The organism is Kocuria coralli (assembly GCF_008831305.1).
In the GTDB taxonomy this organism is placed as follows: domain Bacteria; phylum Actinomycetota; class Actinomycetes; order Actinomycetales; family Micrococcaceae; genus Kocuria; species Kocuria coralli.
This window is the reverse complement of sequence record NZ_ML708613.1, coordinates 115,344-172,683: the sequence shown is the minus strand read 5'-3', so window position 1 is coordinate 172,683 and position 57,340 is coordinate 115,344. Positions and strand designations below refer to the sequence as shown.

Sequence of the window (57,340 nt, the reverse complement as noted above, 5' to 3'; positions counted from 1 at the left end):
CTGAACCTGCTCCTGGTCGCGGACGACGTTCTTGCCCAGGCCCACACGCTCCTTGGCGACCACCTCGGTATCCACCACCGGCCGCTGCTCGGTGAGCGTCACCTCGACGTCGTCCTCGCCCAGGGTGCCGCCGTCATGCGTCTCGCCGTCGCCGACGGGCTCGCGGACCACCTCGAACTCTTCCCGCTCCACGGGAACGGTCACGGTCTTGGTGTCCTTGACGACGCGCTTGCGCAGACGGGCCCGGCCGGTCTGCACGCGTTCGGTGCCGACTCTGACCTCCTCCTCATGCCGGACCATGGACTCGGCATCCGTGGCGGCGTTGCGATCGCGGTCCCCATCGGCCCCCTGAGCGGTACGAGCATCCAGCGGGTCGTGGCCCCTCGCCGCACGGTCGTCCTCGACGTCACGGCCGCCTCGACGGCCGCCCGTGCCATCGCCGAAACCGGCGGCAGCCGCCTCACCACCGGTGCCGCCGGCACCCTCGGCGTCTGCGGCGACATCGGCGGAGCCTTGGTCGAGACCGTAGTACCGGTAGAGGTCCCGCTCCTCGCTCTCCTCGATATGCGCATCGGCGTCCAGGTTGGGGGCGTCCTTGATGAAGTCCTTGGTGTAGGGCACGTGGATCTCGCCATTGCTGGTGCGCGCCCGATCCAGCGGGACGAAGGTCTCATTGGTGCCGAAGAGACCGGTGTTCACGGTGACCCAGTTGGGCTCGCCGGTTGCGTCGTCCAGGTACAGCTGGGCGACGTCACCGACCTTGGCTCCGTTCTCGTCGTAGACGGTGCCGCTCTCGAGCTCTTCAACGGTGAAGTTGGCCATGATGACTCCTGAATTCATTGCTGGGAAACCGCGCCCGAATCATCGCAGCGCGGCCATGCCCTGCAGGTGCCGCACCCGTGCGACCTCCTGAGGAGCAGGATCGGTCTCCGATCCCTCAGTAAACTTATCTTTTGACGTGGTATCCGTCACGCGAAACGCTCAGGTTGCTGACAATTTCTTGGACGCGGCTCGCCCGCCCCGGCGCCGGACGGGTCTCGAGGGCAGGGGTGCGAGGGGGACAACGCACGTAACGCCTGCGTTTCGTATGGACTCCGAGGCAGGGACCCGTACCCTGACATGGCCAGTGAAGTGGATCACCGATCCCGAAGGTCACGCGATGACGCGGACATGCCGGACTGGCTTGGATCGGAGGAGGTCCCCATGAGCGATGCCACCGCAATCGCATCGAGCCAGCCCCACAAGACACCTCGCAAAGCGGCACTGGCGGCCTGGGTCGGCTCGGCGCTCGAGTACTACGACTTCGCGGTCTACGGCACCGCCGCGGCCCTGGTGATCAACCACCTGTTCTTCCCACCGGATTCCTCTCCCGGAGTGGCCATCCTGCTGTCCATGTCCACCGTGGGCATCGCATACGTGGTCCGCCCGCTGGGTGCCGTGATCATGGGGCCGCTCGGGGACCGGTACGGACGACGGTTCGTCATGATGCTCACCCTGTTCATGATGGGTTTCGCGACCTTCATCGTCGGGTGCCTCCCCAACCTACGACCAGGTCGGCCTGCTCGCGCCGGGCCTCCTGGTGCTCTGCCGCGTCATCCAGGGCCTGTCCGCCTCGGGTGAGCAGGCCTCGGCCATCTCGGTCTCCTTGGAGCACTCCACCGAGAAGCACCGGGCCCTGACCACCAGCTGGACGCTTCAGGGCACCCAGTTCGGGACGCTCCTGGCGACCGCGGTGTTCATCCCGCTCACGGTGTTCCTGACCGAGGAGCAGCTGTTCTCCTGGGGCTGGCGGATCCCGTTCTGGATCTCCGCCGTCGTCGTCCTGGTCGCCTACATCATCCGCCGGACGCTCGAGGAGCCCCCGAAGTTCCAGGAGGAGGCGGCCCATGACGACCACGCCACCCCGCTGGGGCACCTGCTGCGCTTCCACAAGGCCGCCGTGATCCGCATCGCGGCAGTGGCGTTGATCAATACCGTGCTGATCGTGTTCCAGGTGTGGGCGCTGTCCTACGGGACCTCCGTCGTCGGCCTGGACCGCTCCACCATGCTCCTGGTGGCGGTGCTCGCCAACGGCGTGGCCCTGGCAGCGATCCCCCTGGCGGCGATGGTCGCGGACCGCATCGGGCGCAAGCCGGTCTTCATCGCCGGAGTGATCGGCTGTGCCGTGATGACCTACCCCTACCTGGGGGCGGTGACCTCCGGCAACTGGACGCTGATCTTCCTGATGGGTGCCGTCCTGGCGGGCTTCTTCTACTCCATGGCCAATGGCATCTGGCCGTCGTTCTACTCGGAGATGTTCCCCACCCGGGTCCGCGTGACCGGCCTGGCCCTGGGCACGCAGATCGGCTTCGCCCTGTCGGGCGGTTTCGCGCCTCCCCTGGCGTCGTTCTTCGCGGGCAGCGACGGGACCAACTGGGTCGCCGTGGCCATCATGGTCTCCTGCGCGTGCCTCATCTCGGGTACCGCCGCCATGACGGCCACCGAGACCAAGGACCGGACCCTGGACGATATCGACGCTCTCCACACCTCGCGGACCGAGGCCCTCATGCTCGGGGATCTCACCGCCGCCAAGCGATGAGCTGAACCGGCCGGCTACCGGCAGGAACAACCCGCCGAGATGCGACTTCAGCCGCCCGTCAGAGATGACGGGCGGCTGAAGTCGCTACTCGGCGCAGAGGGTGGAGGACTACCGCCCGGCCAGCGCCTCCGAATGCTGCCCGGCCCCGTCAGTCACGCGAGGGGGCTTCTGCCCGTCATCAGGCTCGGCATCCGGAGCCGGCAGGTCCGAGGCCGGGCGCAGGTTCCGGCCGCCGTCGGCGCTCGAGAGGGACACCGCCAGGACGGAGGCCAGCACGAGGGCGCACGCCGGCCCGAGCACGGTCCAGGGGGCGCGTTCCACGTAACCGATGCCCTCGGCCAGCAGCAGGCCCCACTCCGGAGCGGGCGGCTGCGGTCCGAGACCGAGGAAGCCCAGGGCGGCGAGCGCGAGCGCGATGCCCGGCAGCCGTAGGAGCGCGTGCCGGGTCACCTCGGGCAGGAGCGCCGGGAGGACGGTGCCGACCAGGATCCGGGCCCGGCTGACGCCCAGCTGCGGCAGGCTCCGGACGTACGGCCTCGCCGAGATCTCCGCGACCAGGGCGGCGGTGTGCGCGGCCAGCGGTGCCCAGCTCACGGCGGTCACCGCGACGGCGGCCCCAGCCGCGGACGGGCCGGAGATGGCCACCACGAGGATGCCTGCGATGATGGGCGGCGCCGCGTTGGTGACTTCGACCGGGCCGGTGGACCAGGCCCCCGTGAGCCCGATGATCAGGCCGATCACCAGGCACGCCGCGGTCACAGCCAGTGCCAGGCCGAGGGTGTCCACGGCACCGTGGCCCACGCGGGCCAGGACGTCCCGCCCCGAGGCGTCGGCGCCCAGGGGCAGCGCCCACGACGGGGACTGGAGCCTGCCGTACACGGAGCCGTAGGGGTCGCGCATCAGGCCGGCCACGATCAGCGCCAGGAGAGCCCCACCCGAGATCGCCGGGACCAGCCACCACGTCCGCCGGGGACTCAGGGGCGGCCCCGGGACCGGAAGGTGTCCCGACCGGCCGGCCGGACCGAGCAGCGATCTGCGGATCAGTGCCGCCGCCCCGCCGCAGACCGCGGCGAGCAGGAGCAGCAGCAGGACGCCCGCCTGCAGGGTGGGGATGTCCTGCGAGGCTGCGGCACCGAGCAGCGCGCGGCCCAGCCCTGGGACGGCGAAGACCTCCTCGACCGCCACGGCGCCGCCGGTGAGCCCGACCACGACCAGGGCGACCTGACCGACCACGCCGCTCATGGCGCGATGCAGCACGGCGAGCGCGATGCGGGCCCGGGAGTGCCCGGCCACCGCCCAGGTGTGCACCCACCGTTCCGTGAAGACTCCGGCGACGGCGGTGGCCACCAGTCGGCCGATCAGCCCGCCACCGGGCAGCCCCAGCGCGAGGGCAGGCAGGATCGCGTACTCGATCCCGCGCCATCCGTAGGGAGGAAGCCAGTTCAGCCATACGGCCACGATCACCAGCAGCACCGCGGCCAGAAGGAACTCCGGGAGGGCGGTGAGGGCGGCCGCGGCCGCACCCGAGCCGCGCGACGGACGCCCTGCCAGCCCCGCCCGCAGGACGGGCAGGCACAGCAGCGCCGCCATGCACAGGGCCACCGTCAGGGCCGCGCCCATCAGCGTCAGGGAGACCCCCAGCGCCTCGAGCATCCCGGGCAGCACCGGGCGGCCGCTGATCCAGGAGGTGCCGAAGTCCCCCGTGAAGACTCCGGACGCCCAGTCCGCGAAGACCGCGATCGGGCCGCGGTCCAGCCCCAGCTCGCCCCGGATCTGGGCCAGGACCTCAGGCGTGGCCTCCCGGTCGGCGTAGCGGGCGCGCAGGATCGTGTACTCCGGGCTGTTGCCCGACAGCCACGGCAGGGAGCCGATGAGCACCACCACGGCGGCGAAAGCCGCGACGCGCGAGATCAGGGCCGCGGCCCACCCCCGTCCGCTCATCGGGCGAGGGTGGTCTGCGCGGTGATGAGCTCGCGCTCGCGCGGGTCGCGTGCGGCGCCCTCGACGCCGTCCTGCTCGCCCTGGATGACGCGTTCGTGGAGCATGGGGATCGCCGCATCCTCGGCGAGGATCGTGGCCTCCGCCTCCAGGATGGCCTCCTGGCGTTCTTCGCCCGGAGTCGCCCCCTCCGCCCGGTCAAGGGCGGCCTCGACGGTCTCGGAGCAGAACTGCGAGATGTTGAAGGAGCCCTCGCAGCCGAAGTCGCTGACCATGTAGGCCACCGGATCCCCCGAGTCCAGCACGGTGGCGCGGGAAAGGATGAAGGCGTCGAAGTCCCCGTCGATGGCATCGGACTCGATGTACTGGTACTCGCGGACCTCCAGCTCGACCTCGAACCCGGCGGCCTCCAGCTGCTGCTGCAGCTGGACGGCCACCTCGGGCAGCTCCGCGCGGTCGGTGAAGGTCCCGATCGTGATCTTCTGCCCCTGCGGGTCGCCGGCCTCCGCCCGCCCGTCGAGCAGTTCGCGATAGGTGTCGGTATCCCTGCCCTCCGCGGCGTAGGGGATGGCAGGTCCGAGCAGGCCCGAGGCCACGTCGGCGCGGCTCTCGTAGACGCCGTCCACGATGGACTGCGGGTCGATGGCCTCCCTGGCCGCCGCCCGCAGGCCGGCGTCGGCGAAGGGGCCCTTCTCCGTATTGAGGTACAGGGTGTTGGTGCGCGGCATGGGCACCTCCTCCAGCAGTTCCTCGTCGACCTGAGCGGCCTGGCCGACCGGGACCGCCTCCACGACGTCGGCCTCACCGGTGCGCAGCGCCGCGGCGCGCGCCGTGCCGTCGGGGACGAAGGAGACGTCGATGCCCGCGGAGGTCGCCGGATCGCCCCAGTAGTCCTCGTAGCGCTCCAGGGTCGCACCGGAGGTGCCGTCCACGGCGGTGAGCTCGAAGGGTCCCGTACCGTGACCGACCGGCGTCACGGCGTCGCCTTCGTAGGCGGCCGGGGCGAGGACCGAAAGCTGCGGGCTGGACAGACGCTGCGGCACCAGCGGGTCCTCCTCGGCCGTGGTGACCAGCACCTTGTCGCCGTCGGCGGTCACGGTCATCTCGACGCCATCGAGGATGCGCGGGGCCGGCTCCGCCTCCACGGCGTGGGTCAGGGACTCGACGACGTTCTCCGTGGTCATCTCGGTCCCGTCGTGGAAGGTGACGCCGTCGCGCAGGGTGAAGGACCAGGTGGTGTCGTCGACCTGTTCCCATTCCGTGGCCAGCATGGGCTCGGCGTTGCCCTCCTCATCGAGGCGGATGAGCGTCTCGGCGGTCGACCAGCGCGACAGCTTGAAGGCGTCGTCGCTCAAGGGCGACAGCCCCGAGCGCGGCGGCTGCAGCATGGCCAGCTCGACCCTTTCGTCGGTGCTGCCGTCACCGGAGGAGCCGCCGGAGAAGCAGCCGGTGAGCAGCAGCAGAGCGGCGACCGACAGCGCCGTAGCGGAGGTGGCGCGGCGGGAGGACAGGGAGGATCGTGCGGACATCAGAGGGTCCTTTCCGTGGTGTGTCATGGGGACAGTGCGTTGGAGACAGTGAGTATCGGGACGGCGCGTATCGGGACGGCGCGTCATTGAGAGGACGAGACGGTGAGTTCTTGGGTGGTGGGCTCGGGTGCCCGGACGGCGGGCAGCACCCAGGGAAGGGCGACGGCGGAGAGCAGCGCGAGCAGCACCAGCGGGGTCCAGGGCAGCCCCGCCCACCAGTGGTGGAGATCGACGGCGTCCACCAGCCGGCCCAGGACGACGTTGCCGGCCAGCACGGCCACTCCGCCGCAGGTGGCCACCAGGCCGTAATAGGCGCCACGGCAGGAGGCCCCGTGCCGGGCGGGGATGAAGGTGGGGACCAGCGAGAGGACGGTCGGCGTGATCATCATGTGTCCCAGGACCAGCACCGCGACGGTGACGGCCACGGGCATCACGGCACTCGGCGCTCCGTCGCCTGTGTGGTCGGAGAGCCCTGCCAGGACCACGAAGGCGGCTCCCACCAAGCCGAATCCGCCCGCCAGTGTGGCTCCGGGTCCGATCCGGCGCGCAGCGGCCGCCACCGGCAGCTGGAGGGACAGGGTGAGAAGCGAGGCGAGCAGGAACAGCGCCCCGAGCCATTCGGGGGCCAGTCCTCGCCGCTCCAGTTCCACCGGAATCGCGAAGTAGAGCTGGTTGTAGGCCAGCAGGTTGACCGAGACCAGCGCGCAGAAGAGCACGAACCGCGGGGTGCGCAGGCATGCGGGTATCCAGCCGGACTCCGGCGCGCCGTCGTCGGGGGTGTTCTCGGGCCGGCGAGGACGCCGGGGCTCAGCGGGCAGACGCCACCACAGCAGAACCGTGACCGCGCTGAACACGGCGATACCGGCGGTCAGCGCGGCATCCAGCCCCCAGCCCAGGAGGGCCGAGCCCAGCACCGGGCCGACGACCGCCCCTACCTCCCCGATGATCGCCAGCCACACGAACACCGAACGGCGCCCCGACGTGCCGCGGGACGGGCCGGTGGGATCGTCGGCATGCGACAGCTGCGCCTCCAGCGCCGGGGAGAACAGGCCCCGCCGACGCCGGTGAGCACCGCCCCGATCAGGAACAGGGTGAAATCTGCGGCCCCGAGCAGTACCGCGTAACCCGCGATGCGCACCAGGCAGCCCGCCAGGATGGACCGGCGGGCTCCCCATCGGTCGGCCAGCAGGCCGCCGATCAGGAACATGCCCTGCTGGCTGAAGGTCCGGGCGCCCAGCACGATCCCGATCGCCGCGGCGGTCATGCCGAACTCGGAGGCCATGGCTCCCGCGAGGAACGGAACCACCGCGTAGAACCCGAGGTTGAAGATCAGTTGCGCCCCCAACAGGGCGCGGGTCTCACGCGGGTAGGAGCGGAATGGCATCCACCAGCTCCTGCGTCGTGGGGTGAGCGGGCCGGTAGAACAGTTCGGAGGTGGGCCCCTCCTCCACAACCCGCCCGTGGTCGAACACCAGGGCGCGCTGACACAGCTGGTGGATCGCCGTGAGGTCGTGGGAGATGAACAGGAGGCCCAGGCCGTCCCGGGCGTGCAGCTGTTTCAGGAGGTCCAGCACCTGATTGCGCAGAGGGAGGTCGAGCCCGCTGACCGCCTCGTCGGCCAGCAGGATCCGGGGTCTGGTCACCAGGGCGCGCGCCATGGCGACGCGCTGGGCCTGTCCGCCGGAGAGCTCGTGAGCGCGCCTGCCCAGGTACCCCGTCACGAGTCCGACCTGCTCCAGAGCATCCTGGACCAGGCTCTTGTGGTCGCCCTCGATGCCGAAGCGCCGCAGCGGCTCCCGCAGCTGGTGTTCGACGGTGCGCCGGGGGTCCAGGCTGGAGGCTGGATCCTGCGGGATGAACTGCACGGCCTGCCGGGCCTCGCGCAACTGCTGGCGGCCGACCAGGGGAGCGCCGTTGAACAGGACTTCGCCTCGGTCGGGGCGCTCCGTCCCGAGCAGCAGGGAGAGCAGGGTCGATTTGCCGGATCCCGAAGGGCCGACCAGACCCAGGGACTCGCCTTCGAGCACGGCGATATCCACGTCCTCCACGGCGGCCACCACCCGGGAGCGGCTGCGGAACGTCCGGGAGAGATCGATACCGCGCAGTGAGGTCGCCTCCGGCTCTGCGCCCACGCTCATGAGACCGCACCCATCGGGACCGCGTCCAGGGCTCCCGCGGCAGGCAGGACACCGGCACGGGCGGCGGCCACCAGGGAGGCGGTGAACGGTGCCTGCGGGGCGCGGAGGATCTGCTCCACGGGCCCGGTCTCCACGATCCGGCCGTGCTGCAGGACCACCACGTCGTCGCAGAGGTCGGCGGCGACAGCCAGGTCGTGGGTGATGAACAGCAACCCGCTCCGTCCTTCACCGGTGCAGCCGCGGAGGGCCTGGACGACCTGGTGCTGGCTGATCATGTCCAGCGCAGTGGTCGGTTCGTCGGCGATCAGCAGGCCCGGTGAGGCGGCCATGGCCAGCGCCAGGCACACCCTCTGCCGCTGGCCGCCCGAGAGCTGGGAGGGGTAGGAGCTCAGCACCCTCGTCGGGTCCTCGAAGCCCACCTGCTCCAGCAGGTCGCGGACGATCTTCGCCGCGGCGGTCGTGGCGACCTGCCGTCGCCGGGCCACCACGGGAAGGAGCTGACGGTCAAGGCGCACCACGGGGTTCAGGGCGGCCTGGGAGTCCTGGAAGACGGCCGCCATCCCGGGGCGCCGGCCAGGGGCCTGGCGCCAGGGCAGCTCACGGCCGGCGACCTTCAGGGAGCCCTTCACCTCGAAATGCCGCCCCAGCAAGCCGAGCAGGGCCAGCACCGTCAGGGACTTGCCGGACCCCGATGCGCCCAGGAGGGCGAGCCTCTGACCCGGGCGCACCCGGAGGCTCACGTCGTGCAGCAAGGAGCGGCCCGCCACAGCGACGGCGAGATCCGATACCTCCACTTCGGCATCACTGGACACGGTTTCCCCTGATCGTGATTGTTGATTGCCTCACAGATTAATGAGACTCATTATCGTTTATCAAGACGACGGGCGTGTCGCTCATCACGTGGCATCTCTTGTTATTGAATATTGTTCTCATCTAGGCTGCTCGCATGGTGCCCGCCCAAGAGAACTACAGCCGAGCCTTCGACCACGTCGAGGAGGCGTTCGACCGGCTCGACACGGCCTTGTGGGGGCCCGTCAGCCAGGAGACCGTTGCACTGTCGGATCCCCGCCCCGGGGAGCATGTGCTGGATGCCTGCTGTGGGAACGGAGCCTCCGCCCTGCCCGCCGCCCGACGGGTGGGACCCACCGGAACGGTATGGGGCGTGGACACCTCGGAACGGCAGATCCGCGCCGCCAGGGACCGGTGCTCTGCCGAGGGTCTCGGCTGGGCCCGTTTCACCGTCGCCGACGCCACGGCATTGCCGCCCCGGCCCTTCGGATACGACCTGGTGCAATGCGTTCTGGGCATCTTCTTCTTCCCCGAGATGACCACCGGTACCGAGCATCTCCTCGCCCAGGCTCGTCCGGGCGGGCGCGTGGCGCTGACCATCTGGCAGAAGGGCGCGATGGAAACCGTGGCGCGCCACCTCATCGCCGCCGTGGAGCCGATCGCCCCGGCGGTGGCGGAGGCAGCCGCCACGCGCGCCGAGCGAGCGGAGATCTACCGGATCGACACACCTCCGGTCTTCACCCGCTGGCTGGAAGAGCGCGGCCTGGAGGAGGTGGTGGTGACCACCTGCCCCTACTCCGTACAGCTCACGGACGATCTGGCCTGGGACCTGGTGATCGGCTCCGGCTTCCGGGCGCTGCTTGCAGACCTCGGGGACCGTCAGGTGGAACAGGTCCGGAAGGACTATCTCGAACGATTGCACGCCCACGGGGTCGGCCGGGTCGACGCCACCACCCTCGTAGGCATGGGAAGGACCAGACAGTGACAGACGATAAGAGATCGAGACGGACGGACGCCGAGGCCAGCGGCCCCGTCCTGGCCTGGTGCATGGGGCCGCGATGCACCGCCCTGCGACGCCTCGCCCAGCCCGCCGATCAGACCGGCCAGCCCGATCAGACCGACCTGATGCACTCGACGATCCGGCAGACACGGGGAGCGGTGCTGATCAGCTCACCGTGCCTGGGCCGCTGCGAGCTCGCCAGCGTGGCCGCCGTCGCGCGCCGGGACGGGCCGAGCGGCCAGATCGGGCCCCTGGCCTGGTTCACCGGGCTTGAGCAGGAGAAGCGCTTCCGCGCCCTGCAGGCATGGATCCTCGCCGGAGGCCCGCAGCAGATCCTGCAGCCGGCACGGGTCCTGCCGCCGACGCTGGCGAAGGCGAGGTGCGGCGTCACCGCGCCACCCAGAATCCACCGGAGCGAGGATCGGAGCTCCAGCTAGGGCCGCGGCGCGGGTGGCTCAGCGGCGCTGGAGCAGCACGATCGAGTCGTCGATCGTGGCATGGTCGCCATGCGGGCCCGTGACCTCCCGGGGACGGGTCTCGGCGATCCGCACCGCCCACTGGCCGGCGTCGAGGCCGAGCTCGGCGATCTCCTCCTCCGGTCCGAGGAAGCGCGGCTCGAGCGCCTTCGGCAGGTTTCCCCACGGCGGCACGGTGGCATGGGAGGTGATCAGCAGGTGCCCGCCCGGTGCGACCCGCTGCGCCGCCGCCCGCAGGATCTCCGTGCGGGGCAGATCGACCGGCGAATGCAGGAAGCTCGCCGTGACCAGGTCGTACCGGGCCTCGTCGTCGAGCGTGGAGACGTCGGCGGCCCTGAAGGAGATCCGGCCCTCGGGGATCTCCGCGGTGCGCGCGGCTTCGGCGGCGCGGCGGATCGCGGTCTCGGAGATGTCGATCCCCGTGGCGGTCCAGCCGTGCCGGGCGAGCCAGATCGCATCCGCGCCCTCCCCGCATCCCAGATCCAGGGCCCATCCGGGCTGCAGGTCTGCAGCGACCCCGGCGAGGACGTGGTTGACCTGCCCTGACCACATCCGGTCGGCGGCGGTGTACCGGTGCTCCCAATAGTCGCTCGGCAGCAGATCCGCCCAGTTGGCCGGGTCCCCGGCGGCCCGATCAAAGTCCTCGCCGACCAGCGCAGCGTTGACCGCCCCACCGGTGTAGGCGCCCGCGCCCATGCACATGGGGACCGTCAGGGCCGGGTTGACCACATTGCCGATCGCCCAGATGCGATCGCTGCTGGTCTTGCCCATCGCATCGACCTGCAGGAAACGGCCCATGGGCGTATCCGCCGTCTCCAGTCCGAGGTGCCCCAGGAAGGCGTCATGGGGCCGCGGGCGGCCTGCCACGAACAGCGCGTCGATCTCGGTCAGTACACCGTCGGCGGTCCGTACTGCCGAGATGCGGTCGGCGGACTCGCCCAGGACCTGCTCCACGGGCGAGGCCACGAGGTCGACGCCCCGGGAGCGCAGCCGGAACTCGGTGGCCATGTCCAGCGGTTCGGCCCCCGCGGTGAACACGGTCACGCGGTCGCTCCACTGCCGGACGAGCTGGGCCTGATGCAGGCCCATGGGCGAGGTGACCAGGACGCCCAGGCGCTGATCGGCCACCTCCCAGCCGTGGCAGTAGGGGCAGTGCAGCACGGTCCGCCCCCAGCGCTCGGCCAGGCCCGGGACCTCGGGAAGTTCGTCGGACATGCCGGTTGCGACGACGAGCGCCCGGGCGCGGATGACCCCCTGATCGCGGAGCAGGACCTCGACCCCGGCTTCGGCCTCCTCCACCCGCTCGACCGTTCCGGCCCTGAACTCCACCCCGTAGGCCGAGGCCTCCGACCTGCCCTGTTCGAGCAACTCGGCGGGCGGGCGCCCCTCGTTGCCCAGCACCCCGTGCATGTGCGCGGCGAAACGATTGCGGGGGCTCCCGGCGTCGACCACGAGCGTGCGCCGGCGCGCCCGGCCGAGCATGAGAGCGGCGCTCAGCCCCGCGGCGCTGCCACCGATGATCACGACATCCCAATCCATGTTCTCCATGCGGCCAGTGTGACCGTAAGATGATGAACCGGCAAAACAATTTGCGTAATTGGCAAAGAGCGCCGATCACCGGATAACGGAGGGACGCCGATGAACCGCGAGCTCGATCTGGTCGGGGCACGCCTGAGGGCGGCCCGCCACGCCCGTTCCCTGACCCTGAAACAGGCGGCGCAGCAAGCCGGGATGTCGGCGAGCACCCTGTCGAGGCTGGAGTCCGGCAAGCGCCAGGCGTCGCTGGAACTCCTGGTCCCCCTGACCCGGCTCCTGGGCATCCGGATCGATGACCTCGTGCAACGGGAGAGTCCCGACCCCAGGGTGCGCCGGCCGGTGATCCAGCGGGACGGGCTCACGATCGCCCCGCTGGCCCCGGAGGGCTCCGCGATCCACACGTACAAGATCGTGTATCCGCCCGTCGACACGCTGCCGGAGCTGCGGACGCACGAGGGTTACGAGTGGCTCTACGTCCTGTCGGGCAGGCTCAGGCTGCGGCTGGGCGAACAGGACCTGGTCCTGACCCGGGGCGAGGCGGCCGAGTTCGACACGCACGTTCCCCACGCGATGAGCGCTGCGGGCGAGCGCCCCGCGCAGGTGCTCAGCATCTTCAACGACGAGGGCGTGCGCATGCACACCCATATCGCCGAGTCATGAACGGTCGTCCCGATGACCCCTCTACTCCGTCGAGATGCGAGTTCAGCCGCCCATCGGCGCCGATGGGCGGCTGAACTCGCATCTCGACGGAGGGGACAACGCAGGCTCCGGCTCTATGCTGTCGCACAGGAGGCCGGACAGCTCCCAGCCCGGGCCCAGGAAGGTACGCATGACACCGGCACGACCCGCCACCCCGCCGTCGCGAGCGGCTGCCATCGAGAAGGCCACCGGGCTGGCCTGGAGCGAATGGGCGCGCATTCTCGACGACGCCGGAGGGGACGACCTGCCCCACAACGTCCTGGCTGACGCCGCCTACAAGGCGATGCCGGCCTCCGTGCCCAACACCGGATGGTGGGCGCAGTCCGTGGCGGTGGCCTACGAGCAGTGGATCGGACGCCGGATCAAAGGCCAGGCCCACGACGGGACCTTCCAGGTATCGGCCACCCGCACCCTCCCGGGAACCATGCGCGAGGTCTTCGACCGGTGGTGCGAGGCCGCCGGGGACCTCGGCGAGCTCGACGGCCTGGCGGTCACCGACGGACCGAGGACGTCGGGCACCGGCAAGCGCCTGCACTGGGGCGTGACCTTCGCGGACGGCAGCCGCGGGAGCGTCGATGTCAGCCCCAAGGAGTCCAAGGACGACCCCAAGGTGCTGGTGGCGGCCTCCCACGTCAACCTGGCGAGCCCCGACGACCTCGAACGCTGGCGCGCGATCTGGAAGGACCGGCTCAAGGAGCTGTAGCCCCGGATGGGCGAAGCAGACGAACCGGGAGTCCGGTCGCTCATCAATCGCGATGGGCGACCGGACTCCCGGTGCGGCGAGGGCGTGCAGCCGGCAGCCGGCCTCAGTCGGTCTTGAGCCACACCGTGGTCTCGCCGGGCAGCGTGGAGCCTTCCACCGGGGTGCTGGCGACGACGACCTCACCGGCGGGCAGCTCGACCGGCTCCGACCCGAAGTTGGTCACCGACTCCCAGCCGCCGGGACGGACGATGTGCACCACCTCGCCGCCGTCGAGCGGGCCCCAGGCCATCTGCTCGGCCCCCTGCAGGCGCCGGCGGGCGGCCAGGGCGGCCCGGTACAGGTTCAGCGTCGACTCCTCGTCCTCGTTCTCGGCATCGACGGCGTGCTCGGCGAACCAGCCGGGCTGCGGCAGGAACGCCGGGCCGCCGAAGCCGTAGTCCTCGGCCGCCTTCTCCCAGGGAAGCGGCACGCGGCAGCCGTCGCGGCCCTGGTCCTTGCCCGGGTTGCGGAAGAAGGAGGGGTCCTGGCGTTCGTCGGCGGCGATCTCCAGGACCTCGTACAGGCCGAGCTCCGAGCCCTGGTAGACGTAAGCGGACCCGGGCAGGGCCAGGATCAGCAGTTCGGCGGCCCGTGCGCGGCGCAGGCCCTTGGCGCGGTCCAGCAACTCGTCCGGGGAGTCCAGGAGCAGCCACTGCTTGGCCGCCACGCTCAGATCGGTCCCGCCCGACGGCGTCCGGGGGTGCTCCTCGAGGCGCTCGAGCAGCCCGTCCAGATCCAGGCCGTAGCGGGTGGGATGGCGGACGATGTCGTGGTTGGACAGCACCCAGGTGGACGAGGCCCCGCTGCGCTGCGCCTCGTCCAGGTTCTTGGTGATCGCCCGGCGGAAGTTCTCCGCGGTGAACGGCACCTCCAGCAGGTCGAAGCTGAAGGCCTGACCCAGGCCGTCCGGGCTGGCGTAACGAGCCAGGCGGTCCGGGTGGACCCATGCCTCGGCCACGGCCGTGCGCGGGGGGTCGTATTCGTTGAAGACCTTGCGCCACTCGGCGTAGATGTCGTGGACCTCGTCCCGGTCCCAGAAGGGGTGGGCGCCGAAGTGCTCGAACTCGTTGGGCAGCGCGTGGGTGTCCGAGAGCTCCTCGCCGAGGTCCTTGACCAGGGCGTGGGCGACGTCGATCCGGAACCCGTCGACCCCGCGATCCGACCAGAACCGGAGCGTGGTGAGGAACTCCTGATGGACCTCCGGGTTGTCCCAGTTCCAGTCGGGCTGCTCGCTGGCGAAGAGGTGCAGGTACCACTGGCCGGGGGTGCCGTCGGCCTCGGTCACCCGGGTCCAGGCGGGGCCGCCGAACTGGGACTCCCAGTCGGCCGGCGGCAGCTCCCCGTTCTCGCCCCGGCCCTCGCGGAAGATGTACCGGTCGCGTTCCGGTGAGCCCGGAGCGGCCGCCAGGGCCTCCTGGAACCACCGGTGGAGGTTGGAGCTGTGGTTCGGGACGATGTCCACGACCACCTTGATCTGGCGGGCGTGCAGCGCCGCGACCATCTCGTCGAAGTCCTCGAGTGTGCCCAGCCGCGGATCGACGTCGCGGTAGTCGTCGACGTCGTACCCGCCGTCGGCCAGCTGCGAGGGGTAGAACGGGCTGAGCCAGACGGCGTCGATCCCGAGGTCCTGGAGGTAGTCGGCCTTGGCGGTCACACCGGGGATGTCGCCCAGCCCGTCCCCGTTGGAGTCGTTGAAGCTGCGGGGGTAGATCTGGTAGACCGCCGCCTGGCGCCACCAATCCGCGCTGTTGAACAGCGGATTCTCCGCCAGTGTTTCCTGTCCGGGCAGGGACATGTACGTGCCTCCTCGATGCATGGTGTCTCGCTGATCGCGTCGCCCACCAGACTATGGGCTCATGCGCTGAATGCACGAGCCGCCCGGAGCCGCCCCCGCCTACGGAACGGGTGCTTCACGGGCCGTCACTGGTCGGCCGTGCTCCAGCCGGGGAAGGGGTCGGGGTAGGTGGCCCACTCCATGGGACCCGCGGTCAGCTCCCGATCCGTGAGGGCGGCGCCGTCCAGCTCCTCGGCGAGCCGGTCGGCATCCACCCCGAGTCCCATCAGGACGAGGTCCTGGCCCAGCGCCAGGGGCTCGTCGTCAGCGGAGAGCTCATGATCGAGGCACGCCGGCGCGAGGGAGAGGTGGGCACCCACCTGGTCCCAGTGGGCGGTGACGTGCGGGCGCGTGGCCAGGTGGACGAAACCGGCCGAGCGCAGCAGCATGCCGTCATCGCAGGAGGCCGTAAAACGGCTGATCACATCCGAGAACCGGCCGGGATGCATCGGACGCAGCTGCTCGTACCTGAAGGACACGACGTCGGGGTCCTCGAAGCGGGGGTGGAAATCGTCGTTGAGCAGGCTGAGCCAGCCCGCCTGCGTCTGCTCCTTGCGGAATCCGCCCAGCCATCTGCGCGCGGGAGGCCCCGCGGAGGACGTGGCCACGTCCAGTTGCGCCTTGGGGGCCAGGTGGCTGATCAGGCTCAGCAGCAGATTCAGTTCCTGGGAACCCAGGTGCTCGGCATTGACCAGGACCACCGCTGAGGCGTACTCGATCTGGGTCACCACCAGCTCTCCCCGGCAGAGGCGGGCCGCAGGATCTCCCTGCCCGCCAGGCCCGGCCGTATCGAGCCGCTCCGTCGAGGTCAGGTCCGCGATGAGATGGGGTGCGTCGACGACGCAGATCAGATCGGTGAGCTCCACGGGCGCGCCCCCGTCGACGATCTCCCCGATGATCTCCAGCGCCGGCACCTGCACCGGGTACTCCAGCACCACCGCCCGCCGTGCCGCATGCCCGTGGGAGACCCTGACGGCGCGTTCAAGCGCCGAGCAGTCCTGGTCCGGGTGGCGAGCGGCGATCAGCTCCGCGTCCCAGTACCTCGCGAGCCAGCGCGCGTACCGGTGGCGCTCCGGGCCGCAGGCCCCGACGACGGCGGTGACCTCCGTCTTCATTCGCATCCTCTTCTCACACGGCGTATGGTCTTCCTAAATGCTAACCATTCTCATTAGGAGGAACAAATGAAGGTCCGGAACTCCCTGCGCTCGCTCAAGAACAAGCCCGGCGCCCAGGTCATCCGCCGGCGGGGCAAGACCTATGTGATCAACAAGAAGAACCCCCGCTTCAAGGCCAGGCAGGGCTGAGGCTCACGCCTGCGGACATCGACGCCGGCGGGAGCGGCGCGCCGTTCCGGCCGGTTACCTCCGGCCGTGCTGGAGCACCATGATGGCCACCTGGACCCGGTTGGTCACGTCCAATTTGGTGAAGACCCTGGCCACATGGGTCTTCACCGTAGTGATGGACAGGAACATCTCCTCGGCGATCTCCGTGTTGGTCAGCCCCCGGGCCACCGCGTCGGCGATCTCCCGCTCCCGGTCGCTGAGGGCGTCGAGCGGGTCCGGTCCGGCCGGCCGCCCGGGCGCCGCCTGGGCACCCGTCGCATCGCCCGCTGCGCCACGCAAGGCGGCCCCCTCGCCCTCCGTCGCCTCCTGCTGGACCGGGCGCCGGCCCTGCGCCGCCGCCACGGAGATCAGGTGCGACAGGACCGAGGGCGACACGCTCGAGGTCCCCACGGCCGCGTCCTGCACCGCCCGGACCAGGTTCCTGGGCGGGGTGTCCTTGAGCAGGAAGCCGATGGCCCCGGCCTCCAGCGCGTCCAGGATGAAGGCGTCGGTGTCGAAGGCCGTCAGCATGAGCACCTGCGGCGGGTCCGGCAGCGCCCTCACGCCCCGGCAGCCCTGGATCCCGTCCGTCCCCGGCATGCGGATGTCCATGAGCACCACGTCAGGGTGCACCCGGCCGGCGACGCCGACCGCCTCCTGGCCGTTGCCGGCCTCGCCCACCACGCTGATGTTCTCGGCCCCGTCCAGGATCAGGCGCAGACCGGCGCGCATGAGGGCCTCGTCGTCCACGAGCAGGACACGGACCACCCCGGCGGGCTGAGCCTCGGCCGAGGTGGATGCAGGTCCTGCGGAATCGTTCAACTGCGGCATGGGACGGTGGCCTCCAGACGGAATTCATCCCTGGTCTTGGTGGTCCTGACGTTACCGCCCAGCGCCCGGGCGCGTTCGTCCAGGCCGATCAGCCCGAAGCCCGAGCGCTGCCCGATACCCCGGCCGGTTCCCCTCGGATCGCTCGGGGACCCGGGCAAGGGGTTGGTGACGGTCAGGTGCACTTCGTCGTCGTCGCCCTGCCAGCGAACCGCAATGGGAGCACCGGGGGCGTGCTTGACGGCGTTGGTGAGCGCCTCCTGGAGCATGCGGTACAAGGCTCGCGACGCCGTATCCGGCACCTCGCTGAGCGGCGGCCGGTCGACCACCACGTCGATCCGGATGCCGGTGGAGCGCATCTCCTCGAGCAGCCCGTCGGCCAGCGTCAGGTCGGGCTCGGGACGGGTGTCGGAGGGATCGTCGCGCAGCACGTCGAGCACCGTGCGCAGCTCGGCCGAGGCCGTGGAGGCGGTCTGCTGCACCAGGCGGGCGGTCGAGCGCACGGTGTCCCGGTCCAGGTCCTCGCGGTAGTCCAGCGCCCCGGCGTAGGTGCTGATCAGGGCCAGGCGATGGGACAGGGTGTCGTGCATCTCCCGGGCGATCCGGGTCCGCTCCTCGGCACGGGTCTTCGCCACGCGGGCCTGCTCGGCCCGCACCAGGGCCTCGGCTTCACGGCGCGCGGTCGCGGCCTCGGAGCGCAGCGCCCGGATCTGACGACGACGGCTCCACCGGAGCAGCCCGATCACCATGGGCAGCGCGGTGATGGCGATGCCCAGGGCGATGGCCATCAGCGTTGCCCAGAGGTCCCCGCCGCTCGGGAAGACGAAGAAGCCCGCGGCGACGGAGACCAGCGCCACGGGAGGGATGCAGTAGATCCACCGCCGGTTACCCCGTGAGCAGATCGAGACGATGGCGATGAACCAGGCGGGGAAGGCCGAGCTGGAGGCAGTCACCAGCAACCCGATCACCAGGGCTGCGATGAGCGCGGAGACCGGCTCCTTCAGCTGGAAGACCTCGGACCTGTCCCCCGATTCCAGCAGCTGGGACTCCGGCGCCCGGCGGAGGGCGACCGGCAGCAACCCGACCGCCACCAGTCCCAGCGCGACGTCGATCGCCATCATCGTGCGCAGTTGCTGCTCCGAATAGGGGAACCCCGCCATCTCCGGCGTCCCGTCGGAGATCAGGACCCCCACCACGCCGAAGGCCAGCGTGGTCAGGAGCGGCCCGATGATGAAGGCCAGCAGGGTCAGCCCCGTCACCATCCACCGGCGCCTGGTGCCTGCTCTGCCCTTACGTTCAACCATGCAGTCAGACTAGGGGCGCGGGCCTGCCCGGGGCGTCCTCCGGAAGCAGGAGCCGGGGCGGCACAAAGGATGAATCGCCCGACGCTGCTCATCGCCGTCGTCGGCCGGAAGAACACGGAAAAGTGCAGGGATCGTGCCCTGAAATGCACTTTTCCGTGTTCGGAACGATGGACGTCGCGACCGGAAGGGCTCAGCCGGTGAACGCCGGCAGCTGCGTGCCGGTCTCCCCCTCGGCGAAGGTCCAGAACGCGTCGGCCAGTTCCGGGTTGGAGGCGTGGGGGGAGCGTCCCAGCAACGACGGCGCCCCCTTCAGCTGGCCGCGGCGGCCGGGGCCCACATAGCTGCACTCGGGCAGATCGCGGGTGGCCGCGATCAGGGAGTTCTGGGCGCCATCGCTGGCGGACTGCCCTCCGAAGTTCGCGGAGACGGTCACGAACTTGTTGAACACCTGCGAGGGAGAGTGGTTCTGGAGGTTCGTCTGGACCCACCCGGGATGCACGAGCTGCACGGCCCGGCGCGGAGCCCCCTCGTGGTCCGCGGCGCGGGTGAGCCTGCGGGACAGGCCCAGCCCCCACAGCATGTCCGCCAGCTTGGACTGGCCGTAGGCAGAGGTGAACGAGAAACGACGGCGCAGGAAGTGCGGATCGTCGAAGTCCATCTCCACCCAGCGGTGGGCTCCGGAGGCCACGATCACGATCCGGTCCTTCACCCACGGAAGGATCAGGTTGGTGAAGGCGAACGGGCCCAGGGCGTTGGTGCCGAGCATGAGCTCGAAGCCGTCGGCCGTCTCCTCCCTGGAGCCGGCGACCGCCCCGGCGTTGTTGACCAGGACGTCCACGGGCTCGTCCAGGGCGGCCGCCGCCGCATGGACGGACGCCAGCTCCGCGAGGTCCACGCGAAGCAGGCGGGCATTGCCCAGTTCGCTCACCAGCTCGGAACCGCGCTGCTCGTTGCGGGCGGCCACGATCACGCGCGCCCCGGCACGCGAGGCGTCACGGGCGGTCTCCTTGCCCAGTCCGTTCGTGGCTCCCGTGACCAGCCATGTACGGCCCGTCTGATCCGGTAATGACAGTGGTGGCAGAAAGTTACGCATAGGCATTCATTATGCGGGCCGGCTACCGGTCATCGGCCCCAGGCGTCGCGGAGGACCCGCAGGGAGTTCCGCGTCATCTCACCGGTGGAGCCCACGGGAGCGATGATCAGCTCGTCGGCCTCGGCGCGCCGGGCGAAATCCTCGAGGTAGGAGGTGACCTGAGCGCCGTCGCCGACGGCCGTGTACTTGATCATGTGCAGGATCTGCTGGCCGGCGGCCGAGTGCATGACCAGGTCCAGCTCCTCGTCGGTCAGCGTCCGGCCGCGCCCGGCCATCATCTTGACCCGGTTCCGGCGATACCACTCGTTCTCGGCGACCGCCACGTTGGGGTCGTCGTTGGCCACCACGTTCACGGCGGCCATCAGATAGGGCTCGGCGAGCTGCTCGGAGGGCTCGAACTCGGCGCGGTAGACCGCCGCCGCCTGCTCCAGGGCATCCGGGGCGAAGTGGGAGGCGAACGCGTACGGCAGACCGTACGCCGCCGCCAGGCGGGCGCCGAACAGGGAGGAACCCAGGATGTAGAGCGGCACGTTCGTCCCGGCGCCGGGCACCGCGCGGATGCCCGCCACCCTCGATTCGTCACGCAGGTAGCCCTGCAGTTCCTTCACGTCCTGCGGGAACTCCTCGGCGGCGCGCAGGTCACGGCGCATGGCGCGGACCGCCACCTGGTCGGTGCCCGGAGCACGCCCCAGGCCCAGGTCGATGCGACCGGGATGCAGCTCGGCCAGGGTGCCGAACTGCTCGGCGATCACCAGCGGGGAGTGGTTCGGCAGCATCACGCCACCCGACCCGAGACGGATGGTCGAGGTCTGCGAGGCGATGTGGGCGATCAGCACCGCCGGCGCCGCAGAGGCGATCGAGCCCATGTTGTGGTGCTCGGTGTACCAGACCCGCCGGTAGTCCAGCTCCTCCGCGGCCTGCGCCAGGGCGACGGACTCCGCGAAGGCCTCCCCGACGGAGTGGCCTTCACGGACGGTGGCGAAATCGAGGACGGACAACGGCATGGCCATAGTGGCGGACCTTTCACGACGGTGGGCGGTAGAACCGCGGGATCGTCGTGTTCAGCAGCGTCCGCCGCCCGGTGATTCCCGGCGACGCCGAAGCGCAGGGGCGATCTCGCTGTCAGCGGACATCACAGTCGAGGCGAGCACGCCCGGCGCGCTCACGATTGGAGGGCGCCCCCGTAGATCTCGTTGATCAGGTCCTCGTTGTTGGACAGCACGTGGCGCCGCCGCAGTTTCAGCGAGGGCGTCAGCGTGCCGTCGGCCTCGGAGAAGTCCTCGGAGAGGATCCGGAACTCCCGGATCTGCTCGGCTCGCGAGACCGCCTCGTTGGCCGAGTCGATCGCCTCCTGGATGGCCTGCCGGATCTCGTCGCGCTCCATGGCCTGCTCGACAGTGAGTCCCGAGTCCAGTCCGTGGGCATCGAGCCAGGCCGGCAGGCCCTCTTCGTCCAGGGTGACCAGGGCTGCGATGAACGGGCGGTTCTCCCCCACCGCGATGCACTGGGAGACCAGCGGATGCGCCCGGACCTGATCCTCCAGGATCACCGGGCTGACGTTCTTGCCCCCGGCGGTCACGATGAGCTCCTTGATGCGGCCCGTGATGCGCAGGTAGCCGTCCTCGTCCAGGTCGCCCAGGTCGCCGGTGCGGAACCAGCCGTCGTCGTCGAAGGCCTCCCGGGTCTTCTCGGGCTGCTTCCAGTAGCCCTTCATCACGCAGATGCCCTTGCCCAGGACCTCGCCGTCGTCGGAGATCCTGACCGAGGTGCCGGGCAGCGGCTTGCCCACGGAGCCGATCTTGATCTTCTGGACCGTGTTCACCGTGATGGGCGCGGTGGTCTCGGTCAGGCCGTATCCCTCGAGCACCAGCAGGCCGATGCCGTGGAAGAAGTGGCCCAGACGCTCGCCCAGCGGCCCGCCGCCGGAAACGGCGTATTCGACCTGACCGCCCATGGCTTCGCGCAGCTTGCCGTAGACGAGCTTGTCGAAGAGCTTGTGCTGGAGCTTGAGCGCCAGCGGCACCTTGCCCCGCTCGTCGGCGCGCGACCATTCGATGGCCACCTTGGCGGCACGGTCGAAGATCTTGCCCTTGCCGCCGGCCTCGGCCTTCTGCTGAGCGGAGTTGTAGACCTTCTCGAACACCCGCGGCACGACCAGCAGGAAGCTCGGCTGGAACGTCTTGAGATCCTCGAGCAGCTGCTTGATGTCCGAGGTGTGCGCGATGTTGACCCCGGCGCCCACGGCCATGACCGCGATGAAGCGGGCGAACACGTGGGCCAGCGGCAGGAACATCACCGTCTTCGCACCCTCGTGCACAGCCTCCGGGATGGCGGCGGCCGCGTTGTCCGCCAGTTCGACGAAGTTGCCGTGGGTCAGCTCGCAGCCCTTGGGACGGCCGGTGGTGCCGGAGGTGTAGATGATGGTGGCCAGGTCGTCCAGGTTCGCCAGCTGGCGGCGGTGCTCGATCTCCTCGTCGGAGACGTCCCTCCCGCCTTCCCGCAGGTGGTCCATGGCGCCGTCGTCCAGGCACCACACGCTGTGGACACCCGAGAGGTCCTCGTTGTGGGCGGCCCGCTCCCATGTCCCCTTGTGCTCATGCGTCTCCACGACCAGGCCGACGGCCCCGGAGTCCGAGAGGTTCCAGGCCAACTGGGTGGGGGCGGAGGATTCGTAGACCGGTACCACGACGCCGCCGGCGAACCAGATCGCGAAGTCCAGCAGGGACCACTCCAGTCGGTTGCGGGACATGAGGGCCACCCGGTCACCGGGCTGCACCCCGGCGGCGACGAAGCCTTTGGCCAGCGCGATCACCTCCGCCATCGCCTCGCTGGCGTGCATGGGCACCCAGGCCTCGCCGACTCGGCGGGAGAACAGTGCGGGGTCGGATGCCTTCTCGGCGTTGCGCACCAGGAGGTCCGTGGTGTTCGACGTCGGCGGGGTCTCCACCAGCAGGGGAACGGTAATTTCTCGCAAGGGAGCTCCTTGGGTCTCGGCCGGGGCTGCTGACAGAGCAGGGCACTCGGGCAGTCACCGCCGGGAATGCGCGTGGAGCCGCGGAGGATCGCGCTCTACGTAGAACCTATGTCCACCAACGGTATGCCATTGTGAAGTCAGTCACAAAGTCCGCCTAGGGTTCGGTGTGGGCGTACCGACCCTCCGATCCGGGAAACTTGGACAACTGCCTAGCGGGAATGTGGCCCAGGTCACGTTTCACTGTTAGCTTCGCTTACGCATCCTTTTATCTCCAATGCTCAAGGTGGCTCGCATGCCAAGCACGAATACCGACTCGTCCCCTCCCTCCCCGCAAGCGGACCAGGCCGGCCAGGCTTCGGTGAGCAGCAGCAAGGAGGCCCCCAGCAACGCAACGGGCAAGCTCTGGCTGTTCCGGTTCCTGGGCATCGTGATGTTCGCTCTCGTCTGGTTCCTCCTCGGCGCCGCCGATGTCTCCGAGGACGCCCGGATGGTGGGTGCCATCGGTTCCCTGATGGCCGTGTGGTGGATGACGGAGGCCATGCCGCTTCCGGTGACCTCCCTGCTTCCCATCGTGCTGTTCCCGATCCTCACGGAACTCACTCCCGCCGAGGCCACGGCGCCTTATGCCAACACCATCGTCTTCCTGTTCCTGGGCGGCTTCCTGATCGCGATCGCGATGCAGAAGTGGAACCTGCACCGCCGTATCGCGCTGCTGACCCTGCGGACCGTGGGCGCCCAGCCCCGCCGCATCATCCTGGGCATGATGATCGCCACCGCGTTCATCTCCATGTGGGTCTCCAACACCGCCACCGCGCTGATGATGCTGCCCATCGCCTTGAGCGTGCTGACCCTGGTGGTGGAGAACAGCCAGAAGCACGGCCAGGCCGAAGACGTGGACACCGCCTCCATCCGCACCGACCTGGCCGCCACCGAGACCCTGAGCGAGATCATCGACAACCCGGACATCCGTAAGTTCGGTGTGGCCCTGGTGCTCTCGATCGCCTGGGCATCCACGATCGGCGGCCTGGGAACCCTGCTGGGCAGCCCGCCCAACGCCATCGTCGCCGGTTACATCAGCGAGGACCTGGGCGAGACCGTCGGCTTCGCCCAGTGGATGATGCTGGGCGTCCCGATCGTCATCGTCTTCATCGCCCTGGCGTGGCTGCTGATGACCCGCGTGATCTTCCGGTTCAACATCAAGGAGATCCCGGGCGGCAAGCAGCTGATCCAGAAGGAGATCGACAACCTGGGCAAGATGAGCCAGGGCGAATGGGTAGTCCTTGCCGTATTCGCGGCCGCGGCGTTCTTCTGGATCGTTCCGGGCATCCTGAGCGGGATCCCCAGCGTTGCCGCGGCCTGGCCCTGGCTGGAGGTCTTCGACGACACCGTGATCGCCATCGCCGCGGGTGTGCTGCTGTTCCTGATCCCCGGTGACAAGCGCGGCAACATGACCCTGCAGTGGAAGGACGCCGAAGAGGGCCTGCCCTGGGGTGTGCTCCTGCTGTTCGGCGGCGGTCTGTCGCTCGCCGGCGCCGTTGCAGCCACCGGCCTGGATGCATGGTTCGGCGATCAGGTCGGGGGCCTCGGCGCCCTCCCGCTGATCCTGCTGCTGGCCGTGGTGGTGACCATCGTCCTGCTGCTGACCGAGATCACCAGCAACACCGCGACCGCCGCAGCGTTCATCCCGATCCTGGGCGGTGTGGCCATCGGCCTGGGGGTCGACCCGATCACCCTGCTGATCCCCGCCGCCCTGGCCGCCACCTGCGCGTTCATGCTCCCCGTGGGCACCCCGCCGAACGCGATCGTGTTCGCTTCCGGGCACGTGAAGATCACCGAGATGGTTCGCGGCGGCGTCGTGCTGAACGTGGTGGGCATCGTGCTCATCACCATCTTCACGGTGCTGCTCGGGCCCTGGGCCTTCGGCATGGTGTTCTAGCACCGGCTGCCGCGCACTCGCAGCCGAGACCGGAGTCTGGTCGCCGATCAACGCCGATCGGCGACCAGACTCCGGTCTCGGCGCGCATGGCCCTTCGCAGACCGCGCGGTAGGTTGAGGTCATGACCCTGCCAGGCCCATACGACCCCGAGAACTCCTTCGAGCATGTCAGGCCCTCCGACGGCGAGACGGTCGGGACGATCGTGGTGACCGACCACGGCGATTTCCTCCCGTTCGACCTGCTCGGCCGCCAGCTGGGACAGGCCACCGACCTGGAGACGGCGGAGGAGCGCCTGGAGACCCAGGGCCTGAAGCATCTGGCCCGGCCCTGGTGGATCGATATCGACGACGGACGCCGGGTCAAGGTGACGATCCAGGAGACGAGCCCGACCGTCGTCGTGGTGCGGGTGGATGACTTCGGCGCCCTGGACGTGTATGGGACGGAATACGAACTCCCGGTTCCCACGGACCGCCTGAGCGACACCCCATGACGGCCTACCCCCGCCTGTTCACCCCCGTCACCGTCGGAGCACTCACCCTGCCCACCCGGGTGGTCATGGGTTCCATGCACACCGGGATGGAGGACGACCCCGCGCAGTTCCCCGAGCTGGCCGCCTACTTCGCGGAACGCGCACGCGGCGGCGCCTCGCTGATGGTCACCGGCGGCTTCAGCCCGGACGGGGCCGGCGTGCTCTATCCGGGCGGCGGACGGATCACCACGCAGGCGGAGGCCGCGGAGCACCGGATCCTCACGGAGACCGTGCACGATGCCGGGGGCAGGATCCTGCTCCAGGTCCTGCACGCGGGGCGCTACGCCGCTCACGAGGCCGCATTGGCTCCGTCTGCCTCGCACGCCCCGATCAACCGCTTCCCCGCAGCCGAGATGACAGCCGGTCAGGTCGAGGCCGCCGTCGCCTCGTTCGCACGGGCGGCGGAGCTCGCTCGCGAAGCGGGGTACGACGGCGTGGAGATCATGGGCTCCGAGGGCTATCTGCTCAATCAGTTCCTGGCCGAGCGGACCAACCACCGGACGGATGAGTGGGGCGGGGACGCCGTGCGCCGTCGTCGTTTCCCGGTGGCCGTGGCGGAGGCCGTCCGCGCCGCCGTTCCGGCGGACTTCCTGGTGATGTACCGGATCTCCCTCCTGGACCTGGTCGACGGCGGGCAGCGCTGGTCCGACGTCGCCGAGCTGGCGCTCGAGCTCGAAGCCGCCGGCGTGGACGTGTTCAACACGGGCATCGGCTGGCACGAGGCCCGTGTGCCGACCATCGTCACCTCGGTGCCGAGGGCTGCGTTCAGCGAAGCCACGGGGCGGCTGCGGGATTCCGTGAGCGTGCCGGTGGCGGCCTCGAATCGGATCAACATGCCCCATACGGCCGAGGAGATCCTGGCCTCGGGGCAGGCCGACCTGATCTCCATGGCCCGCCCCTTCCTGGCCGACCCCGAGTGGGTGGCCAAGGCCGGCACCGGCCGCGCGGAGGAGATCAATACCTGCATCGCCTGCAATCAGGCCTGCCTGGACCACACCTTCGCGCACCGGCGCGCGACCTGCCTGGTCAACCCTCGCGCGGGGAACGAGACCACCCTGGTCCTGGAGCCGTCGCGGACCGTCAAGAGAGTCGCCGTGGTGGGGGCCGGGCCCGCGGGCCTCTCGTGCGCGCTGGCTGCTGCCGGGCGCGGACACCATGTGGAGCTGTTCGAGGCCCGGGATCACCTGGGCGGGCAGTTCGCGCTGGCCCGGCGGATACCGGGGAAGGAGGAGTTCGCGGAGACCATCCGGTACTTCACGCGGCAGCTGGAGCTGGCCGGGGTGGCCGTGCATCTGTCCGCAGCGGTCTCCGTGGAGTCCCTGGTCGGCGGCGGATGGGACGACGTCGTCCTGGCCACCGGCGTCACGCCCCGGGTTCCCGCGATCCCCGGGCTGGATCACCCGTCCGTGATCGCCTACCCCGATCTGCTCACGGGCGCCCGCCGAGCCGGCTCCCGGATGGCGGTGGTCGGCGCCGGTGGCATCGGAGTGGACGTCTCGGAGTACCTGACCCACGCTTCGTCTCCCGCCGTGGACCTGCCCGCCTGGCAGGCCGAATGGGGCGTCACGGGAGACGGGGCTCCCGGAGGCCTGGGGCCCGCTGCGCCGGCGCCGTCACCGCGCGAGGTGTATCTGATCCAACGGCGCGCGACCGGCATCGGCAAGGACTTGGGCCTGACCTCGGGGTGGGTGCACCGGGCATCGCTGAAGCACAAAGGCGTCCGCTTCATCACCGGTGCGACCTATGAACGCATCGATGACGACGGCCTCCACCTCACCGTTCCCCTGGACACCCCGGCCGGAGCCGCGGCCTCGGCGGCCGCAACCGGGCTGGGCGAATCGTCCTCACCCGCCGCTCTGGCTATCCGGACGCCGGATGAGTCGGGTGAGGAGGGGGAACGGGTGCCCCTGCTGCTGCCGGTGGATTCGGTGGTCGTGTGCGCGGGCCAGGTCTCGCGGAACGAACTCGCCGACCCCCTGCGGGAGCGTGGTTTGACCGTCCATGTGATCGGCGGGGCGGACGTCGCCGCGGAGCTCGACGCCAAACGAGCCATAGACCAGGGCACCCGCCTGGCCGCGACTCTCTGACCCGGGCTGCGGACCGGGCCTGGGCCAGCCGCGCCGACGCCGACGCCGAGCGGTCAGTCTGATGGCTTAAATCCGACGAGTGGTCAGTCTGATCGCTCCACACCCGCGAGTGGTCGATCTGCTCGCCCATCGGCGGGGATGGGCGATCAGATCGACCACTCGAAGAATGAGAGCGAGCTGCTCCGCCGTCGGGCTCGTCTCTCTCAACGACGATCTGGACCCTTGTTGTACGGTGATTGGAGACCCGTCGATGCAATCGATAGGAGCAAGATGCAGACGCGACATATCGCCGAAAGGCCCGCCGACTATCACGACCCTGACGAAGAAGCACCGGTCAAAGCATCTCTGCTGTGCGCTATACGCTTGTTCTACGATAGGTACTATCAATTCAGCGGGCGATCCTCTCGATCAGAATATTGGTGGATCTTCTCGCTGCTCGTAACCATCACCACCGGGTACTCCGCTCTGACGGCATTGTTTGGTGGCGGAAGACCGGCCCTGATAACCACGCAGGATGCAGCGCAGCTGAATGCCTTCGGCTCCTCCTTGAGCTTCGTCTTCCTGGTCGTACTGCTGATCAGCGCCATCCCCTTTGTCGCCCTGACGGTGCGCAGACTGCACGACGGCAATTCTTCCGGATGGTGGGCACTACTGCTCCTGTTCACGACGCCGGGGTGGGTCGCTCTCGCCGTATTCGCCTTACGCCCCTCCAGACCCGACGGCGCGCGTTTCGACAAGCCACCCGCCCCTGAGCCGACCTTCTGAGGAGCACGAGTATTTCACGATATCTCCCCGTAGTACCGCTTGTGATATATGCAATGGCTATATTTGCATTCCTCTTAAGATCAGACAGGATAGCGATTACCCTCTTGATCTTCGGCCTCGTTAGCCAGGTCTTCGTCACATTTCTCATGCACAAGGCGTCCAAGCACGACCAGAGCAGAGGAATGCTGAGAAACGATCTGGCGGACTGCACGATCAGTGCCATATCAGTAGCCGCCTATATGATCACCTCTCTTCCCGCGGTGACATCAATGGCCCTGGTCGGGGCGGGCATGACCGTCGCACGCCATCGCAAAGACCGACGGGTCGATCACCACCAGGACAAAGGGGAGGAGCCTGGCGGAACGGGCGCGGCCGTGTAGTCCAGGAGCTCGCCGTCCACGAGCAGAGGCGGTGGCGTATAGGCCAACGGCCCGAACTCACTGTCCATGGTGCGCGTTGCGGGGAGGTCCAGCTCGCTCACCGGAGCGTCAACGCTCTGCCGAGCGAGCAACTCCGCGGCAGTTCTGGCCAGCGCCAGATGCACCGCACCGCCCAGGCCGGACTGCGCCTGACGGGCCAGCAGCTCGATGATCCCGGCGGCGACCCCGTAGCCGGTGGCGTGGTCCAGGGCTTGGCAGGGCAGCGCACCGGGCCGCCAGCCCGATCCATCGTCGTGACCGTAGATCGTGGCGATCCCGCTGGCCGCCTGAACGATGCTGTCGAAACCGCGCAGTCGGCCCCAGGGGCCGCTCCTTCCCCAGGCGTCCAGGCTGGCCACGATCAGCTCCGGTCGTGCCGCCAGGAGGGACTGCTCGTCCAGGCCGAACTGCCGCAAGGCCCCCGGGCGGTACCCCGTGACCACCACGTCGGCGGACTGCACCAACCGGAGCACGGCCGCCCGGTCCCGCGGGTTCGCGAGGTCCGCATAGGCGGATCGTTTGCCGAACCCGGCATCGATGTGCTGGTCCAGCAGATCGGGCAGCTGCGGAGGGTCGATGCGCAGCACCTGCGCTCCCAGCGCTGCCAGGAGCCGCGTGGCGATGGGCCCCGCGATCACGCGGGTGAAGTCTAGGACGCGCAGGCCGGAGAGCGGGCGCACGGTCGAACGATCAGAGTGAGGACGTTGATGCCAGAGCGCCTCGTCGGGCCGGCCGGCCGCTGCAGCGGGGGTGATCTGCAGCCACGGGGTCCCCGCGAGATCCTGAGCCATCAGGGTTGCCGACCACTCGTCAGGGCTCCGCACAGCGGCGGCAATGCCTCCCTCCGCTTGGATGGACCGCTCCGCATCGGCAGCGGTCATCCGCAGCAGCGCATCGCCGACGACGCCGGCCGCGTCCCTCACGCTCCCGGCATCGGCCCCCGGGTCGAAGACGGCTGCGACATCGTCCACCTGCAGCGCTGCGAGCATCCGGCGAGCGTGGTGCGGGTAGTTCCCGTGGGTCCGGACCCAGCCGTCCCGGGTGGGCCAGAAGTCGGACAACGGCGAGAACAACCGGGGCATCCGGCCATCGACGCGGAGGTGACCCAGCGAATCGAAGGCCGCCGCGGTGGCCGGCGCCGAAGGCGCGAACCGGCCGGCGTCTCCGGTGAGCTCTCCCAGAGCCCGGGCAGCCGCATCGACCGAATCGAGCGCGAGGCTTTCGACGTCGAGCGGCCCGTTCCACCACACGCGTTCCATGAACCCACGCTAGCGGGTCGCGGCTATCGGGGCAGCTGGGCCTGGTGAACCCCCGGGCTCAGAACTCGAAGTCGAAGTGCTGGGAGAGGACCCGGGCGATGCCCTCGTCGTTGTTCGACGTGGTGACCAGGTCCGCGGCCTCCTTGGCCTCGGGGATGCCGTTACCCATGCAGACGCCCAGGCCGGCGGTCCGCAGCATGCCGATGTCGTTGCCGTTGTCGCCGAATGCGATCACCTGCGAGAGCTCCACGCCGTCGGCCTTGCAGAAGTCCGTGATCGCCGAGCCCTTGTCGACGCCCCGGGCGGTGGCCTCGAGGTAGATCGGCGCGGAGTAGGCCAGTTCGATGGCACCCTCGAACTCGCGCACGAGATCGTCGAACAGCGGTTCCAGGATCTCCCGGTCCGCCGTGAACAGGACCTTGGTGGGCGCCACGTCGATCGCGGTCAGGTCCTCGACCACCCGGATGGTCAGGTCGTTCCCGCCGGCCTCGTGGGTCACGACGGGGTGGGAGCCGTCCTCGACGATCAGCTCGCCGTCGTTCGGGATCATGACCCGGATCCCGTGGCGCTTGGCGGCCTTGATCAGCGCCACCGCCGTGTCCATGGGCAGCGGGTGGCGAGCGATCTCCTCGCCGCTGGCCTGGTCCACCACCACGGAGCCGTTCATCCCCGCGAACACCAGGTTCTCCCCCAGGCCGAGCTTGCGGGCGAGCATGGCCAGACCCGGGATGGGGCGCCCCGAGGCGAGCATGATGCGCGTCCCGTCCGCATGCATGGCTTCGAAGGCCCGGCGGGTCCCCGGCTGGAGATCGCGGCTGGAGTCCAGCAGGGTGCCGTCCATGTCGAAGGCCACGAGGCGGTAGTCGGTCATGCGGTGTTCTCCTTGTGAGATGAATGGGGCGTGAAATGAATGGGGCACGATGAATGGCGTGCGGTTCGGGGCGGGTTCTTCCGCGCGACGACGATACCGGTCCGGTCGGGGCCGCCGCACCGCTCGGGCGCCGTTCAGGTTCTGGGGTCGGAGACCACCCGGGCGATATGCAACGCCAGGTAGGCCGTCTCATCGGGGGTCACGGTGGTGTCGAGGCGCAGTTCCAGGAGGGCAGCGACGCGTTCGGCGCAGCGGTAGGCCTCCGGCTGCGAGGTCCGGATCGCCTCACCGACCGCCGAGGCCTCTCCCGCGAGCTGCTTGCCGGACTGGATGCGGACGAACAGATACCGCAGATGCGTGATGAAACGGGCCACGCTGATGAACGAGTTGTCCAGGTTCCGCCCGTACGTCTGGCCCACGACCTCCAGGAGCTGCTGCAGGATGCCCGTGAGCTTGTAGGTGTAGGACAGGTCCCCCGTGGTGAAGCCGACGTTGACCAGGTGCAGCGCGATGGCCACGGCCTCGCTGTCGGGAAGCCGGACGTCGCTGGCCTCGTTGACCGCTGCCAGCACCTGTTGCGCCTGCTTCAGCTCCGTGGGGAACAGATGCCCGACCTCCGTCTCCAGCGGATAGTCCAGGCGGATGTTCTCCCGCACCCGTTTGATCGCGAAACTCAGGTGGTCGGACAGCGTGACGACCAGGGAAGGACTGCTGTCGGCGACCTCGGAGAGCCCCGCGCTCTCGAGGGCCACCACCGCGAGCTTCACGTGCTCGGGCGGCACCGCGGCCACGAGCTGGCCGAGGTGGTCGACGTCGCGGCCGTCCACCGGGGCGAAGACGCGGACGACCTTGGACTCGTCCACGGCCTGCCCGGGCCTGGCCTGGAAACCCAGGCCCCGGCCGGTCAGCACGACCTCATCGCCCTGGGCCGGTCTGGCCAGGACGACATTGTTGTTGAAGACCCGCAGGATCTCCACGTTCACCGTCTTTCTCAGCTCTTGAGCTCATCTCCTGAGCTCATCTCCTGAGCTCATCTCCGGACTCCCGCCGCAGGTTCCTGGGCACCGCTCCGGTCCCTGCGGGGTGCACTGCCCCCCGCGGGGACCCGGGCGGCGGGGAGCCACCCGGGTACCGCAGGCGCTGCGATGGTCAGGAGCCCAGCGAGCCGCCGTTGGTCGCGATGACTTCCTTGTACCAGTCGAAGGACTTCTTGCGGTACCGCTCCAGGGAGCCGGTGCCGTCGTCGTTGCGGTCCACGTAGATGAACCCGTACCTCTTGGACATCTGCGCGGTGGAGGCGCTGACCAGGTCGATGCAGCCCCAGGTGGTGTAGCCGAGCACGTCGACGCCGTCCTGGATCGCCTCACCGACCTGGACCAGGTGCTTGTCGAGGTAGGCGATCCGGTAATCGTCCTCCACGGTCTTCACGCCGTCGGCCTCGACCAGCTGGTCCTTGGCGCCCAGGCCGTTCTCCACGATGAACAGCGGCTTCTGCCACCGGTCCCAGTAATCGTTGAGCACGATCCGCAGGCCGACCGGGTCGATCTGCCAGCCCCATTCCGAGGCCTCCAGGGTCGGGTTGGGCATCCCGCCCATGATGTTGCCCTCGCCTTTGACGTTCTTGGCGGGGTCCGCGGTGGCGCACACGCTCATGTAGTAGCTGAAGGAGACGAAGTCGACCGTGTTCTTCAGGTCCTCGCGGTCCTGATCGGTGATCTCCAGCTCCACGCCGGCCTCACGCAGGGTGCGCAGGAAGTACCCCGGGTACTGCCCGCGGCAGTGGATGTCCCCGAAGGCGTAGTTGCCCTGCTCGGTGTGCAGCGCCTCCAGGACGTCCTGCGGATCCGGGGTCAGCGGGTAGGTGGGCATCGCCAGGATCATGCAGCCGACCTGCGAGCCGGGCATCATCTCGTGCGCCATGCGGGTCACCCGGGCCGATGCCACCAGCTCGTGGTGGATGGCCTGGTAGAGCTCCTGCTTGCTCAGCTCCTCCTTGGGCGTGAGGATGCCTCCGGCCATCAGGGGTGCGTGGATGATGGCGTTGATCTCGTTGAAGGTCAGCCAGTACTTGACCCGGTGGCCGTAGCGCTCGAACAGCACCTTCGAATACCGCTCGTAGAACCCGATCAGGCGCCGGTCCGTCCAGCCGTTGTACGTGCGCGCGAGGTTCAGCGGCGTCTCGTAGTGGGAGATCGTGACCAGCGGCTCGATGCCGTGCTTCTCCAGCTCATCGAGCACCCGGTCGTAGAAGGCCAGGCCCTCCTCGTTGGGCGACTCGTCGTCCCCGTTGGGGAAGATACGGCTCCAGGCGATCGAGAACCGGAAGGTCTTGAACCCCATCTCCGCGAACAGCGCGATGTCCTCGGCATACCGGTTGTAGAAGTCGATGCCCACCAGCTTGAGGTTCTCGGGCGTGGGCTCCTCCGACGGCGGGGCGGAAATCCCCCGGGGCATGAGGTCCTGGATGGACAGGCCCTTCCCGTCCTGGTCGTAGGCACCTTCGAACTGGTTGGCGGCGGTCGCGCCGCCCCACAGGAAGCCTTCGTTGAACGTCGTCGTCATGGGTTCTCCTGTTCTCTGACGTTGTTGCGGTCGTGGTTGTTGCGGTCGTGGTCGGGTCGGGCTCAGGGGATCACGACGAGGGCCGGGGCACCCGCCTCCACGGGACCTGCCTGCGCCGGGGTGACTTCCTGGAGCTTGGCCGTATTGGTCACGGTGACGATGGTGGTGGTGTCGTAGCCCGCCGCCTTGACGGCCGCGAAGTCGACGGTGGCCAGCACGTCTCCGGCCCGGACCTGCTCGCCCTTGGCGACGGCGGTGGTGAAGTGCTCGCCCTTGAGCTCCACGGTATCGATACCGATGTGGACGAGGAGCTCGACGCCGTCATCCGACTTCAACCCGAAGGCGTGCTTGGATCCGGCGACGGAGATGACCTTGCCCGTCAGCGGTGAGCGCACCGTGTCCTCGTCCGGGGTGATGCCCACCCCCTTGCCCAGCGCGCCCGAGGCGAAGACCTTGTCCTGGACCTCTTCCAGGGGCATCAGGGTGCCGGAGACGGGGGAGACGACGTCGACGACGCTCGTGCGGGTCAAGGTCGCGGTGCCCGCGCCGCCCTCCGCGACGGAGGCGTTGGCCCCGGTGGGGGCCGCGGGATCCTGCGGTTCCGGTGCGACCTCGTCGGCAGGAGCCGGGGCCGCGGTCTCGGTGGCCTCTCCATCCGGGGACTCCCGGTCCATGAAGAAGAAGGTGAGCACGAAGGAGATCACCATGGCGACGGCGATGCCGATCAGCAGCAGGCCGAAGTCGCCGACGTACAGGAAGGCGGGCAGGGCCAGTGCGGACGGGATCACGAACGAGTTGGCGGCGCTGCCGCCGAACCCGGCGATGGCACCGCCCACGGCGCCGCCGACGACGCCGAAATAGAAGGGCTTCTTCAGGGGCAGGTTCACGCCGTAGATCCCGGGCTCGGTGACACCGGCCATGATGCCGGACAGGGCTGCCGGGCCGGCCAGCTGCCGACGGTTGGCCGAACGGGTCCGGATGAAGACCGCGGCGGTCGCGGCGCCCTGGGCGATCACGGCGGGGACGATCGGGCCGGTCAGGAGGCTGTAGCCCTGCGTGGTCAGGTCGTTGAGCATGACCGGGACCGTGCCCCAGTGCAGGCCGAAGATCACGAGCACCTGCCACAGGCCGCCCACGATGGCACCGCCCAGCCACGGGGCCAGGCCGAACAGGTAGGTGATCCCGGAGGCCAGGCCGGTCGCGGCGTAGGTGGTGATGGGCCCGATCACGATCAGCACGGCGGGGACCATGATCAGCAGCGAGAGCAGGGGCTTGGTGAAGTTGCGGATGGAGCCCGGCAGGATCTTGTCCAGAAGACGCTCGAACATGCCCAGGACCCAGCCGGCCACGATGATCGGGATGACCGAGGACACGTAGCTCATCATCACCACGGGGATCCCGAAGAAATGGACCGGTTCCCCGGTCTCGTACAGACCCTGGATCGTCGGATACATCAGGGCCCCGGCGATGCCGAGGAGCACGAACTGGTTCGCCCCGAACCTCTTGGCGACCGTGACGGCCAGCAGCATGGGCAGGAAGTGGATCACCGCGTCCGAGGCGGCATCCAGGATGATGAAGGTCTGGGACTCGCCGTCCAGCAGGCCCAGGGTCACGGCGAGCGCCACGAAGGCCTTGAACAGGCCGGCGCCGGCCAGGGCCCACACGATGGGGAGGAAGATCGCGGAGATCAGCTGGATGAAGCGGTTGAGCAGGTTCTGCTTCTCGCCCTCCTCCTGTCCGCTTCCGCCTGCGGGGCTGCTGTCATCCGGGAGGTGCCGGGCGAACGCGTTGTAGACGATGCCCACGTTGTCGCCGATGACCACCTGGAACTGACCGCCGGCCTCCACGACCGTGATCACGCCCGGGAGCTGGTCGATGCCCTTCTTGTCCACCTTCTCCATGTCGCGGATGCGCAGGCGCAGGCGGGTGATGCAATGCCCTGCCGTCTCCACGTTGTCCGCCCCGCCGACCCTCTCGAAGATGTCGTCGGCAAGCGCGGGATAGTCCACTTTCGCCATGATCGTCTGCCTTTCCGGTTCGCCCCGGCGTCGTCGCCGAGGATGCTGACTACGCTCACCGGCTATTTCCGGGCAATAAAAAAGACCCGAGACGCACACGGGTGCATCTCAGGTCTTGCCTCGGTGTGCAGGTCCCGCGAGGAGGCGGGGCTGCCAAGTAACAATCCTGTAAGCGTTAGCTCACCAAGAACAGTAGACGCGAAGGGCCGCCCGGGCAACACGGTTCGCAGAAGTTGTCATCGTGAGGCTCTCCCCGGGTCCCTCACAGCGGGGGCCAGGGCACGCGATAGCCGCCCGTCTCGTCGAACGGCAGGACGGGGTTCTCCAGGAGATCCGCGACGCGCATCTGGAGGGCCATCTGCTCCATGGGGAACAGGAGCTCGGCCAGTTCGGCGGGCAGTTCGTCCAGCAGCCCGCCCAGGTCCTCCAGCAGATCATCGGGCACCGGCCGTCCCGCGAACTCCCAGATCACGGTCCGCAGCTTGAAGGGCGCGGAGAAGCACAGGCCCTGGTCGATGCCCCAGACGTGGCCGTCGGGATCCAGCAGCACGTGCCCGCCCTTGCGATCGGTGTTGTTCGCGACGAGGTCGAAGACCGCCATCCTCAGGAGCTCGTCATGCGTCTCCGGGCGGGTGTCGTAGAGCGTGAAGTAGTGCAGCAGGGGGTCGTGCTGGATGTATCTCTGGAGCGAGCCGGGCCCGAACGGCCCGTCCTCCCGCAGCACGGTGGTGGGCACGACCTCCCAGCCCAGGGCATCGGAGAGGACATAGGCCGCGCGTTCACGGCGGTAGATCTTCGGCGGGAAGTCGCGGAGGGGGCGCTCGCCCTCACCGGGCTTGTAGATCGCCAGGCTCGTGCGGCCGCCCGCACTGACCCTGGCCAGCAGGGCGGAGTTGCTGCTGGCCTCGATCAGGCCCAGGAGGTCGATCTCCCCGGTGGACAGGAGGGTTTCGTCGTCGGGGGTCATGGCGGGATCAGGGAGGCCAGCGGGCCGTCCGTCGAGTTGACCCGGAGCACCGCGGGGGCCTGGCCTGGGTGGTAGGCGATGACCGACACCGAGCACGGGTCCACCACGATCCGCTGGAACAGGTCCAGGTGCGTGCCCAGGGCATGAGCCAGGACGGCCTTGAGCGGGTCGGCGTGGGAGAAGCAGACCACCACTCCTCCGGGGTGCGCCTCACGTGCCCGGTCCACGGCGTCCACCGTTCGGGACTGCATGCGGGAGAAGCTCTCGCCGTTCGGGAAGCGGAACGACGACGGCGCCCGCTGCACGGTGGACCACTCCGGCAGCTTCATCAGATCGGTCAGGTTCTCGCCGGTCCAATCGCCGAAGTCGCACTCGATGAGGTCCTGCTCCGTCCGGGCCGTCAAGCCCGTGGCCCGCTCGGACGGGACGGCCGTCTCCCGGGTGCGCTCCATGGGGGAGGTGTAGATGGCGCTGACGGGCACGCCCGCCAGTCGCTGCGCGACCGCCCGGGCCTGTTCCCGCCCGCGTTCCGAGAGGTGCAGGCCGGGCGCGCGCCCGGGGAGGACCTTGCCCGTGGTGGGGGTCTCCCCATGACGGACGAGCATCACGATCGTGGGGCGGCCGGCGTCGTCGTTACTCACGAACCCCACGCTACTCGCGGAGTCCTCCGCCGAGATGTGAGTTGGACCGCTGATCGGTGCCATCCCTCGCCCCCTCGCGGACCCCTCCAGCGGCGAGTTGCGAGTTGGGCCGCCCGTCAGCGCTGATGGGCGGCCCAACTCGTGTCTCGCGGGATGGACGACGGCGATCGGCGGCTCAACTCGCACCTCAAGACCGCTCGGGGGCCACACCACCCTCTTGACGGGGGGTCTAGCGTTGACGATGTGACTGAGCGCCCCGACATCCACACCCTCGGCGAGCTGCGCGCGTCGGACTACGACTACCGCCCCCTGCGCCAGGAAATCCGCGACAATCTCCTCTCCGCACTGGCCGAAGGCCGCGATCCGTGGCCCGGTCTGCATGGCCTGAGCGACACCGTGCTGCCCCAGGTGGAACGGGCGCTGATCGCGGGCCACGACATCGTGCTGCTGGGCGAGCGCGGCCAGGGCAAGACCCGGCTCCTGCGCACCCTCGCGGGACTGCTGGACGAGTGGTCCCCGGAGGTCGAGGGCTCCGACCTGCACGAGCATCCGGAGGACCCCATCACGGAGGCCACGCGGGCGCGCATCGAGGCGGAAGGCGAATACCTGCCGATCGCGTGGCGGCACCGCGACGAGCGCTACGTTGAGAAGCTGGCCACCCCGGACACCTCCGTCGCGGACCTGATCGGCGACGTCGACCCCGTCCGAGTGGCCGAAGGACGCCGGCTGGGCGACCCGGAGACCATCCACTTCGGCCTGGTGCCCCGCGCCCACCGCGGCATCGTGGCCATCAACGAGCTCCCGGACCTCGCCGAGCGCATTCAGGTCTCCATGCTCAACGTCATGGAGGAGCGCGACGTCCAGATCCGCGGTTACGTGCTGCGCCTGCCGCTGGACGTCCTGGTGGTCGCCTCCGCCAATCCGGAGGACTACACCAACCGCGGCCGGATCATCACGCCGCTCAAGGACCGTTTCGGCGCGGAGATCCGCACCCACTACCCCATCGAGCTGGCCGACGAGATCGCCGTGACCCGGCAGGAGGCCGACCTGGTGGCCGAGGTACCGGACACCCTGCTGGAGATCCTGGCCCGCTACACCCGCCTGCTGCGCGAGTCCCCTGCGGTCGACCAGCGCTCGGGCGTCTCCGCCCGCTTCTCGATCGCCGGGGCGGAGACGACGGCGGCCTCCGCCCTGCGCCGGGCCACCCTGCACGGGGAGGAGCAGGCGGTCGCCCGCCTGGTGGACATCGAGGCGGCCGTGGAGGTGCTGGCGGGCAAGATCGAGTTCGAGTCCGGCGAAGAGGGCCGCGAGATCGCCGTCCTGGAGCATCTGCTGCGCCGGGCCACCATGGAGACCGTGCAGTCGTCCTTCCGCGGCATCAACCTGGGGCCCCTCATCGAGGCCCTGGACGGCACCGTGACCGTCAGCACCGGCGGGGACGTCCCCGCCCGGGAGTTCCTGGGCGGCCTGCCCGAGCTGGAAGAGGACGAGGGCGACGACGCGGAGGACGGCGGGAGCACCGCCGGTCTCTACGACCAGCTCGCCGACCGGCTGGGCGCGACGACCCCCGGCGAACGTGCGAATGCGATCGAGCTGGCGCTGGAGGCTCTGTTCCTCTCGCAGAAGATCTCCAAGGACGCCGACGCCGAGGGCACGATCTACGGCTGAGCAGGAAGGCCGAGCCGCAGGACCGAGCAGGAAGAAGGGCCGGAGATGGCCGCTCATCGTCACTACAGCCGATACGGCCGCTACACCGGCGGCCCGGACCCCCTTGCGCCCCCGGTCGATCTGACCGAGGCGCTGGACGCCGTGGGCCGCGACGTCATGGAGGGCTACTCCCCCCGGGAGGCGCTGCGGGAGTTCCTGCGTCGCGGGGGCCGGAACCAGCGGGGCCTGGACGACCTCTCCCGCCGCGTCAACCAACGGCGCCGTGACCTGCTGAAACGCCATAAGCTCGGCGGGACGCTGGACGAGGTCAAGGACCTCCTGGACAAAGCGCTGCGCCTGGAACGCGAGCAGTTCCTGCGCGATGCCCGCATGGATCCCATGGACCGTCAGTTCCGGGAGATGCGGCTGGACGATCTGCCGAAATCGACCGCGGCGGCCGTGAGCGAACTGGCCGACTACGACTGGGCTTCGCAGAACGCCAGGGAGACCTACGACCGGATCAAGGATCTCCTGGGCCGGGAGGTCCTGGACCAGCGCTTCGCGGGCATGAAGCAGGCCCTGGAGAACGCCACCGACGAGGACCGCGAGCGCGTCGGCGAGATGCTCCGCGACCTCAACGACCTGCTGGCCAAGCACGCCCGCGGCGAGGACACGGAGGCCGACTTCCAGGAGTTCATGGACGAGCACGGGGAGTTCTTCCCCGAGGACCCGCAGTCCGTGGACGAGCTGATCGACGCCATGGCCCAGCGGTCGGCCGCCGCCCAGCGGATGATGAACTCGATGACCCCCGAGCAGCGGCAGGAGCTCATGCAGCTCTCGGCCCAGGCATTCGGCTCCCCGGAGCTGATGGCCCAGCTGGGTCAGCTGGACGCCAACCTGCAGGCGCTGCGTCCCGGGGAGGACTGGACCGGCTCGGAACGGTTCGACGGACAGGAGGGCATGGGCCTGGGGGACGGGACGGGACTGCTGCAGGACATCGCCGACCTGGACGCGCTCTCCGATCAGCTCGCCCAGAATCATCAGGGCGCCGGCCTGGACGACATCGACGTCGAGGCCCTCGCCCGACAACTGGGCGACGAGGCCGCCGTCGACGCCCGGACCCTTTCCGAGCTGGAGAAGGCACTGCGCGATTCCGGGCTGCTGCAACGCGCCTCGGACGGCTCTCTCAAGCTCTCCCCCAAGGCCATCCGCCGGCTGGGGAAGTCCCTCCTGCAGGACACGGCGCGCCAGCTCAGCGGCCGCGCCGGCGCCCGCGACACCCGCCTGGCCGGTGCCGCCGGAGAGCCCACGGGGGCCACGCGGGAGTGGGAGTTCGGCGACGTCGAGCCCTGGGACGTCACGCGCACCATCACCAACGCGGTGCAGCGAACCGTCGCCGAAGGGGGCTCACCCGCCCGCGGTGTCCGGCTGCAGGTGAGCGACGTCGAGGTCCAGGAGACCGAGGCACGCACCCAGGCGGCCGTGGCGCTGCTGGTGGACACCTCGTTCTCGATGGCCGCCCAGGGGCGGTGGCTGCCCATGAAACGCACCGCGCTGGCGCTGCATCATCTGGTCTCCACCCGATTCCGCGGCGACGCCCTCGAGCTGATCTCCTTCGGGCGCTGGGCGCACAGCATGGCCGCCGAGGAGCTGACGGCCCTGCCGCCGGTCCACGAGCAGGGCACCAACCTGCATCACGGCCTGCTCCTGGCCGGCAGGTTCTTCCGGAAGCACCCGGCCATGCAGCCCGTGCTCCTGGTGGTCACCGACGGCGAGCCCACCGCCCACCTGATGCCCGACGGCGACGCCTACTTCGACTGGCCCACCTCCCAGCCCACGCTGGAGCTGACCGTCGCGGAGCTGGACAAGGTCTCCCGGCTCGGCGCCCAGAGCACGTTCTTCAGGCTGGGCGACGACCCAGGGCTCGAACGGTTCCTGGGTGCGATGGCCCGCCGGGTCGACGGACGAGTGGTCGCCCCGGAGCCGGAGGACCTGGGGTCGGCGGTCCTGGGCGAGTACCTTTCGTCACGCCCGTAGCGGCTGCGTCCTCGCACCCGGGTCCTTGCCTTAGCATCGACTCAGATCGGCCGGACCCCCCTGTCCCGGCCGTCAGATCGGAAGGCAGCCATGACATCAGAACGACCTCAGCCACCCGTCACGTACGGGATCCTCAGCCGTCGCACGCTGCTGGGCGGCGCGGGTGCCGGTGCGTTCATGCTGCTGGCCACCGGCTGCGGCCTGATCAACGGAGGCCGCGGCAGCGACGAGGCCACCGCCCTGGCTCAGGCCCTCAGCGACCACGACATCTCCGGGATCGCCTTCGAGGGCATCAGCGGTGCCGAGGCCCAGGAGCAGTTCGACCGCATCGTCGCCAACGTGCCCGGCGCCGAGTGGACCGTCGAGGTCGCGTCCCTGGGCGATATCGACGACGCCGGGTCCCGCGACGCCACCTTCACCTGGACCTGGGATGTCCCGGACGTCGAGGAGCAGTGGAGCTACGACACCACCGTGACCATCAGCCCCGACGGGGACGAGGCCTGGCAGCCGGTGTGGTCCCCCACGATCTTCGAGCCCTCGATGGCGGAGGGCGAGGGCTTCCGCCTGGCCAGCAACCCGGCGGAACGCGGCAGCATCGTCGGCGCCGGCGACCAGGTCATCGTCTCCCAGCGGCCCGTCTATCAGGTGGGCCTGGACCTCAGTGGTGTCGATGCGGCCCAGCAGGACTCCGCGGCGCGTCAGCTGGCCGCCGTCGTCGACGTGGACGCCGACACGTATGCCGCCACGGTCGCCCAGTCCTCCGCCGATGCCTTCGTGCCCGCGATCTCGCTGCGCGCGGACGCCTATCGCGAGCTGGACTCGGCGGCGGCGGAGGCCATCCCCGGGTACACGGCGTCGCAGACCACCATGGCCCTGGCCCCCACCAGCACCTTCGCGGCGAGCACCCTGGGGCGCGTGAGCGATGTGACCGCCGAGGACATCGAGGCTTCCGATGGCCAGCTGGTCGCCGGGGACACGATCGGGCGCGGGGGACTGCAGGCGGCGTTCAACGAGAGGCTCTCGGGGCGCCACGGCGTGGCCGTGTCCATCGCGCAGCTGGCCGAGGACGGCACACCGCAGTCCTCGACTGCGCGCACGGTCTTCGAGACGGACCCGGTGAGCGGCGAGGATCTGCACATCTCCCTGGATCAGGCGCTGCAGGAGGCCGCCGAGTCGACCCTGGCCGACGTGGAGTCCCCCTCCGCCATCGTGGCGATCCGCCCGTCCGACGGGCACATCCTGGCACTGGCCGACGGCGCGGGGTCCCAGAGCTACCCCACGGCCGCGCAGGGGCAGTACCCGCCGGGGTCCACGTTCAAGGTCGTGACCTCGCTCGCCATGGTGCGGCTGGGGGACACCATGGACTCCACCGTGAGCTGCACCCCCACGATCACCGCCGGAGGCGCCCAGTTCGGCAACGCTCCCGGGTACTCGCCGGACTTCATCGGGGAGATCCCGATCAAGGACGCCCTGGCGCATTCGTGCAACACGGCTTTCATCTCCCAGTACGACCGTGTCGACCAGACCGCGCTCTCCACCGCCGCGCATTCGCTGGGCCTCGGCCAGGAATACGACCTGGGCATCGACGCCTTCAGCGGCTCCATGCCCGATGAGGAGACGGGGGCTGCGCACGCCGCGGCGCTGTTCGGCCAGGGCCGGACGCTGGTCTCGCCGCTGGCGATGGCGGCCATCACGGCCTCCGTCGTGGCCGGTCACACCGTGGCGCCCGTCCTGGTGACCGACGACGCCCCCTCCTCGACCGCGACCGCCTCCACCCCGCTGACCGAGGAGGAGGCGGAGCAGCTGCGGACGGGCATGCGCGAGGTGGTGGCCACCGGATATCTGGAGACCCTGCAGGCGCTGAACCCGGACACCGCGATCGGCAAGACCGGCACCGCGGAGTTCGGCAATGACGACCCGCCCAAGACGCACGCCTGGATCATCGCCGCCCACGAGGACCTGGCGATCTCGGTCTTCGTCGAGGACGGCGAGGGCGGAGCGGTCACCGGAGGGCCGCTGGCCCTGGAGTTCCTGCAGGCGGCCCAGGATGCCGGGGCGCGCTAGAGGTTCTTGATGACGCGGGCGGGCACCCCGCCCACGACCGTCCGGGCGGGCACGTCCTTGGTCACGACCGCCCCGGCCGCGACCACGGCGCCGTCGCCGATCGTGACGCCGGGAAGAACGGTCGCGTTCGCGCCGATCCACACGCTGTGACCGATCACGACCGGCGCCGGGACGGTGCTGGCTCGCAGCTCGGGGTCGAGATCGTGGTTGAGGGTCGCGATCACGACGTTATGGCCGACGAGGGCGTCGTCGCCGATCGTGATGCCGCCCTGATCCTGGAACCGGCAGCCGCTGTTGATGAAGACCCGCTCGCCCAGGCGGATGTTCTTCCCGCAGTCGGCCGTGAACGGCGGGAAGATGCGGAACGAGGCCGGCACCTCGCGACCGGTGATCCGCGACATGATCTCGACCCGTTCCTCCGGGGTGGTGTACCGGGTGTTCAGCTCCATGCACAGCCGGATGGCCTCGTTCGCGAGGGCGTCCATCGTCTGCGCCAGATCGGTGCCGGGAAGCGCCGGCCGGCCTGCGTCCATCTGCGCGATGAACTGGTCCGTCTCCATATCGCTGCTCCTGATGTCTCTTGATGTCTTTGCGGTGTGGTGTGTCTGCGTGTATATGCCGTGCGGGGAATGTAAGGGGGCTCGCTAGGGGCTACCCGCCGACGTAGCCCATGTGCTCGGCGTTGTAACGATCACCGCGCACCCCGAGCCTCTCCACCAGCCGGTTGAGATCATCGAGCTCATCAGCCGAGAGTCCGACCTCAGTAGCACCGGCGTTCTCACGGATCCGCCCGGTACGCCGCGTCCCCGGGATGGGCACGATCCACGGCGCCTGCAGCAACAACCATGCCAACGCCACCTGCCCCGCCGTCACGCCCTTGGACACCGCCAGAGCCTCGACATGATCCACCAGCGCCGTATTGGCCTCCAGGTTCTCAGGATCGAAACGCGGAATACGGGAACGAATATCATCCGCCCCGAACGACGCGGCCCCCGCCACCGTGGCGGTGAACACCCCCTTGCCCAGCGGGCTGAAGGGCACCAGCCCGATCCCCAGCTCCGCCAGCGTCCCCAGCACCTCGCCCTCGGGATCCCGCGTCCACAACGAGTACTCGCTCTGCAACGCCGTCACCGGGCACACCGCGTGCGCCGCCCGGATCGTCGGCCCCGAGGCCTCCGAGAGCCCGAAATGCCTCACCTTGCCCTCAGCGATCAACTCCCCCACAGCGCCGGCGACCTCCTCGACCGGCACCTGCGGGTCCACCCGATGCTGATAGAACAAGTCGATCACGTCCGTGCGCAGCCGCTTCAGCGACCCCTCCGCGACCCGGCGGATCTGCTCCGGCCTGCTATCCAGGCCCGCGCTCCGGCCGTTCTCGATCCGCCACCCGAACTTCGTGGCGATCGTGACCTGATCACGGATCGGCTCCAAAGCCTCCCCCACCAGCTCCTCGTTGACATAAGGCCCGTACACCTCCGCGGTGTCGTAGAAGGTCACCCCCTCCTCGACCGCCGAACGCAGCACCGCGATCATCTCCTGACGGGTCCCCGGGTTGGGGCCATAACTCTGGGACATGCCCATACACCCCAGCCCGACCGCCGAGACCTCCAAACCCTGCCCCAGTACCCGCGTATGCACCTCAGACCTCCCGCCTCTCCGGTAGGCCTCCCAGCCACCGACCGTGTTCGTGCCCTCAGGCTACGGTCAGTCGGCATCTCGAGGGATGCCCTGCCAGGACACCCCTCAGCGGAAGCTCCAGCGCCCCTCAGGCTCGGGCCGGCTGTGCCACGGACGCGAAGGGGTAGTCGATGTACCCCTCGGGACCCGGCGTGTAGAAGGTGGCCGGGTCCGGGGTGTTCTCCGGCAGGCCGTCGCGCCACCGGATCACCAGGTCGGGGTTGGCGATGATGGGGCGCCCCACGACGACGGCGTCTGCCACCCCCTCGTCGACGATGTGCTCCGCTTCCTCGAGAGCCGTGTTCGCCCCGAACCCGCTGTTGAGCAGGAACGCGCCGTTGAAGCGATGCCGCAGGTGAGTCACGAGGTCGCCGTCGACGGCGGCATGCAGCACCGACAGGTAAGCCAGCCCCAGGTCGTTGACGCCGTCGATCAGGGCGTCGTAGGTGGCGGTGACGTCACCGTGGTCCACCTCCGGCACTCCCTGGATGTTGTGCTCCGGGGAGATGCGCACGGCGGTGCGCCCGGCGCCGATCTCCTCGGCCACCGCCCGGATCACCTCGACGACGAACTTCGCCCTGGCCTGCGGGGATCCGCCGTAGTCGTCGTCTCGCCGGTTCGTGCCGGGGCTCAGGAACTCGTGCAGGAGATAGCCGTTGGCGCTGTGCAGTTCGACGCCGTCCATCCCCGCGTCCACGGCCCGGCGGGCGGCGGAGACGAACTCGCCCTTGACCCGCACCAGGTCCTCGGCGGTCAGCGGGCGGGCAGGGACCGTTGCCTGCTTGCCGTCGTAGGTCCGGAGGTATGCCTTGTCCGTAGCGGTGGCTCCGGGGGCCTCCGGCTGGGCTCCCCGGGTCAGTCCCGGATGGGTCACGTGACCGGCGTGCATGATCTGCATGACGAGGAGCCCGCCCTGGTCATGGACGGAATCGGCCACACGGGCCCACGCGGCCTGCTGCTCGTCGTTCGTGATTCCCGGCTGTCCCAGGAACGCCCGGTTGGTGAAGGCCGGGAACGCGCCCTCGGTGATCATCAGGCCCGCACTCGCACGCTGGGTGTAGTACTCCACGTGAAGATCCGTGGGCACGCCGTCCTCACCGGCGCGGGAGCGTGTCAGCGGCGCCATGACCACGCGGTTGCGCAGACGCAGTTCGCCGGCGTTCAGGGGATCGAACAGATTCGGCACGGTATACCTCCAGGCAGTTGCGGACCAGGTCCTTCCGCCCATCGGTAGCGCGCTGCCGCCGGATGCTATTCCGCGATGTGACGAACGAGTCAGCCCGCCCGGCGGGCCAGCACGAACCCCTGGCCGTAGGGCTCCATGACGGGGGCCCGGAGGGTGGTCGCCGTCGTCGTCCACCCCGATCGCTCCGCGATGGAGCCGAGTTCCTGAGGCGGGTGGAGCCAGGCGGTCATCGTGCCGCTGGTCCCGTACGCGTTGACGATCTCGCGAGCCCCGGCGCCCGACTGGAACCCCGTGAGCAGGATGCCGCCAGGCGCCGTCACCCGGGCGAGCTCTGTCAGCGCCTCCGCGAGTTCCGGGTAGTCGTAGTGGATCAGGGAGTACCAGGCGATCACACCGCCGAAGCTCGCGTCCGCGTAGGGGAGATGACGCAGATCGGCGACCCGGAAATCGATCTCCGGCTCCCGTCGTCGTGCTTGGCCGATCATCCCCGACGACAGGTCCACCCCCTGGGGCGAGACCCCGCGGCTGCGCAGCTCCTGGATCATGCGGCCGTTGCCGCACCCCGCATCGAGGACCCGGTGATCGGAGGTGGCCAGGACCTCGTCGCAGAAGGCGCCGATCATGGCCCGGTCGACGGGCTGCTCCACCCGGAGGTCGGGAAGAAGGGCGTCGTAGGCGGGGGCGGCGTCGTCGTAGACCGCACGGACGCGTTCGTGGTGGGACATGCCACCACTATGCCCGTGTCCGTCATCCCCGTGCCCCGTCATGACCTCCTTCCAGAGGGGACGGCCGGGCTCCTGACAGGGGCGAACGAAAGGTGATGCATCTCTCAAGCATTTGCGCAACTTGCAGTTATGGGGGCAAGCTGACCCATGTTGACCACTGGAGCCAAGGCATGCGACCTAGCGCTCAGCTCTGCCCGGATCATGGAGTCCTATGCCCGCCCCCCAAAACACTGCCGTCACCCCGATGCCGACCACCCAGCGTTTCACCTGGATGGACACCATGCGCGGCCTGGCGATCGTGCTGGTGATCCTGCGACACGGCTCCACCACGCTGATCGAATACCAGATCTTCCCGACGATCTGGTTCCAGGCCCTGCAGGACGTTCTGGTGCCGTTCCGCATGCCGGCGCTGATGCTGCTCTCCGGGCTGCTGCTGGACCGGGCGCTCAAGAAGAACCTGGGCCAGTACACGCTCGGGAAGATGCAGAACCTGCTGTGGCCGTATGTCATCTGGGCGGCGATCTTCCTGGGCGTCAGCAACGGCGGCGAGCAATATCTGGAGCCCATGGCCTGGGTCTCCACGTCCTACTTGTGGTTCATCTTCTTCCTGATGATCTACTTCGCCATCGCGCCGTTCATCAAGTTCCTGCCTGCGTGGGTGCCGGTGCTCGCGGCCTGGATCGGCTCGTGGTTCGAGCCCTACGCGGCATCCCTGCTGGGCCAGCTCCTCTATTTCGCAGGGTGGTTCTTCCTGGGCCAGCTGGCCTCCCGGCACTGGGATCTGGTCAATCGCCTGCTGCGTCCCACGCCCGCCATCATCGCGGCGGTGCTGGCCGCGTTCGGGGCCTACTTCTCGCTCACCTACCCGGCACGCATCGAGTACCGCGTGGAGATCGTCCCCTTCGCCATCGCGGGGATCATCGCGGCGATCACCCTGGTGAGGGCCATCCCCGACGCCCGGACGGGGTGGATACGCTTCATCGGCCGGACCTCGCTGGTCTGGTACGTGGCGCACATCCCGATCATGCTGGTCACGCGCCGCATCCTGGTCATGGCGGGCGTGGAGAATTTCTGGATCCACTACATCGCCGGCTGCACCATGGCCTTCCTGGGCTCCTGGGTCCTGGCCCGGCTCTTCCAGCGCGGAGCACCGTTCTCCTGGCTGTTCAAGGCCCCCTGGCCCAAGCCGAAGGCCCGCACGACCGCCTGATCCATCAGGTCGCCCGGGACGCCGGTCAGCGCCCCTTCTGACGACGACGGCCCGGTGCCCTGCTTTACGCAGGAGCACCGGGCCGTCGTCGTGCGCCGGCTGGCTACTGACCGTTCCGGGCGGCGATGCGGTTGTCCACCACCAGCAGGATCACCACGCCGATCAGGCCGGCCAGGCCTGCCATGAGCAGGATGCCCCAGTCGTCCCCGGGCGCGTGCAGATTGCGGTCGTCGTCCTGCCAGGGCCACAGCGAGCGGAGGGCGCCGATCATCAGGCCGGCCAGAGCGATCATGGTGCCGCGATGGTGGTGTTCCAGCAGCTTCTGCAGCGCCTTGACGATCACGATCATCCCCAGGACAGCGCCCAGCAGGAACAGGCCGAGGTAACCGAAGTCCAGGTTGTCGACGGCGCGCAGCGTGGGCTGGTAGATGCCGATGGTCAGCAGGATGAAGGAGCCGGAGAGACCCGGCAGCAACAGTGCGGATACCGCCACGGCGGCGGACAGGATGATGATCCACGGCTGCGGTTCCAGGGTGGTGGTGGGCATGGAGACCAGGAAGAAGGCGACCAGTGCCGCGCCGATGCCCAGCAGGACGTCGGCCCAGTTCCATCCCTTGCCCGCCAGGGAGAACGGCACCCATACCGAGCCCACGACCATGCCGAAGAAGATCGCCCGCATCAGCTCCGGATAGGTGGCCACCAAATGCTCCATGGGCCCGGCGATCAGCAGCAGCGCGGCCACCATGCCGATGACCACGGGGATCACCACGCGCCAGGCGACATTACCCATGTGCGCCTTGAACTCGGCGCTGCGGTCCGGGCCCAGCAACAGCGCACGGAAGGCCGAGATGACCTCGCTGGCGGAACCGATCAGGTCGTCGTAGATCCCGACCACGAGCGCCACCGTGCCACCGCTGACACCGGGAACGGTCTCGACCGTGCCGATCATGGCGCCGCGGACCAGGTTGCCGGGAACACTGGTGCGGCGCGTTGAGGCGAGCCCGCCTTTTTCGGCGGAGAGGGCGGGGGCAGGGTGAGACAAGGCAAGGGTCCTTTCAGATGGGTTCCCCACAGCGTAGCGGTGCCCCTCCCGCCCGCGGGGTGGATTGAGAGCGACCCCACCTCGCCTGTTGCGGGGCCGTCCGCCCGTTTCCGCGGAGATCCCCGCGGAAACGGGCGGACGGCGGCAACCATCGCGACGGTCTTGCGGCGGTCGCCTAGCGCGATCGCAAGATGTCGTACACGCTGGAGTCGTCGCGCCGGCCCATACCCTCCCGCCGGCCGCGGATGTAGATCTGCTCGGCGGCGGAGGCCAGGGGCACCGGCTGCTGCGCGGTCCGGGCGGCGTCGGTGACCAGCCCCATGTCCTTGACGAAGATGTCCAGGGCGGAGCGCACCTCTGCGTCCTCCCCCTCGAGCATGCGAGGGCCCCGGTCCCCGAGCATGAACGACGACGCCGCCCCGCCCTGCAAGACCTCCAGGCACTGCCGCGGGTCGAGCCCCATCGAGTCCGCCAGGGCCAGGGCCTCCCCCGCCACGGCGATGTGCACGCCGCACAGCAGCTGGTTGACCACCTTGAACCGCTGGCCGTCCCCTACGGTCGAGCCGACCACGGGCGCGTCGCCGGCCATCAGGTCCAGGAGTTCCTGAACCTTGGCGATCTCCGTGGCGGGGCCGCCCACCATGACGAGCAGGTCACCCGTCTTGGCGCGGGCCACCCCGCCCGACACGGGGGCGTCCACCACGCCGATGCCCTGCGGGGCCAGACGGGCTCCCGCCGCCTCCACGGCGCCCGGGCCCACCGTGGACATCACCAGCACCACGGCGCCCTCGGTGAGCGACTCCGCGATCCCGGCCTCCGCGGTGAAGAGCACCGCTTCCAGCTGCGCCCCGGTGGCCACCATGACCACCACCACGTCGCAGCCCTCCACGGCCTCCCGTGCGGTGGGGAACAGCGTCACACCGTCGCCGACGCGATCCGCCGCGTCCGGGGCGAGGTCGAAAGCGCTCACGGGCACGCCGTTGCGCCCCAGCACGCTGGCCATGGGCGCGCCCATGGCGCCCAATCCGATCCATGAAACCTTGGTCATCGCATTCTCCTTCAGTACTTCTGTATCCGACTTCTGTATCCGGTTCGTGTCTTCAGGTCGTGTGCTCGGCCCGTCGCCGGCGCGTCCGGGACGACGTCAGACCCGGTTGCGGCGCGTCGCCTCGGCCAGGACGTCGACGACGTCCGCCAGTGCCGTCTCGGTTCCCACGTTGCCGGGAAAGACGACGTACGGGCAGCCGTGAGCGGCCTCGTCCGCCTCCACCGGCATGAACTGGGAGATCTGTCTCGGGAAGAACTGCCCGGCCACCCGTCCGCGTCGCATGCCCAGGCCCTTGTGGGCCACCTCGTGGGAGGTGATGCCCCCCTTGGCGATCACCCAGGCGGGTTTGGCCTGCATGACCCCGCGGACCACCGTCACCACCGCGTCGGACACCGAGCGGGCGATCGCCAGCGACTCCCGGGGGTCGTCGGTGCGGATCAGGTCTCGGCTGGTATAGACCACGACGTCGGTTTCTCCCAGGGCCTCGACGGCCTCGTCGATGGCCCGTTCGAGGTGCGACCGCCGCTCGTCCGTCAGCAGCGAGGGTACGTCGAGCTCGATCTCGTGCAGCCCTCCGCGCTCCTTGACCACGGCGAGCTGGCGATTGGTCAGCCCGACGTGGGAGCCGACCACCAGCAGCCCGTGCTCCATGCGACCCGGCCCGATCTCTATGCCGGCGGGATCCAGGGGCTCGGAATGCTCGATTCCGGCCAGGGGCCGCACGAACGAGGGCCCGCACCGCGTGATGAACGCGCGCCCGGCGGCTTCCTGGCGGCCCAGCGCCTCGGCCACCACCTCCTGGTGGGCGTACTCGGTGCCGTTGACCACCACCCAGGTCCGCCCGGAGGCTCGGTCCAGGATCGCCGAGACCGCGTCCACGCCCGCGGCGATGTCGTCCAGCCCGATCGACAGGATCTCCTCGCGCCCCAGGGCACCCCCGGACCGTTCGACCAGGAAGTCCTTCAGGTTCGAGGAGCGGTAGCCGAAGGTGGCGTCCTGGGCGAAGTCCGTCTCGCCCACCTTGACCGGCTCGCCTTGCAGCACGGCCCAGTGGACGTCGTCGACGGTGTAACGCCCCGCCTCGAACATCGCAGGGGCGAAGAGGAAACCCGCCACCTCATGGCCACGGGCCTCCAGGGCGTCCGCAAGCCCGTTGGGCTCGGCGATGACGTGCCCCCGCAGCGTCGAGTCGCTGCGGGACACCAGGTGGGGCGGCGCCCCGGCGGGAAGCTCGTCCAGGACGGCGTCCAGCAGCTCCCGCTGCTGGACGAGCGCCTGGGATTCGTCCAGGGCTCGGCTGTTGGTGAGCACGAAGCACGTGGATCCCTCCGGCTCCAGCGCGGCCACGACGGGCGGCGCGGAGAGCTCCAGGACGACGTCGACGTCGTGCACGGCTTGCGACCCGGTGGGGTCGTCATCGAAAACGAAGAGTCTGCGACTCATGGGGCAACCTTTCACTCGGGTGGACGATCAGAGGACGGCGGAGACGAGGAGCCACATGATCCACACCACGATCAGGCCCGTCACGGAGGCCACGGTGGAGACCAGTGTCCAGGTCTTGAGCGAGGTGGACACGGGAACCGCGAAGTAGCGGCTCCAGATCCAGAACATCGAGTCGTTGACGTGACTCAGCCCCATGGTCCCAGCGCCGATGGCGACGGCGACCAGAGCGATCTGGACCGGTTCGAGCGACATGGAGGTCAGCAAGGGCGCCACCAAGGGGGCGGTGGTGAGCATGGCCACGGTGGCCGACCCCTGGGCCCCGCGGATCACGATGGCCAGCAGCCAGCCCAGGAAGATGATCGGCAGGCCGGTCGAGCCCAGGAGGTCCGCCACGGCTTCGGCCACGCCGGTCTCCCGCAGCGAATAGCCGAACATGCCACCGGCACCGGTGATCAGGATGACGGCGGCGACGGGCGGCAGGGCCGAGTTGATGACGTTCTCGACGTCGTCCCGGCTCCAGCCGAAGCGGAAGCCCAGGACGCCCGCCGCATAGATCACGCCGATCAGCAGGGCCACGTGAGAGGCCCCGACCAGGGAGAACACCGTCGTCAGCGGGTTTTCCGCCCCCAGCACGACGCTGAACGTGGTACCGCCCATGATCAGCGCGAGCGGCAGCACGATGGTCGAGAGCACCAGGAGCACGCTCGGCGTCCTGGTCGAGGTGACGCTCATGGCCCCGGTCCCGCCCACGCTCTGGAGGGTGTCGCTGGCGCTGACGGGAACGAAGTTTCGAGCGGCCAGGGGCTTGGCGACGAAGTGGGCGACCAGCCACATGGGCACGGCTGCGATCAGGCCGAAGATCATGACCAGGCCGATATCGGCGCTCAGGAGCTGCGACCCGCCCACGATCCCCGGGTGCGGCGGGACCACGCAGTGCACGGCCAGCATCGCGCCCGCGATGGGCAGCGCGTACTTGAGCATGCTGCCCTGCAGACGGCGGGCCACGCCGAAGATGATGGGGATCAGGACGATGAGTCCCACGTCCACGAAGACCGGTATGCCGAAGATGAACCCGGTGGCTCCCAGGGCGAACGGCGCGCGTTTCTCGCCGAAGGTGTTGAGCAGCCAGCGCGCCAGGACGTCGGCCCCGCCGGAGACCTCGATGATGCGCCCCAGGATGGCGCCCAGGGTCACGATCAGGGCAACGCTGCCCAGGGTGCTCCCCATGCCCTCGATCAGGAGGGGCGCGACCTCCGCCAGGGGGATTCCAGCGGCGAGCGCCAGGACCAGGGCCACGGACATCAAGGTGATGAACGGGTGGACCTTGCCTTTGATGATGAGTAAAAGGATCGCCGCTATCGAGCCGAGCCCGAGCAGCAGGAGAGTGGTAGTAGTCATGGACCTTCTCTTCGCATCACGGCCGGGCGGAAGACCCGGCGAACCGCGCTGATCAGCGGCGGCGGACGAACTCACGGTCCGGGTCGTCAGTGACACCGAACACAGATCAGATATCTGATCTGTGAGTAGTCTCGGGGAGTGAGCTGCGTCATGTCAATGCCCGGCCGGGAATCCATCAAGATAGAGGGAGAGCACATGAGAGCCTTGGGCACCCGGAACACTCGACGGCCAGGGGCGAGTAGACACAGAGAGAGCGGGGCAGTCACGTGCAACGACGCTCAGAAGTCGGCGTTGACGCCTTACTGGAAATGGTCACCGACGGCAGGCTGAAGCCCGGTGAGCCCCTGCCCTCCGAAGCGGAACTGGCACGGCAGTGGGGCATGTCCCGCTTGTCGGTCCGGGAGGCCCTGCAAGAGCTGGCGCGTTCCGGGGTCGTCACCGTGCGGCACGGAAAGCGCGGGCTGCTCAACGACGTCGGCAAGTGGTCGCCCCTGGATCCCAGGGTGCTGCAGGCCCGGGGACTCATGAGCGGCGACCCCCTGGACGTCCCGCGTCAGATGATCGAGGCCCGGCGGGCCATCGAGGTGGAGACCACCCGCCTGGCCGCGGAACGCGGGCCCGCCGAGGACATCGACGAGGTGGAACGCCAGCTCGGCATCATGCGGGAGACCATCGACACGGACTACGCCGCCTTCTCCCAAGCCGATCTCGAGTTCCACGCCGCTCTGGTGCGGGCCTCCGGCAACGTCTACCTCGCCTCGGCCTACGCTCCGCTGGAAGAGGTCCTGCATGTGGTGCGGATCAGAACCTCGGCTCAGGCGGACATCCGCCGCCGGGCGCTCGAGCACCACACGCGGATCTTCGAGGCGGTACGCGACGGCCGGGTCCAGGATGCCGGCGAGGCCATGCTCTCCCACATGGACCAGACCCTCGACGATGTCATCAACAACCTGGGTGCCGCCGCTTTCCGGTGACCGCGGCTCCCCGTTCCCGGCGGATCCACCTAGACTCTAAGGAAGGTGAGCATTCCGCCCCCAGGGCTCTCTACGGGCCCGACTCTCAGCCGTTAGCGCCGGAGGATCGCCATGTCAGAGCAGTCCGCACCCCCTGATCGGCCTCACATCGAGCCGCTGGAGCTGACCTTCCCCGATCGGGTGATCGAGACCCTGGAGAAACCGCCGGAAGGTCTGGTCCTGGTCACCGGCGCCACGGGTTACGTCGGCGGACGGCTCACCCCTCGTCTCGTGGCGGCGGGAGCCGACGTCCGGGTGCTCGTGCGCACCCCCGACAAGCTCAAGGACGTCCCGTGGGCGGGAGCCGTCGACGTCGTCCAAGGCGATCTGGACAACCTGTCCGACGTCATCCGGGCCTGCGAGGGCGTGGAGACCATGTACTTCCTGGTCCATTCCATGGGGAGCTCGGGTGCCTTCGAAGAGCACGAGGCCTCGATGGCGCACGTGGTCGCCCGCGCTGCCGCGGAGGCCGGGGTCAAGCGGATCGTCTACCTCTCGGGGCTGCACCCGGAGAACACGGAGCTCTCCACGCACATGCGCTCCCGGGCCAGGGTCGGGGAGATCCTCATGGCCCACCCCGTGCCCGCGGTGGTCCTGCAGGCCGGAACGGTGATCGGCTCGGGGTCGGCGTCGTTCGAGATGATCCGCCACCTCGGCGACCGGCTGCCCCTGATGCCCGCGCCCTCCTGGGTCAAGAACAGGATCGAGCCCATCGCCATCCGCGACGTCCTCTACTACCTCGTGCACGCCCTGGATCTGCCCGAGGGGACCAACCGGAGCTTCGACATCGGCTCCCGCGATGTGATGACCTACGCCAGGGCCATGCAGGAGTACTGCGAGGTGGCCGGGCGCCGTCGTCCGCTGGTCTTCGCCACGCCCCTGCCCGCGCCGAGGCTCTCCGGCTTCTGGGTGGGCATGGTCACGCCGATCCCGCTGGGTCTGGCCATGCCGCTGGTCCAGTCGCTGCGCGACGACGCCGTGGCCTCCGAACGCGACATCGACCGGTACATCCCGCTGCCGCCCGACGGGCTGGTGGACTACCGGAAATCCGTGGAGCTCGCCCTGGAACGCATCGAAGCCGACGAGGTCGAGAACGACTGGTCCGGAACCCACGACCTCATCTCCCTGGACACCGCCTCGGACCCGCTGCCCTCCGATCCCGAGTGGGCCGGACGCACCGTGTACGTGGACGAGCGCGAGGCCACCGGGCCGGCAGCCCCCGGCGATGTCTGGAAGGTCATCGAATCCATCGGCGGGGAGAACGGCTGGTATTCATGGAAACCGGGGTGGCGCGTACGGGGCTGGATGGACAAGCTGGCCAGCGGCCCGGGCCTGAACCGGGGCCGCCTGAGCCGCAGCCGCCTGCGCGTGGGCGATCACGTGGACTGGTGGGTGGTCGAGAAGATCGAACCCGGCCATCTGCTGCGCCTGCGCGCCCAGATGCTCGCACCCGGCAAGGCATGGCTGGAGCTGCGGGTCGAGGCGAACGACGACGGAGGCTCGACCTACCACCAGCGGGCCATCTTCTTCCCGGACGGCCTGGCCGGCCAGGCCTACTGGTACGGCGTACTGCCGTTCCACGCCTTCATCTTCCCCACGATGGCCCGCAACATCCTGGCCAAGGCGACGACCGAGCACCCGGACCGGCCCGCCCCCGATGCCACCGGACTCAGGGAACGCCTGCGGCAGCTTCTCCCCTAGCGAACTAACCAAAAGCCTGCTTATGACTACTAAGCTGGAGACCGTATCGCCGGTCCGTTCCGTGAACGGCCGTTCCCCGGTGACGGGGGCACCGGCGATCGAACAGCCGAGAAGACTGCCCATGAAGCAGAAGCAGGTCAGGAGAGGAGTGTCCGATGAACTCACGACAGGATGAACATCAGGAACGTACCGACCAGCTGGTGTTCCAGAACCCGGTCACCCGCTACGAGGCGATCGAGCCTCCCAAGCAGGATCAGCCCGAGCCGGGACTGGACAAGGATCTGGAGCCCAAGACCGACCGGGGCGAGTTCTCCTACCGGGGCACGGGGCGGCTCAACGGCCGCAAGGCCCTGATCACGGGCGCAGACTCGGGAATCGGCGCCGCCGTCGCCATCGCCTTCGCACGCGAAGGCGCGGACGTCGCCCTGAACTACCTGCCGGCCGAGCAGGAGGACGCCGAATGGGTGCGGGACGCGGTCAAGGACACCGACAGCAAGGTGGTCCTGCTCCCCGCCGACCTCTCGGACCATGACGCGGCGGCGCAGCTCGTGGAGCAGGCGGTCGAGCAGCTCGGCGGCCTGGACATCCTGGTCAACAACGCCGGACGGCAGATCGCGGTCGAGGACGGCCTCGAGGCGCTGACCGACGAGCAGCTCGAGGACACCTACAACGTCAACGTCTTCGCCATGTTCCGGGTGACCCGTGCGGCGCTCAAGCACATGCCCGCGGGGTCGTCGATCATCAACTCGACGTCGATCCAGGCCTACAAGCCCTCGCCCCCGTTGCTCGACTACGCCTCGACCAAGGCCGCGATCAACAACTTCAGCAAGGGACTGGCCGAGCAGCTGGCGCCCCAGGGCATCCGCGTCAACGCCGTGGCCCCCGGACCGTTCTGGACCCCCTTGCAGGTCAGCGACGGCCAGCCCAAGGACAAGCTGCCCAACTTCGGGCAGGACACGGGCCTGGGCCGCGCCGGACAGCCCACGGAGATCGCGCCGGCCTACGTCTTCCTGGCCTCCGCGGAGTCCAGCTACGTGATCGGCGAGACCTTGAACGTCAACGGAGGCATGCCCACTCCGTGACCACCGCCCGCTGGTCGTGACCTCGCCCCGTCCGCTCACCGGAGCAGACGGGGCGAGGTCACATTCAGCACCGGTGGCTAGTGTGACCTGAGACATACCGAGCAGCAGAAGTCGAGCAGCAGAAGGAGACCCATGAGGGCACAGCGGATCAGCGGATCCATCGCCTACCACGCCGAAGGACCGTGCTGGTGGGCTGCGACGGGGCGCCTGAGATTCGTGGACATGCTCCACGGAGCGGTCGTCGAGGTCGACGACGACGGCGACCACCGCCGCCTCGATGTGCCTTCTCAGGTGGCCGCGGTGATCCGGCCGCGCCTGGGCGGAGGGGCGATCGTGGCCACCGAATCCGGCATCGCGCTGGGCCGGGCGGAGGACCTCTCCGATCTGACCGAGGTCGTCTCGCTGTTCGACGACCCCGGGATCCGCAACAACGAGGGCCACTGCGACCCGGCGGGCCGGTTCTGGATCGGCACCATGGCCTACGACCAGGCCGAGGGCGCGGCCACCGTCTACCGATGGGACGGCCCCGGCCACGAGCCCGCCGTGGGCTGGGGCGACGCCACCGTGTGCAACGGCCTGGGGTTCAGCCCGGACCACACCCTCGCCTACTGGAACGACACCCCGACCGGGCAGATCACGGTCATGGACTACGACGCCGATCGCGGTCCCGTCGATCCCCGCCCGCTGGTCCGCGTGCAGGAGGGCAAGGGTCTTCCCGATGGCCTCTGGGTGGATGCCGAGGGAGGGATCTGGACCGCGATGAACGGAGGTTCAGCGGTGCATCGTTACACGCCCGAGGGCTCGCTCAGCGAGGTCGTCGAGCTGCCCGTCACGCAGGTCACGGCCTGCACGTTCGGCGGGGAGAACCTCGACCGGCTGTTCATCACGACCTCCCGCGAGAACCTCCCCGATCACGCGGAGCCCGAGGCCGGCTCGATCTACATGGTAGAGCCGGGCGTGCGGGGCCTGGCGCCGCTGCCGTTCCGGGGCTGACCGGAGCCACCCAGTTCTCCGCTGAGTAGTGAGTTGAGCCGCCCATCAGCTTCGATGGGCGGCTCAACTCACCACTCGACGGAAGGGTGTGCCGTTACTGACCGGGAACGGCTTCTTCGATCAGCGGCGGAAGGTTCTCGGCCGTGTAGATTGCGGCCTGCGGAGACCCGAGCGAGTACGCGTCCGAGATATCGCCGTCGATCACGATCGCACGGCCCTCCTGGACCGCCTGGAGTTCCT

At 69.2% G+C, this 57,340-nt stretch carries 50 protein-coding genes (2 of these 50 only partly in view); 19 read left to right on the top strand and 31 right to left on the bottom strand.

The window, feature by feature from the left end:
• Positions 1 to 822: the 5' portion of a PRC and DUF2382 domain-containing protein gene (locus FCK90_RS05060; RefSeq protein WP_246179999.1), read on the bottom strand. Its footprint begins 72 nt before the window's first position; the window shows 822 of its 894 coding nt (coding positions 1-822); the start codon lies at positions 820 to 822; its stop codon lies off the left edge, out of view.
• 381 nt (positions 823 to 1,203) lie between these two features.
• On the opposite strand from FCK90_RS05060, the gene FCK90_RS15935 reads away from it, so the two are divergent.
• Together FCK90_RS15935 and FCK90_RS05055 are read left to right on the top strand one after the other, a co-directional pair.
• Positions 1,204 to 1,620: an MFS transporter gene (locus FCK90_RS15935; protein ID WP_343029888.1), complete on the top strand. Its 417-nt coding sequence runs from the start codon at positions 1,204 to 1,206 to the stop codon at positions 1,618 to 1,620.
• Positions 1,580 to 2,578 (top strand): MFS transporter, encoded by a 999-nt coding sequence (locus FCK90_RS05055; protein WP_343029887.1) that lies wholly within the window; start codon positions 1,580 to 1,582, stop codon positions 2,576 to 2,578. Before FCK90_RS15935 ends, FCK90_RS05055 begins: the two co-directional genes overlap by 41 nt.
• A gap of 108 nt (positions 2,579 to 2,686) precedes the next feature.
• On the opposite strand, the gene FCK90_RS05050 is transcribed toward FCK90_RS05055, so the two are convergent.
• The 6 genes from FCK90_RS05050 to FCK90_RS05030 form a co-directional block, all read right to left on the bottom strand.
• Positions 2,687 to 4,519: an ABC transporter permease subunit gene (locus tag FCK90_RS05050; RefSeq protein ID WP_158033209.1), complete on the bottom strand. Its 1,833-nt coding sequence runs from the start codon at positions 4,517 to 4,519 to the stop codon at positions 2,687 to 2,689.
• Positions 4,516 to 6,045: an ABC transporter substrate-binding protein gene (locus tag FCK90_RS05045; protein WP_158033208.1), complete on the bottom strand. Its 1,530-nt coding sequence runs from the start codon at positions 6,043 to 6,045 to the stop codon at positions 4,516 to 4,518. Before FCK90_RS05045 ends, FCK90_RS05050 begins: the two co-directional genes overlap by 4 nt.
• A gap of 83 nt (positions 6,046 to 6,128) precedes the next feature.
• Complete coding sequence (locus FCK90_RS05040) at positions 6,129 to 7,010, bottom strand: MFS transporter (protein ID WP_281347440.1); 882 nt, start codon at positions 7,008 to 7,010, stop codon at positions 6,129 to 6,131.
• The gene (locus FCK90_RS15855; RefSeq protein WP_281347439.1) at positions 6,977 to 7,429 is read right to left on the bottom strand and encodes an MFS transporter; all 453 of its coding nucleotides are present in this window, start codon (positions 7,427 to 7,429) and stop codon (positions 6,977 to 6,979) included. The genes FCK90_RS05040 and FCK90_RS15855 overlap by 34 nt, the downstream gene beginning before the upstream one ends.
• Positions 7,404 to 8,183, bottom strand: coding sequence for an ABC transporter ATP-binding protein (locus FCK90_RS05035; RefSeq protein ID WP_246179998.1), 780 nt, complete (start codon positions 8,181 to 8,183; stop codon positions 7,404 to 7,406). Before FCK90_RS05035 ends, FCK90_RS15855 begins: the two co-directional genes overlap by 26 nt.
• On the bottom strand, positions 8,180 to 8,995 hold the full coding sequence (locus FCK90_RS05030) for an ATP-binding cassette domain-containing protein (protein ID WP_158033207.1): 816 nt from the start codon (positions 8,993 to 8,995) through the stop codon (positions 8,180 to 8,182). Before FCK90_RS05030 ends, FCK90_RS05035 begins: the two co-directional genes overlap by 4 nt.
• Before the next feature lie 134 nt (positions 8,996 to 9,129).
• On the opposite strand from FCK90_RS05030, the gene FCK90_RS05025 reads away from it, so the two are divergent.
• Both FCK90_RS05025 and FCK90_RS05020 read left to right on the top strand, forming a co-directional pair.
• Positions 9,130 to 9,957, top strand: a complete 828-nt coding sequence (locus FCK90_RS05025) for a class I SAM-dependent methyltransferase (RefSeq protein ID WP_158033206.1) — start codon at positions 9,130 to 9,132, stop codon at positions 9,955 to 9,957.
• Positions 9,954 to 10,409 (top strand): hypothetical protein, encoded by a 456-nt coding sequence (locus tag FCK90_RS05020; protein ID WP_158033205.1) that lies wholly within the window; start codon positions 9,954 to 9,956, stop codon positions 10,407 to 10,409. The genes FCK90_RS05025 and FCK90_RS05020 overlap by 4 nt, the downstream gene beginning before the upstream one ends.
• Positions 10,410 to 10,427: 18 nt before the next feature.
• Here the strand turns inward: FCK90_RS05020 and FCK90_RS05015 are convergent, their stop codons facing one another.
• Positions 10,428 to 11,996, bottom strand: coding sequence for an FAD-dependent oxidoreductase (locus tag FCK90_RS05015; RefSeq protein WP_158033204.1), 1,569 nt, complete (start codon positions 11,994 to 11,996; stop codon positions 10,428 to 10,430).
• 90 nt (positions 11,997 to 12,086) lie between these two features.
• Here FCK90_RS05015 and FCK90_RS05010 point away from each other — a divergent pair, with 90 nt between their 5' ends.
• Together FCK90_RS05010 and FCK90_RS05005 are read left to right on the top strand one after the other, a co-directional pair.
• Positions 12,087 to 12,644: a helix-turn-helix domain-containing protein gene (locus FCK90_RS05010; RefSeq protein ID WP_158033203.1), complete on the top strand. Its 558-nt coding sequence runs from the start codon at positions 12,087 to 12,089 to the stop codon at positions 12,642 to 12,644.
• A gap of 169 nt (positions 12,645 to 12,813) precedes the next feature.
• A complete protein-coding gene (locus FCK90_RS05005) occupies positions 12,814 to 13,386 on the top strand; it encodes a hypothetical protein (RefSeq protein WP_158033202.1) in 573 nt (190 codons plus the stop codon).
• 103 nt (positions 13,387 to 13,489) lie between these two features.
• Here FCK90_RS05005 and FCK90_RS05000 read toward each other — a convergent pair whose 3' ends face one another.
• Entirely contained in the window at positions 13,490 to 15,220 is a 1,731-nt protein-coding gene (locus FCK90_RS05000) for a glycoside hydrolase family 13 protein (protein WP_158033201.1), read from the bottom strand.
• A 125-nt stretch (positions 15,221 to 15,345) separates the two neighbouring features.
• Complete coding sequence (locus FCK90_RS04995; protein WP_181954199.1) at positions 15,346 to 16,374, bottom strand: GTP-binding protein; 1,029 nt, start codon at positions 16,372 to 16,374, stop codon at positions 15,346 to 15,348.
• Positions 16,375 to 16,440: 66 nt separating this feature from the next.
• Here FCK90_RS04995 and ykgO point away from each other — a divergent pair, with 66 nt between their 5' ends.
• A complete protein-coding gene (ykgO, locus tag FCK90_RS04990; protein WP_158033199.1) occupies positions 16,441 to 16,563 on the top strand; it encodes a type B 50S ribosomal protein L36 in 123 nt (40 codons plus the stop codon).
• Between the two features lie 54 nt (positions 16,564 to 16,617).
• On the opposite strand, the gene FCK90_RS04985 is transcribed toward ykgO, so the two are convergent.
• The 5 genes from FCK90_RS04985 to FCK90_RS04965 all read right to left on the bottom strand — a co-directional run bounded on the left by FCK90_RS04985 (position 16,618) and on the right by FCK90_RS04965 (position 22,780).
• Entirely contained in the window at positions 16,618 to 17,412 is a 795-nt protein-coding gene (locus FCK90_RS04985; RefSeq protein WP_158033198.1) for a response regulator, read from the bottom strand.
• Positions 17,400 to 18,713, bottom strand: a complete 1,314-nt coding sequence (locus FCK90_RS04980) for a sensor histidine kinase (RefSeq protein WP_158033197.1) — start codon at positions 18,711 to 18,713, stop codon at positions 17,400 to 17,402. Before FCK90_RS04980 ends, FCK90_RS04985 begins: the two co-directional genes overlap by 13 nt.
• A gap of 190 nt (positions 18,714 to 18,903) precedes the next feature.
• Entirely contained in the window at positions 18,904 to 19,806 is a 903-nt protein-coding gene (locus FCK90_RS04975) for an SDR family NAD(P)-dependent oxidoreductase (protein WP_158033196.1), read from the bottom strand.
• Between the two features lie 29 nt (positions 19,807 to 19,835).
• On the bottom strand, positions 19,836 to 20,816 hold the full coding sequence (locus tag FCK90_RS04970; protein WP_158033195.1) for an LLM class flavin-dependent oxidoreductase: 981 nt from the start codon (positions 20,814 to 20,816) through the stop codon (positions 19,836 to 19,838).
• A 152-nt stretch (positions 20,817 to 20,968) separates the two neighbouring features.
• Positions 20,969 to 22,780 carry an AMP-dependent synthetase/ligase gene (locus FCK90_RS04965; RefSeq protein WP_158033194.1) on the bottom strand — a complete coding sequence of 604 codons (1,812 nt, stop codon included), beginning with the start codon at positions 22,778 to 22,780 and terminating at the stop codon, positions 20,969 to 20,971.
• 292 nt (positions 22,781 to 23,072) lie between these two features.
• On the opposite strand from FCK90_RS04965, the gene FCK90_RS04960 reads away from it, so the two are divergent.
• From FCK90_RS04960 to FCK90_RS04945, 4 genes are all read left to right on the top strand, one after another.
• Complete coding sequence (locus FCK90_RS04960; RefSeq protein WP_158033193.1) at positions 23,073 to 24,716, top strand: SLC13 family permease; 1,644 nt, start codon at positions 23,073 to 23,075, stop codon at positions 24,714 to 24,716.
• 121 nt (positions 24,717 to 24,837) lie between these two features.
• On the top strand, positions 24,838 to 25,206 hold the full coding sequence (locus FCK90_RS04955) for a serine/threonine protein phosphatase (protein ID WP_158033192.1): 369 nt from the start codon (positions 24,838 to 24,840) through the stop codon (positions 25,204 to 25,206).
• On the top strand, positions 25,203 to 27,332 hold the full coding sequence (locus FCK90_RS04950; protein ID WP_158033191.1) for an oxidoreductase: 2,130 nt from the start codon (positions 25,203 to 25,205) through the stop codon (positions 27,330 to 27,332). Before FCK90_RS04955 ends, FCK90_RS04950 begins: the two co-directional genes overlap by 4 nt.
• Positions 27,333 to 27,602: 270 nt before the next feature.
• Entirely contained in the window at positions 27,603 to 28,097 is a 495-nt protein-coding gene (locus FCK90_RS04945; RefSeq protein ID WP_181954198.1) for a DUF805 domain-containing protein, read from the top strand.
• A gap of 328 nt (positions 28,098 to 28,425) precedes the next feature.
• Here FCK90_RS04945 and FCK90_RS04940 read toward each other — a convergent pair whose 3' ends face one another.
• From FCK90_RS04940 to FCK90_RS04910, 7 genes are all read right to left on the bottom strand, one after another.
• The gene (locus FCK90_RS04940) at positions 28,426 to 29,775 is read right to left on the bottom strand and encodes a CoA transferase (RefSeq protein WP_158033189.1); all 1,350 of its coding nucleotides are present in this window, start codon (positions 29,773 to 29,775) and stop codon (positions 28,426 to 28,428) included.
• A 58-nt stretch (positions 29,776 to 29,833) separates the two neighbouring features.
• Positions 29,834 to 30,646, bottom strand: coding sequence for an HAD family hydrolase (locus tag FCK90_RS04935; RefSeq protein WP_158033188.1), 813 nt, complete (start codon positions 30,644 to 30,646; stop codon positions 29,834 to 29,836).
• Between the two features lie 134 nt (positions 30,647 to 30,780).
• Complete coding sequence (locus tag FCK90_RS04930) at positions 30,781 to 31,629, bottom strand: PRD domain-containing protein (RefSeq protein ID WP_246179996.1); 849 nt, start codon at positions 31,627 to 31,629, stop codon at positions 30,781 to 30,783.
• A 166-nt stretch (positions 31,630 to 31,795) separates the two neighbouring features.
• Positions 31,796 to 33,208, bottom strand: coding sequence for a glycoside hydrolase family 1 protein (locus FCK90_RS04925; RefSeq protein ID WP_158033187.1), 1,413 nt, complete (start codon positions 33,206 to 33,208; stop codon positions 31,796 to 31,798).
• A gap of 62 nt (positions 33,209 to 33,270) precedes the next feature.
• Complete coding sequence (locus tag FCK90_RS04920; RefSeq protein WP_158033186.1) at positions 33,271 to 35,226, bottom strand: beta-glucoside-specific PTS transporter subunit IIABC; 1,956 nt, start codon at positions 35,224 to 35,226, stop codon at positions 33,271 to 33,273.
• A gap of 262 nt (positions 35,227 to 35,488) precedes the next feature.
• On the bottom strand, positions 35,489 to 36,193 hold the full coding sequence (locus FCK90_RS04915; RefSeq protein WP_158033185.1) for an SCO1664 family protein: 705 nt from the start codon (positions 36,191 to 36,193) through the stop codon (positions 35,489 to 35,491).
• Positions 36,190 to 36,798 (bottom strand): MSMEG_4193 family putative phosphomutase, encoded by a 609-nt coding sequence (locus FCK90_RS04910; RefSeq protein ID WP_246180010.1) that lies wholly within the window; start codon positions 36,796 to 36,798, stop codon positions 36,190 to 36,192. The genes FCK90_RS04915 and FCK90_RS04910 overlap by 4 nt, the downstream gene beginning before the upstream one ends.
• A gap of 279 nt (positions 36,799 to 37,077) precedes the next feature.
• Between FCK90_RS04910 and FCK90_RS04905 the strand changes: the two genes are divergently transcribed.
• From FCK90_RS04905 to FCK90_RS04895, 3 genes are all read left to right on the top strand, one after another.
• Positions 37,078 to 38,502, top strand: a complete 1,425-nt coding sequence (locus FCK90_RS04905) for a sigma 54-interacting transcriptional regulator (protein WP_158033183.1) — start codon at positions 37,078 to 37,080, stop codon at positions 38,500 to 38,502.
• Between the two features lie 45 nt (positions 38,503 to 38,547).
• On the top strand, positions 38,548 to 40,518 hold the full coding sequence (locus tag FCK90_RS04900) for a vWA domain-containing protein (protein WP_158033182.1): 1,971 nt from the start codon (positions 38,548 to 38,550) through the stop codon (positions 40,516 to 40,518).
• Between the two features lie 90 nt (positions 40,519 to 40,608).
• Positions 40,609 to 42,582, top strand: coding sequence for a penicillin-binding transpeptidase domain-containing protein (locus FCK90_RS04895; RefSeq protein WP_158033181.1), 1,974 nt, complete (start codon positions 40,609 to 40,611; stop codon positions 42,580 to 42,582).
• Here the strand turns inward: FCK90_RS04895 and FCK90_RS04890 are convergent.
• The 4 genes from FCK90_RS04890 to FCK90_RS04875 form a co-directional block, all read right to left on the bottom strand.
• On the bottom strand, positions 42,579 to 43,142 hold the full coding sequence (locus tag FCK90_RS04890) for a DapH/DapD/GlmU-related protein (protein ID WP_158033180.1): 564 nt from the start codon (positions 43,140 to 43,142) through the stop codon (positions 42,579 to 42,581). The genes FCK90_RS04895 and FCK90_RS04890 overlap by 4 nt on opposite strands.
• A gap of 91 nt (positions 43,143 to 43,233) precedes the next feature.
• Positions 43,234 to 44,220 carry an aldo/keto reductase gene (locus FCK90_RS04885; protein WP_158033179.1) on the bottom strand — a complete coding sequence of 329 codons (987 nt, stop codon included), beginning with the start codon at positions 44,218 to 44,220 and terminating at the stop codon, positions 43,234 to 43,236.
• 127 nt (positions 44,221 to 44,347) lie between these two features.
• The gene (locus FCK90_RS04880) at positions 44,348 to 45,445 is read right to left on the bottom strand and encodes an alkene reductase (protein WP_158033178.1); all 1,098 of its coding nucleotides are present in this window, start codon (positions 45,443 to 45,445) and stop codon (positions 44,348 to 44,350) included.
• Between the two features lie 89 nt (positions 45,446 to 45,534).
• Positions 45,535 to 46,170 (bottom strand): class I SAM-dependent DNA methyltransferase, encoded by a 636-nt coding sequence (locus tag FCK90_RS04875; protein WP_181954196.1) that lies wholly within the window; start codon positions 46,168 to 46,170, stop codon positions 45,535 to 45,537.
• A gap of 211 nt (positions 46,171 to 46,381) precedes the next feature.
• Here FCK90_RS04875 and FCK90_RS04870 point away from each other — a divergent pair, with 211 nt between their 5' ends.
• The gene (locus FCK90_RS04870; RefSeq protein ID WP_158033176.1) at positions 46,382 to 47,380 is read left to right on the top strand and encodes an acyltransferase family protein; all 999 of its coding nucleotides are present in this window, start codon (positions 46,382 to 46,384) and stop codon (positions 47,378 to 47,380) included.
• Positions 47,381 to 47,483: 103 nt separating this feature from the next.
• Here the strand turns inward: FCK90_RS04870 and FCK90_RS04865 are convergent, their stop codons facing one another.
• The 4 genes from FCK90_RS04865 to FCK90_RS04850 form a co-directional block, all read right to left on the bottom strand.
• Positions 47,484 to 48,422, bottom strand: a complete 939-nt coding sequence (locus tag FCK90_RS04865; protein ID WP_246179994.1) for a DUF368 domain-containing protein — start codon at positions 48,420 to 48,422, stop codon at positions 47,484 to 47,486.
• Positions 48,423 to 48,597: 175 nt separating this feature from the next.
• Positions 48,598 to 49,470, bottom strand: coding sequence for an NAD(P)-dependent oxidoreductase (locus FCK90_RS04860; protein WP_158033175.1), 873 nt, complete (start codon positions 49,468 to 49,470; stop codon positions 48,598 to 48,600).
• 96 nt (positions 49,471 to 49,566) lie between these two features.
• Complete coding sequence (locus FCK90_RS04855; protein WP_158033174.1) at positions 49,567 to 50,913, bottom strand: four-carbon acid sugar kinase family protein; 1,347 nt, start codon at positions 50,911 to 50,913, stop codon at positions 49,567 to 49,569.
• Positions 50,914 to 50,940: 27 nt separating this feature from the next.
• Positions 50,941 to 52,311, bottom strand: coding sequence for a GntT/GntP/DsdX family permease (locus tag FCK90_RS04850; RefSeq protein ID WP_158033173.1), 1,371 nt, complete (start codon positions 52,309 to 52,311; stop codon positions 50,941 to 50,943).
• 266 nt (positions 52,312 to 52,577) lie between these two features.
• On the opposite strand from FCK90_RS04850, the gene FCK90_RS04845 reads away from it, so the two are divergent.
• From FCK90_RS04845 to FCK90_RS04830, 4 genes are all read left to right on the top strand, one after another.
• Complete coding sequence (locus tag FCK90_RS04845; protein ID WP_158033172.1) at positions 52,578 to 53,285, top strand: FadR/GntR family transcriptional regulator; 708 nt, start codon at positions 52,578 to 52,580, stop codon at positions 53,283 to 53,285.
• 111 nt (positions 53,286 to 53,396) lie between these two features.
• Positions 53,397 to 55,025 (top strand): SDR family oxidoreductase, encoded by a 1,629-nt coding sequence (locus tag FCK90_RS04840; RefSeq protein WP_158033171.1) that lies wholly within the window; start codon positions 53,397 to 53,399, stop codon positions 55,023 to 55,025.
• Between the two features lie 155 nt (positions 55,026 to 55,180).
• A complete protein-coding gene (locus FCK90_RS04835) occupies positions 55,181 to 56,107 on the top strand; it encodes an SDR family oxidoreductase (RefSeq protein ID WP_158033170.1) in 927 nt (308 codons plus the stop codon).
• Positions 56,108 to 56,239: 132 nt separating this feature from the next.
• Positions 56,240 to 57,100, top strand: a complete 861-nt coding sequence (locus tag FCK90_RS04830; protein ID WP_158033169.1) for an SMP-30/gluconolactonase/LRE family protein — start codon at positions 56,240 to 56,242, stop codon at positions 57,098 to 57,100.
• A gap of 94 nt (positions 57,101 to 57,194) precedes the next feature.
• Here the strand turns inward: FCK90_RS04830 and FCK90_RS04825 are convergent, their stop codons facing one another.
• Positions 57,195 to 57,340, bottom strand: partial view of an iron-siderophore ABC transporter substrate-binding protein gene (locus FCK90_RS04825; RefSeq protein ID WP_158033168.1) — the 3' end only. 853 nt of this gene lie beyond the right edge of the window; the window shows 146 of its 999 coding nt (coding positions 854-999); its start codon lies off the right edge, out of view; its stop codon occupies positions 57,195 to 57,197.

Bases quoted from the DNA above. Each gene is read 5' to 3' on its own strand.
- FCK90_RS15935 (WP_343029888.1), top strand. From the start codon at position 1,204: ATGAGCGATGCCACCGCAATCGCATCGAGCCAGCCCCACAAGACACCT.
- FCK90_RS05050 (WP_158033209.1), bottom strand. From the start codon at position 4,519: ATGAGCGGACGGGGGTGGGCCGCGGCCCTGATCTCGCGCGTCGCGGCT.
- FCK90_RS05045 (WP_158033208.1), bottom strand. From the start codon at position 6,045: ATGTCCGCACGATCCTCCCTGTCCTCCCGCCGCGCCACCTCCGCTACG.
- FCK90_RS15855 (WP_281347439.1), bottom strand. From the start codon at position 7,429: ATGCCATTCCGCTCCTACCCGCGTGAGACCCGCGCCCTGTTGGGGGCG.
- FCK90_RS05035 (WP_246179998.1), bottom strand. From the start codon at position 8,183: ATGAGCGTGGGCGCAGAGCCGGAGGCGACCTCACTGCGCGGTATCGAT.
- FCK90_RS05025 (WP_158033206.1), top strand. From the start codon at position 9,130: ATGGTGCCCGCCCAAGAGAACTACAGCCGAGCCTTCGACCACGTCGAG.
- FCK90_RS05015 (WP_158033204.1), bottom strand. From the start codon at position 11,996: ATGGAGAACATGGATTGGGATGTCGTGATCATCGGTGGCAGCGCCGCG.
- FCK90_RS05010 (WP_158033203.1), top strand. From the start codon at position 12,087: ATGAACCGCGAGCTCGATCTGGTCGGGGCACGCCTGAGGGCGGCCCGC.
- FCK90_RS05005 (WP_158033202.1), top strand. From the start codon at position 12,814: ATGACACCGGCACGACCCGCCACCCCGCCGTCGCGAGCGGCTGCCATC.
- FCK90_RS05000 (WP_158033201.1), bottom strand. From the start codon at position 15,220: ATGTCCCTGCCCGGACAGGAAACACTGGCGGAGAATCCGCTGTTCAAC.
- FCK90_RS04995 (WP_181954199.1), bottom strand. From the start codon at position 16,374: ATGAAGACGGAGGTCACCGCCGTCGTCGGGGCCTGCGGCCCGGAGCGC.
- ykgO (WP_158033199.1), top strand. From the start codon at position 16,441: ATGAAGGTCCGGAACTCCCTGCGCTCGCTCAAGAACAAGCCCGGCGCC.
- FCK90_RS04985 (WP_158033198.1), bottom strand. From the start codon at position 17,412: ATGCCGCAGTTGAACGATTCCGCAGGACCTGCATCCACCTCGGCCGAG.
- FCK90_RS04980 (WP_158033197.1), bottom strand. From the start codon at position 18,713: ATGGTTGAACGTAAGGGCAGAGCAGGCACCAGGCGCCGGTGGATGGTG.
- FCK90_RS04975 (WP_158033196.1), bottom strand. From the start codon at position 19,806: ATGCGTAACTTTCTGCCACCACTGTCATTACCGGATCAGACGGGCCGT.
- FCK90_RS04970 (WP_158033195.1), bottom strand. From the start codon at position 20,816: ATGGCCATGCCGTTGTCCGTCCTCGATTTCGCCACCGTCCGTGAAGGC.
- FCK90_RS04960 (WP_158033193.1), top strand. From the start codon at position 23,073: ATGCCAAGCACGAATACCGACTCGTCCCCTCCCTCCCCGCAAGCGGAC.
- FCK90_RS04955 (WP_158033192.1), top strand. From the start codon at position 24,838: ATGACCCTGCCAGGCCCATACGACCCCGAGAACTCCTTCGAGCATGTC.
- FCK90_RS04950 (WP_158033191.1), top strand. From the start codon at position 25,203: ATGACGGCCTACCCCCGCCTGTTCACCCCCGTCACCGTCGGAGCACTC.
- FCK90_RS04945 (WP_181954198.1), top strand. From the start codon at position 27,603: ATGCAGACGCGACATATCGCCGAAAGGCCCGCCGACTATCACGACCCT.
- FCK90_RS04940 (WP_158033189.1), bottom strand. From the start codon at position 29,775: ATGGAACGCGTGTGGTGGAACGGGCCGCTCGACGTCGAAAGCCTCGCG.
- FCK90_RS04935 (WP_158033188.1), bottom strand. From the start codon at position 30,646: ATGACCGACTACCGCCTCGTGGCCTTCGACATGGACGGCACCCTGCTG.
- FCK90_RS04925 (WP_158033187.1), bottom strand. From the start codon at position 33,208: ATGACGACGACGTTCAACGAAGGCTTCCTGTGGGGCGGCGCGACCGCC.
- FCK90_RS04920 (WP_158033186.1), bottom strand. From the start codon at position 35,226: ATGGCGAAAGTGGACTATCCCGCGCTTGCCGACGACATCTTCGAGAGG.
- FCK90_RS04915 (WP_158033185.1), bottom strand. From the start codon at position 36,193: ATGACCCCCGACGACGAAACCCTCCTGTCCACCGGGGAGATCGACCTC.
- FCK90_RS04910 (WP_246180010.1), bottom strand. From the start codon at position 36,798: ATGCTCGTCCGTCATGGGGAGACCCCCACCACGGGCAAGGTCCTCCCC.
- FCK90_RS04900 (WP_158033182.1), top strand. From the start codon at position 38,548: ATGGCCGCTCATCGTCACTACAGCCGATACGGCCGCTACACCGGCGGC.
- FCK90_RS04895 (WP_158033181.1), top strand. From the start codon at position 40,609: ATGACATCAGAACGACCTCAGCCACCCGTCACGTACGGGATCCTCAGC.
- FCK90_RS04890 (WP_158033180.1), bottom strand. From the start codon at position 43,142: ATGGAGACGGACCAGTTCATCGCGCAGATGGACGCAGGCCGGCCGGCG.
- FCK90_RS04875 (WP_181954196.1), bottom strand. From the start codon at position 46,170: ATGTCCCACCACGAACGCGTCCGTGCGGTCTACGACGACGCCGCCCCC.
- FCK90_RS04870 (WP_158033176.1), top strand. From the start codon at position 46,382: ATGCCCGCCCCCCAAAACACTGCCGTCACCCCGATGCCGACCACCCAG.
- FCK90_RS04860 (WP_158033175.1), bottom strand. From the start codon at position 49,470: ATGACCAAGGTTTCATGGATCGGATTGGGCGCCATGGGCGCGCCCATG.
- FCK90_RS04855 (WP_158033174.1), bottom strand. From the start codon at position 50,913: ATGAGTCGCAGACTCTTCGTTTTCGATGACGACCCCACCGGGTCGCAA.
- FCK90_RS04850 (WP_158033173.1), bottom strand. From the start codon at position 52,311: ATGACTACTACCACTCTCCTGCTGCTCGGGCTCGGCTCGATAGCGGCG.
- FCK90_RS04840 (WP_158033171.1), top strand. From the start codon at position 53,397: ATGTCAGAGCAGTCCGCACCCCCTGATCGGCCTCACATCGAGCCGCTG.
- FCK90_RS04835 (WP_158033170.1), top strand. From the start codon at position 55,181: ATGAACTCACGACAGGATGAACATCAGGAACGTACCGACCAGCTGGTG.
- FCK90_RS04830 (WP_158033169.1), top strand. From the start codon at position 56,240: ATGAGGGCACAGCGGATCAGCGGATCCATCGCCTACCACGCCGAAGGA.